Annotated in this window: 52 protein-coding genes and 2 pseudogenes (1 of these 54 running past the window's edge); 26 read left to right on the forward strand and 28 right to left on the reverse strand. The window is 70.9% G+C overall.

Going from position 1 to position 55,325, the window contains the following annotated elements:
• The 3 genes from SSP24_RS19095 to SSP24_RS19105 form a co-directional block, all read right to left on the reverse strand.
• Window positions 1-1,737, reverse strand: a 1,737-nt coding sequence (locus tag SSP24_RS19095; RefSeq protein WP_141310858.1) for an ABC transporter ATP-binding protein, incomplete at its 3' end; no start/stop codon positions are given.
• A complete protein-coding gene (locus tag SSP24_RS19100) occupies window positions 1,734-3,599 on the reverse strand; it encodes an ABC transporter ATP-binding protein (RefSeq protein ID WP_229865493.1) in 1,866 nt (621 codons plus the stop codon). The genes SSP24_RS19095 and SSP24_RS19100, both read right to left, overlap by 4 nt.
• 164 nt (window positions 3,600-3,763) lie before the next feature.
• Window positions 3,764-4,765 carry an Lrp/AsnC family transcriptional regulator gene (locus tag SSP24_RS19105; protein ID WP_141310860.1) on the reverse strand — a complete coding sequence of 334 codons (1,002 nt, stop codon included), beginning with the start codon at window positions 4,763-4,765 and terminating at the stop codon, window positions 3,764-3,766.
• A 95-nt stretch (window positions 4,766-4,860) separates the two neighbouring features.
• Between SSP24_RS19105 and SSP24_RS19110 the strand changes: the two genes are divergently transcribed.
• Window positions 4,861-6,351, forward strand: a complete 1,491-nt coding sequence (locus SSP24_RS19110) for an MFS transporter (protein ID WP_141310861.1) — start codon at window positions 4,861-4,863, stop codon at window positions 6,349-6,351.
• Here SSP24_RS19110 and SSP24_RS19115 read toward each other — a convergent pair.
• The 4 genes from SSP24_RS19115 to SSP24_RS19130 all read right to left on the reverse strand — a co-directional run bounded on the left by SSP24_RS19115 (window position 6,301) and on the right by SSP24_RS19130 (window position 9,592).
• A complete protein-coding gene (locus SSP24_RS19115) occupies window positions 6,301-7,134 on the reverse strand; it encodes a class I SAM-dependent methyltransferase (protein ID WP_141310862.1) in 834 nt (277 codons plus the stop codon). The two genes, SSP24_RS19110 and SSP24_RS19115, sit on opposite strands and share 51 nt — an antisense overlap.
• 72 nt (window positions 7,135-7,206) lie before the next feature.
• Entirely contained in the window at window positions 7,207-8,238 is a 1,032-nt protein-coding gene (locus SSP24_RS19120) for an ABC-2 membrane transporter-related protein (RefSeq protein ID WP_229865495.1), read from the reverse strand.
• A complete protein-coding gene (locus SSP24_RS19125; RefSeq protein ID WP_141310863.1) occupies window positions 8,235-9,146 on the reverse strand; it encodes an ABC transporter ATP-binding protein in 912 nt (303 codons plus the stop codon). Before SSP24_RS19125 ends, SSP24_RS19120 begins: the two co-directional genes overlap by 4 nt.
• Window positions 9,143-9,592 (reverse strand): GntR family transcriptional regulator, encoded by a 450-nt coding sequence (locus tag SSP24_RS19130; protein WP_141310864.1) that lies wholly within the window; start codon window positions 9,590-9,592, stop codon window positions 9,143-9,145. The genes SSP24_RS19125 and SSP24_RS19130 overlap by 4 nt, the downstream gene beginning before the upstream one ends.
• A 247-nt stretch (window positions 9,593-9,839) precedes the next feature.
• On the opposite strand from SSP24_RS19130, the gene SSP24_RS19135 reads away from it, so the two are divergent.
• Window positions 9,840-10,277 (forward strand): hypothetical protein, encoded by a 438-nt coding sequence (locus tag SSP24_RS19135; RefSeq protein WP_174864674.1) that lies wholly within the window; start codon window positions 9,840-9,842, stop codon window positions 10,275-10,277.
• Window positions 10,278-10,318: 41 nt separating this feature from the next.
• Here the strand turns inward: SSP24_RS19135 and SSP24_RS19140 are convergent, their stop codons facing one another.
• Window positions 10,319-11,074 carry a L,D-transpeptidase family protein gene (locus SSP24_RS19140; protein WP_141310865.1) on the reverse strand — a complete coding sequence of 252 codons (756 nt, stop codon included), beginning with the start codon at window positions 11,072-11,074 and terminating at the stop codon, window positions 10,319-10,321.
• Window positions 11,075-11,367: 293 nt separating this feature from the next.
• Here SSP24_RS19140 and SSP24_RS19145 point away from each other — a divergent pair, with 293 nt between their 5' ends.
• On the forward strand, window positions 11,368-12,555 hold the full coding sequence (locus tag SSP24_RS19145) for a beta-ketoacyl-[acyl-carrier-protein] synthase family protein (protein WP_141310866.1): 1,188 nt from the start codon (window positions 11,368-11,370) through the stop codon (window positions 12,553-12,555).
• Window positions 12,556-12,591: 36 nt separating this feature from the next.
• Here the strand turns inward: SSP24_RS19145 and SSP24_RS19150 are convergent, their stop codons facing one another.
• A complete protein-coding gene (locus tag SSP24_RS19150) occupies window positions 12,592-14,751 on the reverse strand; it encodes an ATP-binding SpoIIE family protein phosphatase (RefSeq protein WP_141310867.1) in 2,160 nt (719 codons plus the stop codon).
• 226 nt (window positions 14,752-14,977) lie between these two features.
• Between SSP24_RS19150 and SSP24_RS19155 the strand changes: the two genes are divergently transcribed.
• The 5 genes from SSP24_RS19155 (at window position 14,978) to SSP24_RS19175 (ending at window position 18,323) form a co-directional block, all read left to right on the forward strand.
• On the forward strand, window positions 14,978-15,316 hold the full coding sequence (locus tag SSP24_RS19155) for a helix-turn-helix domain-containing protein (RefSeq protein WP_141310868.1): 339 nt from the start codon (window positions 14,978-14,980) through the stop codon (window positions 15,314-15,316).
• Window positions 15,317-15,547: 231 nt separating this feature from the next.
• Window positions 15,548-15,751, forward strand: a complete 204-nt coding sequence (locus SSP24_RS19160; protein ID WP_007383480.1) for a cold-shock protein — start codon at window positions 15,548-15,550, stop codon at window positions 15,749-15,751.
• Between the two features lie 275 nt (window positions 15,752-16,026).
• The gene (locus tag SSP24_RS19165; RefSeq protein WP_141310869.1) at window positions 16,027-17,511 is read left to right on the forward strand and encodes a DEAD/DEAH box helicase; all 1,485 of its coding nucleotides are present in this window, start codon (window positions 16,027-16,029) and stop codon (window positions 17,509-17,511) included.
• 80 nt (window positions 17,512-17,591) lie between these two features.
• Window positions 17,592-17,879, forward strand: a complete 288-nt coding sequence (locus tag SSP24_RS19170; RefSeq protein ID WP_141310870.1) for an SCO5918 family protein — start codon at window positions 17,592-17,594, stop codon at window positions 17,877-17,879.
• A gap of 66 nt (window positions 17,880-17,945) precedes the next feature.
• Window positions 17,946-18,323, forward strand: a complete 378-nt coding sequence (locus SSP24_RS19175) for a GvpU-like protein (RefSeq protein ID WP_141310871.1) — start codon at window positions 17,946-17,948, stop codon at window positions 18,321-18,323.
• Window positions 18,324-18,333: 10 nt separating this feature from the next.
• On the opposite strand, the gene SSP24_RS19180 is transcribed toward SSP24_RS19175, so the two are convergent.
• The 3 genes and pseudogenes from SSP24_RS19180 to SSP24_RS19190 form a co-directional block, all read right to left on the reverse strand.
• Window positions 18,334-19,623: a peptidase gene (locus SSP24_RS19180; RefSeq protein WP_141310872.1), complete on the reverse strand. Its 1,290-nt coding sequence runs from the start codon at window positions 19,621-19,623 to the stop codon at window positions 18,334-18,336.
• Window positions 19,624-19,862: 239 nt separating this feature from the next.
• A complete protein-coding gene (locus SSP24_RS19185; protein ID WP_141310873.1) occupies window positions 19,863-20,441 on the reverse strand; it encodes a hypothetical protein in 579 nt (192 codons plus the stop codon).
• A pseudogene (locus SSP24_RS19190) lies at window positions 20,438-20,806 on the reverse strand (HAMP domain-containing protein); the annotation flags it as partial. The gene SSP24_RS19185 and the pseudogene SSP24_RS19190, both read right to left, overlap by 4 nt.
• On the opposite strand from SSP24_RS19190, the gene SSP24_RS19195 reads away from it, so the two are divergent.
• A complete protein-coding gene (locus tag SSP24_RS19195; protein ID WP_229865555.1) occupies window positions 20,769-21,872 on the forward strand; it encodes a L,D-transpeptidase in 1,104 nt (367 codons plus the stop codon). The pseudogene SSP24_RS19190 and the gene SSP24_RS19195 sit on opposite strands and share 38 nt — an antisense overlap.
• Window positions 21,873-22,051: 179 nt before the next feature.
• Entirely contained in the window at window positions 22,052-23,368 is a 1,317-nt protein-coding gene (locus SSP24_RS19200) for a COG1361 family protein (protein WP_141310875.1), read from the forward strand.
• A gap of 80 nt (window positions 23,369-23,448) precedes the next feature.
• On the opposite strand, the gene SSP24_RS19205 is transcribed toward SSP24_RS19200, so the two are convergent.
• The 5 genes from SSP24_RS19205 to SSP24_RS19225 are packed head-to-tail and all read right to left on the reverse strand — an operon-like array spanning window position 23,449 to window position 27,599.
• A complete protein-coding gene (locus SSP24_RS19205; RefSeq protein ID WP_141310876.1) occupies window positions 23,449-24,024 on the reverse strand; it encodes a hypothetical protein in 576 nt (191 codons plus the stop codon).
• Window positions 24,021-25,400 (reverse strand): hypothetical protein, encoded by a 1,380-nt coding sequence (locus SSP24_RS19210; protein WP_141310877.1) that lies wholly within the window; start codon window positions 25,398-25,400, stop codon window positions 24,021-24,023. The genes SSP24_RS19205 and SSP24_RS19210 overlap by 4 nt, the downstream gene beginning before the upstream one ends.
• Window positions 25,397-26,203, reverse strand: a complete 807-nt coding sequence (locus SSP24_RS19215; protein WP_174864675.1) for an ABC transporter ATP-binding protein — start codon at window positions 26,201-26,203, stop codon at window positions 25,397-25,399. Before SSP24_RS19215 ends, SSP24_RS19210 begins: the two co-directional genes overlap by 4 nt.
• A gap of 20 nt (window positions 26,204-26,223) precedes the next feature.
• Window positions 26,224-27,042 carry a zf-HC2 domain-containing protein gene (locus tag SSP24_RS19220; protein ID WP_141310879.1) on the reverse strand — a complete coding sequence of 273 codons (819 nt, stop codon included), beginning with the start codon at window positions 27,040-27,042 and terminating at the stop codon, window positions 26,224-26,226.
• Window positions 27,039-27,599 (reverse strand): RNA polymerase sigma factor, encoded by a 561-nt coding sequence (locus tag SSP24_RS19225; protein WP_141310880.1) that lies wholly within the window; start codon window positions 27,597-27,599, stop codon window positions 27,039-27,041. The genes SSP24_RS19220 and SSP24_RS19225 overlap by 4 nt, the downstream gene beginning before the upstream one ends.
• Before the next feature lie 149 nt (window positions 27,600-27,748).
• Here SSP24_RS19225 and SSP24_RS19230 point away from each other — a divergent pair, with 149 nt between their 5' ends.
• Window positions 27,749-28,438: a response regulator transcription factor gene (locus SSP24_RS19230; protein WP_229865498.1), complete on the forward strand. Its 690-nt coding sequence runs from the start codon at window positions 27,749-27,751 to the stop codon at window positions 28,436-28,438.
• Window positions 28,435-30,252, forward strand: coding sequence for a sensor histidine kinase (locus SSP24_RS19235; protein WP_141310881.1), 1,818 nt, complete (start codon window positions 28,435-28,437; stop codon window positions 30,250-30,252). Before SSP24_RS19230 ends, SSP24_RS19235 begins: the two co-directional genes overlap by 4 nt.
• A gap of 20 nt (window positions 30,253-30,272) precedes the next feature.
• Here the strand turns inward: SSP24_RS19235 and SSP24_RS19240 are convergent, their stop codons facing one another.
• Window positions 30,273-31,004, reverse strand: a complete 732-nt coding sequence (locus SSP24_RS19240; protein ID WP_141310882.1) for a GbsR/MarR family transcriptional regulator — start codon at window positions 31,002-31,004, stop codon at window positions 30,273-30,275.
• Between the two features lie 224 nt (window positions 31,005-31,228).
• Here SSP24_RS19240 and SSP24_RS19245 point away from each other — a divergent pair, with 224 nt between their 5' ends.
• From SSP24_RS19245 to SSP24_RS19260, 4 genes are all read left to right on the forward strand, one after another.
• Complete coding sequence (locus SSP24_RS19245) at window positions 31,229-31,900, forward strand: DUF4097 family beta strand repeat-containing protein (RefSeq protein ID WP_141310883.1); 672 nt, start codon at window positions 31,229-31,231, stop codon at window positions 31,898-31,900.
• Between the two features lie 29 nt (window positions 31,901-31,929).
• Window positions 31,930-32,916, forward strand: a complete 987-nt coding sequence (locus SSP24_RS19250) for an ATP-binding cassette domain-containing protein (protein WP_141310884.1) — start codon at window positions 31,930-31,932, stop codon at window positions 32,914-32,916.
• On the forward strand, window positions 32,913-33,731 hold the full coding sequence (locus SSP24_RS19255) for an ABC transporter permease (RefSeq protein WP_141310885.1): 819 nt from the start codon (window positions 32,913-32,915) through the stop codon (window positions 33,729-33,731). The genes SSP24_RS19250 and SSP24_RS19255 overlap by 4 nt, the downstream gene beginning before the upstream one ends.
• Window positions 33,732-33,908: 177 nt before the next feature.
• On the forward strand, window positions 33,909-34,181 hold the full coding sequence (locus SSP24_RS19260) for a hypothetical protein (protein ID WP_308439641.1): 273 nt from the start codon (window positions 33,909-33,911) through the stop codon (window positions 34,179-34,181).
• On the opposite strand, the gene SSP24_RS19265 is transcribed toward SSP24_RS19260, so the two are convergent.
• From SSP24_RS19265 to SSP24_RS19275, 3 genes are all read right to left on the reverse strand, one after another.
• On the reverse strand, window positions 34,172-35,071 hold the full coding sequence (locus tag SSP24_RS19265; RefSeq protein WP_141310887.1) for an SDR family oxidoreductase: 900 nt from the start codon (window positions 35,069-35,071) through the stop codon (window positions 34,172-34,174). The two genes, SSP24_RS19260 and SSP24_RS19265, sit on opposite strands and share 10 nt — an antisense overlap.
• Before the next feature lie 29 nt (window positions 35,072-35,100).
• On the reverse strand, window positions 35,101-35,838 hold the full coding sequence (locus SSP24_RS19270; protein ID WP_141310888.1) for an SDR family oxidoreductase: 738 nt from the start codon (window positions 35,836-35,838) through the stop codon (window positions 35,101-35,103).
• Window positions 35,839-35,944: 106 nt separating this feature from the next.
• Window positions 35,945-36,913: an alpha/beta hydrolase gene (locus tag SSP24_RS19275; RefSeq protein ID WP_141310889.1), complete on the reverse strand. Its 969-nt coding sequence runs from the start codon at window positions 36,911-36,913 to the stop codon at window positions 35,945-35,947.
• Window positions 36,914-37,139: 226 nt separating this feature from the next.
• Here SSP24_RS19275 and SSP24_RS19280 point away from each other — a divergent pair, with 226 nt between their 5' ends.
• A complete protein-coding gene (locus SSP24_RS19280) occupies window positions 37,140-37,799 on the forward strand; it encodes a response regulator transcription factor (RefSeq protein WP_141310890.1) in 660 nt (219 codons plus the stop codon).
• Here the strand turns inward: SSP24_RS19280 and SSP24_RS19285 are convergent.
• Together SSP24_RS19285 and SSP24_RS19290 are read right to left on the reverse strand one after the other, a co-directional pair.
• Window positions 37,789-38,151, reverse strand: a complete 363-nt coding sequence (locus SSP24_RS19285) for a response regulator (protein ID WP_141310891.1) — start codon at window positions 38,149-38,151, stop codon at window positions 37,789-37,791. The two genes, SSP24_RS19280 and SSP24_RS19285, sit on opposite strands and share 11 nt — an antisense overlap.
• A 70-nt stretch (window positions 38,152-38,221) precedes the next feature.
• Complete coding sequence (locus tag SSP24_RS19290) at window positions 38,222-39,619, reverse strand: CHASE3 domain-containing protein (protein ID WP_141310892.1); 1,398 nt, start codon at window positions 39,617-39,619, stop codon at window positions 38,222-38,224.
• A 161-nt stretch (window positions 39,620-39,780) separates the two neighbouring features.
• Between SSP24_RS19290 and SSP24_RS19295 the strand changes: the two genes are divergently transcribed.
• Window positions 39,781-40,683, forward strand: coding sequence for a LysR family transcriptional regulator (locus SSP24_RS19295; RefSeq protein ID WP_229865501.1), 903 nt, complete (start codon window positions 39,781-39,783; stop codon window positions 40,681-40,683).
• A 123-nt stretch (window positions 40,684-40,806) separates the two neighbouring features.
• Here SSP24_RS19295 and SSP24_RS19300 read toward each other — a convergent pair whose 3' ends face one another.
• A complete protein-coding gene (locus SSP24_RS19300) occupies window positions 40,807-41,841 on the reverse strand; it encodes a DUF4331 family protein (protein WP_141310893.1) in 1,035 nt (344 codons plus the stop codon).
• A 209-nt stretch (window positions 41,842-42,050) separates the two neighbouring features.
• Between SSP24_RS19300 and SSP24_RS19305 the strand changes: the two genes are divergently transcribed.
• The 4 genes from SSP24_RS19305 to SSP24_RS19320 all read left to right on the forward strand — a co-directional run bounded on the left by SSP24_RS19305 (window position 42,051) and on the right by SSP24_RS19320 (window position 46,082).
• A complete protein-coding gene (locus SSP24_RS19305; protein WP_141310894.1) occupies window positions 42,051-43,055 on the forward strand; it encodes a FecCD family ABC transporter permease in 1,005 nt (334 codons plus the stop codon).
• Window positions 43,052-44,113, forward strand: coding sequence for a FecCD family ABC transporter permease (locus SSP24_RS19310; protein ID WP_141310895.1), 1,062 nt, complete (start codon window positions 43,052-43,054; stop codon window positions 44,111-44,113). Before SSP24_RS19305 ends, SSP24_RS19310 begins: the two co-directional genes overlap by 4 nt.
• A complete protein-coding gene (locus SSP24_RS19315; RefSeq protein ID WP_141310896.1) occupies window positions 44,110-44,940 on the forward strand; it encodes an ABC transporter ATP-binding protein in 831 nt (276 codons plus the stop codon). Before SSP24_RS19310 ends, SSP24_RS19315 begins: the two co-directional genes overlap by 4 nt.
• A 92-nt stretch (window positions 44,941-45,032) precedes the next feature.
• Complete coding sequence (locus tag SSP24_RS19320) at window positions 45,033-46,082, forward strand: ABC transporter substrate-binding protein (protein WP_141310897.1); 1,050 nt, start codon at window positions 45,033-45,035, stop codon at window positions 46,080-46,082.
• A gap of 12 nt (window positions 46,083-46,094) precedes the next feature.
• On the opposite strand, the pseudogene SSP24_RS19325 reads toward SSP24_RS19320, so the two are convergent.
• From SSP24_RS19325 to SSP24_RS19340, 4 genes and pseudogenes are all read right to left on the reverse strand, one after another.
• A pseudogene (locus SSP24_RS19325) lies at window positions 46,095-46,739 on the reverse strand (alcohol dehydrogenase catalytic domain-containing protein).
• Window positions 46,655-47,662 (reverse strand): ABC-2 membrane transporter-related protein, encoded by a 1,008-nt coding sequence (locus tag SSP24_RS19330; RefSeq protein WP_141310898.1) that lies wholly within the window; start codon window positions 47,660-47,662, stop codon window positions 46,655-46,657. The pseudogene SSP24_RS19325 and the gene SSP24_RS19330 overlap by 85 nt, the downstream one beginning before the upstream one ends.
• A complete protein-coding gene (locus SSP24_RS19335) occupies window positions 47,659-48,612 on the reverse strand; it encodes an ABC transporter ATP-binding protein (RefSeq protein ID WP_141310899.1) in 954 nt (317 codons plus the stop codon). Before SSP24_RS19335 ends, SSP24_RS19330 begins: the two co-directional genes overlap by 4 nt.
• A gap of 145 nt (window positions 48,613-48,757) precedes the next feature.
• A complete protein-coding gene (locus SSP24_RS19340; protein ID WP_141310900.1) occupies window positions 48,758-51,025 on the reverse strand; it encodes a heterodisulfide reductase-related iron-sulfur binding cluster in 2,268 nt (755 codons plus the stop codon).
• Window positions 51,026-51,241: 216 nt separating this feature from the next.
• On the opposite strand from SSP24_RS19340, the gene SSP24_RS19345 reads away from it, so the two are divergent.
• The 4 genes from SSP24_RS19345 to dnaJ form a co-directional block, all read left to right on the forward strand.
• Window positions 51,242-52,270: an MraY family glycosyltransferase gene (locus SSP24_RS19345; RefSeq protein ID WP_141310901.1), complete on the forward strand. Its 1,029-nt coding sequence runs from the start codon at window positions 51,242-51,244 to the stop codon at window positions 52,268-52,270.
• Between the two features lie 94 nt (window positions 52,271-52,364).
• Window positions 52,365-54,203, forward strand: a complete 1,839-nt coding sequence (dnaK, locus tag SSP24_RS19350; RefSeq protein ID WP_141310902.1) for a molecular chaperone DnaK — start codon at window positions 52,365-52,367, stop codon at window positions 54,201-54,203.
• Window positions 54,200-54,850: a nucleotide exchange factor GrpE gene (gene grpE / locus SSP24_RS19355; protein WP_141310903.1), complete on the forward strand. Its 651-nt coding sequence runs from the start codon at window positions 54,200-54,202 to the stop codon at window positions 54,848-54,850. The genes dnaK and grpE overlap by 4 nt, the downstream gene beginning before the upstream one ends.
• Before the next feature lie 33 nt (window positions 54,851-54,883).
• Window positions 54,884-55,325: the 5' end (the start) of a molecular chaperone DnaJ gene (gene dnaJ, locus SSP24_RS19360; protein WP_141310904.1), read on the forward strand. It continues 737 nt past the right edge of the window; 442 of the gene's 1,179 nt are visible here — the first part of the coding sequence; the start codon lies at window positions 54,884-54,886; its stop codon lies off the right edge, out of view.

Below are 55,325 nucleotides of genomic sequence, written 5' to 3' on the forward strand. Positions count from 1 at the left end.
GGGGACCCGCCAGTGGCGGGCGCGGGTCTGGGCCGACCACATGGCCGCGTACCTGCCGTCCGCCTCCAACAAGGCCGTGTGCGTGCCGTGTTCGGTGATCCGGCCGTCCTCCAGGACGAGGATCTGGTCCGCCCCGGCCACGGTGGACAGCCGGTGCGCGATGACGAGCACGGTCTTGTCGGCCACCAGCGCGTCGACGGCCTGCTGCACCGCCACCTCGCTCTCGGTGTCCAGCGCTGCGGTGGGCTCGTCCAGCAGCACGATCGGCGCGTCCTTGAGGATGGCCCGGGCGATGGAGATGCGCTGGCGTTCCCCGCCGGAGAGCCGGGCGCCGATCTCGCCCACGCGGGTGTCGTAGCCGTGGGGCAGCCGGGAGACGAAGGTGTGGACGTTCGCCGCGCGTGCCGCCGACTCGATCTCCTCGCCGGTCGCGTCCGGGCGGGCCATGGCGATGTTGGCCCGGATGGTGTCGTCGAAGAGGTAGACGTCCTGGAAGACGACGGACACATGGCGGTAGATCTCCGCCGGGTCGAGGTCCCGCAGGTCCTTCCCGCCGATCCGGACGGTGCCGTGGGCCGGGTCGGCGTAGCGGGTCAGCAGTCGGGTGACGGTCGTCTTGCCGGAGCCGGATGGGCCGACCAGAGCCGTGAGGCTGCGCTGCGGCGCGGTGAAGGTGAGTCCGGCGAGGACGGGCGGGCCGTCGTCGCCGTATCGGAAGGTGACGTCCTCGAAGGCGAGGTCGAAACGCTCGATGCGCGCGTCCGGGTCTCCGGCCGGCAGCGGGCGGGAGTCGAGGACCTCGCCCACACGCTCCATGGCCGCGTCGGTGAGTTCGAACAGGGAGGTCATCGAGGCGGCGGTGGCCAGCGGTTCGGCGAAGCGCACGGCACCGGCGGTCACCGCGAACAGCAGCGGCGCGGACATCCGCAGGTCGAGGACGAGGGCCGCGCCGACGGCGGCCATCGCGACCAGGCAGATCTGCACCGTTCCGGCGGCCAGCGCCCCCGGCCGGGTGAGCCCCTGCTGGATCTTGGTCATCACCCGGCCCTGGTCCTCCAGCGCCTCGGTCAGCCGCTGGGAGGCGTGCCCCACCTGGCCGGTCGCCTTGAGTACGGGCAGGCCCTGCACGTACTCCACGATCCGGTCGGCGGCCCGCGCGTCCGCCGCGTCCACCCGCCGGAACCCGGAGCCGGACAGCCGCTGCATCCGCCGTACGAAGAACACCGCGAACGGCGTCGAGACGGCGAGGACCAGGCCGAGCCGCCAGTCGAGCGCGAGGATCACCACGCCGAGCACCGCAGGCACGGTGACCAGCTGCAGGAACAGCAGGCCGATGGTGGAGATGCCCATGGTGGCGTTGGCGGCGTTGCCGCCGACCACGGTCGTCAGGTCTCCCGTGGCCCGGCGCTCCAGCTCCTGCTGGGGCATGGTGCGCAGCCGTTCACCCAGCCGCAGCCGTACGTCGGCCAGGACGTCCGCCCAGTGCCCGTACTGGAACCGCAGTTCGTACAGGCGCAGCGCGGTCTCGATCGCCCAGCAGGCGGTGAAGACGGCGACCCAGCCCCAGGCGGCGGCCTCGTCGACCTCGGGGCGGGACAGCTCGTAGAGGAGGGGGACGAGCGTGGTGTAGGCGGCCGCCTGGGCGAGGGAGGCGAACAGGGAGGACAGCAGGCAGCGCGCGTACTGCCGTCGGTAGCTTCCCGCCGAGAGCATCATCAGACGCAGGATGCGCTTCATGACCGTACCGCCGTTTCCTCGTCCGTCTTCGTGCCGTGCGTGGTCGTGCCGTGCGTGGTCCTGCCGTGCGTGTCCAGGCCCCAGGAGCGGGCGCGCTGGTGGTGGTCCCACAGGCGGGCGTAGCGGCCGCGCAGGTCCAGCAGTTGCCGGTGGGTGCCGCGTTCGGTGATCCGGCCCTCGTCGAGTACGACGATCTGGTCGGCGTCGACCACGGTGGACAGCCGGTGGGCGATCACCACGACCGTGCGGTCGCGGGTCAGTTCGGCGATGGCGTCCTGGATGGCCGCCTCGTTCTCCGGGTCGGCGAACGCCGTCGCCTCGTCGAGGACGACGACGGGGGCGTCGGCCAGGACGGCGCGGGCGATGGTGACGCGCTGCCGCTGCCCGCCCGACAGGTGCGCGCCGCGCTCGCCGACCGGGGTGTCGTAGCCCTGGGGCAGCGCGCGGATGAAGTCGTGCGCCTGGGCGGCGCGTGCCGCGGCCCGTACCTGCTCGTCGGTGGCGTCGGGGCGGGCGAGCCGGATGTTCTCGGCGATCGTGCCCTGGAGCAGGAACGGGTCCTGGAAGACCAGGGAGACGTGGCGCAGCAGGGACTGCGCCGGTATCCGGCGTACGTCCACGCCGCCCACGCTCACCTCGCCCTCGGTGACGTCCCAGAAGCGGGGGATCAGCCGGGCGATGGTCGACTTGCCCGACCCGGACGGACCGACCAGGGCGCACACGGTGCCGGCCGGGATGTCGAGGTCGATGCCCTCCAGGGCCGGGCGGCTCTCGCCGCCGTAGGTGAAGGTGACGCCGGTGAAGCGGATCGAGCCGTCGGCCGGATCGCGCGGCTGGTCCGGCTCGGGCAGGGGCGGTGTGTCCAGCACGTCGGCGATCCGGGCGGCGGCGGCCGTCGACTCGTTGATCTGGTGGGTCAGTTGCATCAGCGGCATGACCGACTCGACGGGCAGGGTGCCCACGACCAGCGCCCCGATCAGGGCCGCCGGGGACATCGAGCCGTCCGCCGTCAGCCAGGTGCCGACGGCGAGCACGAGCACCAGCGTGGGCAGCGGAGCGATGGCCACCCGGGAGAGGATCATGGCGGGCTTGCTGGTGTTCTGCCAGGCGGTGGTGGCGGCGGTGAAGTCGTGGACGCGCTCGGCGAACCGGCGGAAGGAGCCCGTGCCGTCGTCGAACGTGCGGACCACCGGCATGCCCTGCACGAACTCGACCACGGCGGCGTTGATCGCCTCGTTGGCCTCGTCGTAGCGGCGCCGGTTGTCGCCGTAGTCGCGGGTGGCGAGGCGCATGCCGACGATCACGATCGGCACGATCGCCAGCGCCGCGAGCAGCAGCCGCCAGTCCAGCACGCCGAGCGCGACCAGGGCGGCCACGGGCTGGGCGATGCCGAAGCCCAGCATGGGGGTGGAGTCGGCCACGGCGGCGTGCAGGGCTCGTACGTCGTCCTGCGCCACCTTCTTCACGGCGCCGGCGCCGAGCCGCTGCACCTCGCCCAGCGGCAGCCGTCCGAGGTGCTCGGCCAGCCGGGTGCGCAGGTGGACTTCGAGGTCGTACGACGCGATGTGCGAGATGTGGAACGACCAGGCCCGCAGCCCGAACCGGGCGAGCAGGCCGGCGAGCGCACCGGCCAGGAGCAGCGCCACCGTCCAGCCGTCCGGGTCGGCGGCGAGCAGTTCGCGCAGGGCCAGGGCGACCAGGGTGAAGCCCGCCACGCCGAGCACGGCGGCCAGGGCGGCGAGAACGATCGCGGTGACGAGGCGGGGGCGCACCGGCTCCAGGACACGGATCAGGGCCTGGCCGGGGGTCGGCTCGGCGACGGGCTCCGGCGGCCGGTCGGTGGTTCGCGTGGTGGTCGTCACCGGGGGCTCCTTGGTTGTTGGGTCGCTGTGTACGGCGTACGCGTGGGTGCGGGCTGGATTGATGGCACTTTTGAGCGGGTTGACGCCAACGTGCGTGAACATCTACTAGTTAGGTTCACCTAAGAAAGTGCGTACATAGTAAACACGAGGCGTCGAGATGTCTCTCACACGTTGCGACGGCGGATTGCGCCGGTTCGAGCCGCGGACGGGAGCGGGCCCGCTGCCTTGATCGTGCGCAGGATGGGGGCCGTTTCCAGGCTGCGGATCGCTTCCAGGGACCCCACCTTTTCGATGAGGTAGCGATGCAGGGCTGCCGGGTCGGGGCACAGGGCCTCGGCCACCAGGTTGCTGGGGCCGGTGACGGCGGCCACGTAGGCGAGTTCGGGGTGCCCGGCCAGTGTGCGGGCGACGTGGTCGAGGTGGGCGGGGCCGACGGCCATCCACAGCATTGCCTGTGTGGTGACGCCCAGCAGGGCGGCGTCGAGATCGACGTCGAAGAAGAGTGCGCCGCCGGCCCGCAGGTCGGCCAGCCGGCGGGCAACGGAGGCGGGCGACCAGCCGGTGGCCGCGGCGAGGTCGGTGAGGGGGGCCCGGCCGTCGCGCCGGAGGGCGGCGAGCAGGTCGCCGTCGGCGGGGGTGAGGGCCTGCTGCGCGGGTCGGGCGGGCGCGGGGGCGGGCTGGAGGCGGCGGCGCTGCGCGGCGTCGAGAGTCTGCTCGCGGCCGTACCACGCCGTGGGTCCGCCGAGGTAGGTGTGCAGCACGCAGTGCGCGGAGACGGCGGTGATGCCGGCCGTGCGCGGGATGTCGTGCAGCAGCAGCGCATGTCCGGCCGGGCCGTCGGCGGTGGACGTGTGCACGACCGCGACGATCTCGGTGCCGCCCGAGGCCAGCATGACCCAGGAGGTGTCGGCGCGGCGGGCGAGCGCTGCCGCGAGGTCCTGCGCGGAGTGCGGGCCGGCGGTGAGCCTCAGCAGCCACTGCGTGCGCCCGGCCCGCTGGGGGTCGGCCAGACCCACCACCCGCAGCGACGCCTCGGCGCACAGCCGCCGGTAGCGGCGGGAGACGGTCTGCGTCGAGACGCCGAGAACCTCGGCGATCGTGCTGAACGGCGCCCGTCCGTCGATGTGCAGGGCGTGGATGAGACCGCGATCGATGTCGTCCAGCATGTGAGAATCATGCATTCAAGGCGGCATGGTGGAAAATTCGTTCACTCTGCTGGCGAAAGTGGAAGCGTCGTCGCGGCTTCGCGCACGGTCGCTCCATGCCGTACGAACCCACAACCACCACCCCCCACCCGCACCGGTGGGCCGCGCTGGCGGTGCTCCTGCTCGCCGAGGCGATGAACCTGCTCGACGCCACCGTCATGACCGTCGCCGCGCCGGTGATCCGTGCCGACCTCGGCGGCTCCGACGCCGCCATCCAGTGGTTCAGCGCCGCCTACACGCTGCCCTTTGCCGTCTTCCTGATCACGGGCGGGCGTCTGGGCGACATCGCCGGCCGCCGGCGGGTCTTCCGTGCCGGAATGGCCGCCTTCACCCTCGCCTCGCCGGCGTGCGCGCTGGCCCCGTCCACCGGGGCATTGATCGCCGTACGGGCCGTGCAGGGAGCCGCCGCGGCGCTCATCATCCCGCAGACCATCGGCATGATCCGTGCGCTGTTCGACGGCCGCGAGCTGGCTCGGGCCATGGGCTCGGTCGGCCCTGTCATGGGTCTGGCCGCCGTCACCGGTCCCGCGCTCGGCGGCGTGCTGACCCACGCCGATCTCTTCGGCTCCACGTGGCGCGCGGTGTTTCTCGTCAACGTCCCCCTCGGCGCCGCGGTCCTGCTGGCCAGTCCGTTGCTGCGCGAGGACCGTGCCGCCCGGCGGCCGCGCCTCGACCTCACCGGTACGGTGCTGGCGGTGCTGGGCACCGGTCTGGTCGTCCATCCCCTGATTCAGGGCGGCGCGTTGGGGTGGCCGGGCTGGTGCCGGGCACTGCCGGTCGTGGGCTGCGCACTGCTGGCCTGCTTCGCTCTCCATCAGCGGTGGCGCGGGCGGCGGGGTCGCAGCCCGCTGGTCGAGCCGAGCCTGTTCCGCGGGATCGGCTTCCCCGCCGCCCTGATGGCGTCCGTGCTCTTCTTCGCCGCGGTCAACGGTCTGATGCTGGTGATCGCGGTAGAGCTGCAAGTGGGGCTGCACAGCGACGTGCTGACGGCGGGCTTCACCCTGCTGCCGTGGTCGGTCGCGATGGCCCTGTCGTCCTGGGCCGCCGGCGCCTGGCTCGTACCGCGCTACGGTGCCCGCGTCATGTCCGTCGGCCTGCTGGCCCTGCTCGCCGGCACCGTGGCCGCGGCGGTGGTGTACGGCACCGGCCGGCCCGGCTCCTACCCGTGGCCGCTGCTCCCGGCGCTCGCGGTGGCCGGTCTCGGCCAGGGCCTGTACGCCGTGCCGTTCTTCACCACCGCCCTGCACCACGTCCGCCCGCACGAGACCGGCTCGGCGGCCGGCCTGCTCAACGCCGTCCAGCAACTCGGCGGCACCCTCGGCGTCGCCCTGCTCGGCAGCGTCTTCTTCCACACCGCCGCGTCCGGCGCGCACGGGAGCGCCGCGCTGACAGGTGCCCGGAACGCCTTCTGCGTAGCGGCCGTGCTGGTCCTCGCCACGGCTGCCGCCACCGCCTTCATCGGCCCGCGACAGCAGCGGAGTTCCACACCCGCCGGTCTACGGCCTGGCGTCGCGGGCAGGACGGACCGACTCGACGGCCAGGGGTGAGCGGCTGACGCGTATCTTCGACTGGCCGTGCGGGCGCTCCTCCCAGTCCTCCATGAAGCGCGCGTGCAGACCGTGCTTGCGCGCCAGGGCCAGCAGGGTCTCGGTGCGGTAGTAGAAGTCCTCGCGCAGCACCTGGTGTTCGGTGCCCTCGGTGCGGTCGAAGGTGAAGTCGAAGAAGCCGGTCGGCGTCAGCACGCGGCCGACGTGGGCCAGGCATTCCTCGATGACGTCCAGCGGCGAGTGGGAGAAGACGCTGTGCGCGTGGATGACGTCGAAATGGTCGCTGGGCAGGAAGTCCAGGGTGAGGTCGCCGGTGATGGTCAGGTGCGGCAGTTTGGCCTGGAGTTCGCGCTCGGTGAGGGTCTTCTTGGCGGCCATCAGGATGTCGGGCGAGATGTCGATGCCGTAGTAGTTGCCGGTGTCGAGGTGGTTGATGAAGCGCCAGCCGCCGCGCAGGTTGCCGCAGCCGATGTCGAGCATGCGGTGTTCGGGGCGCAGCCCGTGCTCGATGAGGTAGTCGAACTGCATCTGCCCGAGCGCCAGCCAGCGGTCGTGGCTCCGACTGCCGACCGCGACCTCCGGGTTGCGGCGGGTGTCCGAGGCCATGACGGCCCGGTAGTAGCCGACGTGGTCGCGGTGCTTCAGGCTCAGCCAGGCGTCTCGGCCGGCCCGGCTGAGGTACGGGACGACGCGGCCGGGGTGGCGCACGGCGTAACCGATCTTGTGAGTGAGGGCGGCGCGGTTGTTGCGCAGCTTCTTCGGTGACGTGGCGTCGGCGGGCATGGCGAAGCGACCTCCGTACAAAGGGGGACCCCGGGTGAGGGGATGAAGGGCGGATGCGGTGGTTCGGCGCGGTCAGATCCGGCGGCGCAGGAGCAGCACGGTGACGGCCGTGAGCAGGAGGGCGAGGCCACCGAGGACGGCGGTGTCGATCCACTGGAAGGTCCAGTAGTCGCCTGCGGGGTTGGCCTCGTAGAAGCGGGCGACGTACCCGTGCTGGGTCATGCACTCCTTGAGCTGAGCACCTGACGGGAAGGGGCAGTTCATCACGTCGTCGCGGCGGCCGGAGGCGGTGATCAGGCCGTAGTCACCGGTGGACCACTTCTCGCCCATGGGGGGCTTGGGGATGCTGCCGGCGCTGGTGTAGGTGTGCGGTGGTACCAGCAGGCGCGTCTTGTGCGTCCACTCCAGCAGAAGGGTCGTCGCCGCGGTCACCAGGACGGTCAGGCCCATCGCTTCCAGGACCCGGCGGGTCAGCAGCCCCAGCAGCGTGCCCGCCGCCAGGCCGAACAGGGCAGCTGCGACGACCCGCGGGCCCGAGCCGCTCAGGGCCGTGGTCTCGTACCAGAACAGGCCGAAGCTCCGGTCGGCGGCCGGTCGCCACCACCACGCGAACACTCCCGCGAGCAGCCCGGAGAGGACCACCGTGGTCACCGCGGCGAGAGCGAACCGGGAGGCGAACCACTGGCCTCGGCTCACGCCCTGGGCGAGGACCATGCGGTGCGTGCCCAGTTCGCGGTCGCGGCCCAGCAGGGGGGCGCCCCAGAAGACGCCGATGATGACGGGCAGGGCGATGTTCAGCGTGCCGAGGTACGTCAGCGGCTCGATGTCCAGCAGGAGGGGCAGGCCGGTGTCGGACTGCGTGCAGGACAGCGGCCCGGGATCGCAGTGGTCGAACAGCCCGCTGCGCAGGGCGTCCAGCATGCCCGAGCGGGAGTACGCGGCGATCGCCGCGGCGGTGGCCAGTACGGCCGCGCCGATGCCGACCAGTACCCGCTGCTGACGCCAGGCGAGCCAGAGGGAGCCGTTCCAGAGGGTGCCGTATCGGGGAGAGCCGTACCGGGGCGAGCCGGGCCTGGGGGAGCCGGGCCTGGGGGAGCCGTTCACGCCGCCGCCTCCGTCCGCTTCGCGTCGGCCGGGCGCACCGTGTCGCCGGCCGCGAGGTAGCCGCTCAGGATGTCCTCCAGCCTGGGCCGCTCGACGTGCCAGTCGCCGCGCAGCGGTCCACGCTGCCGTATCAGGGTGGTCATCTGTCTGCCACTGGCACGGCGGCGTACGACGGTGTGCGGTGCGGTCAGGGTGTCGTCCTGGTCGGCGCGTCCGGTCAGTACGGCGTGGCTCTCGCGCAGCGCCTCGACGTCCTCGCTCAGCTCGACGCGGCCGTCCCGCAGCAGCAGCACCCAGTCGCAGGTCTGCTCCAGTTCGGGCAGGACGTGCGAGGACAGCACGATGCTCGTGCCGTGCTCGGCGGCCTCGGTCATCAGCGTCGCCATGATCTCGCCTCGTGCCACGGGGTCGAGGTCGGCCATCGGCTCGTCGAGCAGCAGCAGTTCGGGCCGCTTGCCGAGCGCCAGGGCGAGCGCGACGCGGGTGCTGTGTCCGGGGGACAGCTCGCCGACGCGGGCGGCGAGCGGGATGCCGCCCTCGCGGACGATCTGCTCGGCGGCCGCCCGGTCCCACGTGGAGTTCAGCTTCTCGCCCATGCGCAGGGTGTCCGCCACGGTGAAGCGGGGGTAGAGCGGCTTGTCCTGGGTGAGCAGGGAGACCCTGGTGCGCGCGTCGGGTGTCCCCGGTACGGCGTCCAGTACGCGCAGCTCCCCGGTGCCGGGGCGCAGGTGGCCGCCGGCCAGGTGCAGCAGGGTGCTCTTGCCGGCGCCGTTGCGTCCGACGAGGGCGGTGATACGGCCGCTGGGCACGGTGAACTCGCAGTCCCGCAGGGCCCAGCCGCCCCGCGCCCGGTACCGGAATCCGAGTCCCGTGGCGCGCAGCGCGGCCGGCGCGTCAGGCCCGGTCATGCGTCCTCCTCTTTCCGCTCCCGGTCGCCCGGGGTGTGGCTGTTCTGCTCGTTGCTGTTGTCGTGGGCGTCCAGGGCGGCTGTGACCAGGGCCAGGATGTCGGCCCGTTCCAATCCCGCCGCCCGTGCGCGTGCCGTCCATTCGGTGAGCTCCGCGCGCAGGGGCGAGGCGTCCTCCGCGCCGGGCCGCGCGAGCGACCGCGTCACGAAGGTCCCCAGTCCGCGGCGCAGTTCGACCAGGCCGGCCTGCTCCATGTCGCGGTAGGCCCGCAGCACGGTGTTGGGGTTGATGGCGGTGGCCGCCACCACCTCCTTGGCCGTGGGCAACTTGTCCCCGACCTTCAACGTGCCCATCCGAAGCGCTCGTTCGGTCTGCTCGACGATCTGCACATAGGCCGGTACGCCGCTGCCACGGTCGATCCGGTACTCGACCACGTCACCTTCCACCGTTTTCAGTGAGCTTCGTTTTCAGTGTGCTTCCATTAATGAATTAGCACAAGCATGGTGGAGGCGTCGCGGGAATGTCAATCAGGAGCAGAACCCGAGCGGCGCTCGTCGTCGCCGTCGCCCTGACCCTCGCCGCGGTGGGCCAGCAGCTCCTGCTGATCGTCGGCCTGGGCGCCCTGCTGCCCGGCCTGCAGTCCTGGCCCTGGCGGCCGGAATCTGGGCCGGGCTCCAGGACCACGAGCCGTACATGGCCCACGAGGAGGCCGTGTACGCCAACAAGGCCCGCTCCTGGGCCGACGGCACCCCCGACGCGGGCTGGGGCCCCGACCGCCTCAGCCGCTCCACCGTCCCGGTCGCCGAGCGGCTCGCGGCGGACGGCCCCTGCCTCCTGGTCACCGGCTACGAACCGGAGATGGGCTGGTACTCGGGCTGCGACGCGGTCACCTACGCCCAGTACCGCCGCCTGACCCCGCCCCCGGGAACCCGCGTAACCCTGGTCCTCTTCGAACACGGCCGCCTGCAACCGCACGCCGCCGCCCTGGCCCGCCTCATCGGCAACCGTGACACCACGGTCCGCCCGATCCCGACGGAGGGCACGCTGGGCACGGCGGCAGCGATCACGCTGGGCCAGGACGGACGCGATCACCGACGCCCTGGCCCAGGCGTGGACACGGACAGGCCCTAGTTGTAACTCGACGCAGCCACTTTGTACTTGGTTCGCTCGCGTCAGCGTTGGAGAGACGCGGCGTCCCCCATGACGACCACCGGGTGCTGGGCGGGATCGAGGGTCCGCAGCAGCTCCCGCATGTGTTGCTGCGCCACGCTCACGCAGCCCTGTGTGGGCCCGCCGTGGTCGACGTGCAGCCAGATGCCGCCGCCCTTGTCCGCGCCGAGTGGGCGGGTCCAGTCGAGGGGTGAGGTGCCGGGTTGGCGGTTGTAGTTGATGGCCACGACGTAGTCGAAGGAGCCCGCGAGTGGCTCGCCTTCGAAGCCGGTGCCGTTGATGGTGAATCCGCGCCCTTGGTGGTACGGCAGTTTGGTGCCGGGGTCGGTGAGCAGCCCGCCGGCGTCGGTGAGGGTGAACACGCCGATGGGTGAGCGGAGATCGCCGACGCGGTGGTCGTCCGTCCAGCCTTTGAGGGCGTTGTGGGCCGGCCAGGTTGGTCCCGGTTCCCAGCCCGTGCCGGTGCGTCGGTAGAGCACCACCTGTGACGTGGGGGAGTTCTTGTCCTGGCCGGTGACCAGGACGACCTGGCGTGTGTTGTCGGGGACTTCGGCCATGGTCCGGGGTCCCAGGCCGGGCAGCCGTGCCGGGCTGGTGCTGCTCGGGGAGGCCTGCTCGGGACTGGCGGGGGTCGTGCCGGGGGCGGTGGTCGCGGAGGCCGTCCCGGCGGTCATCCCCGTTCCGCCGCACCCGGTGAGCGCGAGGAGCAGGGCCAGGCCTGCGGCCGGTATCCCGAGACGACGCGTTGATGAAGCCATGATCGTCAGGCTGACGGAGATGTGTGAGGAACTCGTCAGCGCCGGACTCCGGACCCGGACCTTCCGCAGTGTGCGCCGTGTCACACACATTGCAAACTGCCCAAGTTGCTCAGATCACAGCGTAAATGTCCATTTGGCCCTCATGCTCGAAACGGATGCCGACGCCCTAAGTGGGGCGTATCGGTATCGACTTGGACGCGAAGTGCTGAAGTGATGCATGGCACATGGCACATGACGCATGACACAGCATTCGTGACGTTCTCCCCCCTTTTCCCTGTAGAAAGGTGCCAATTGTGGCCGCTTACCTGTGCCCTCCTGCCGTGATACATGGCAAGCACACCGTGGAGACCAGCCAGATCGTGGCGGAAGTGCGCGGCCGGCACCCGCACGCGGCGTGGGCGCCGCGGATCGACGGCATCGCGGCCAGTACGGGCATCGAAACCCGCGGGTGGATGCTGCCACTGGAGACCGCCGTCGCGCCCGGCAACGGGAGCGGCCTGCCGGCCGCCAGCATCGGGCCGGCCCGAGAGGCGCTGGCCCGCGACGGGTTCACCGAGCAGGACGTGGACCGCGTGATCGCCGCCCTTGAGGCGATACCCGCGCCGCAGACCGTCCAGGAGCGCACCGCGCCGGCCTGGGCGGCCGTGCAGTCCTACGGCGAGCATGCGGCGCGCGGGGCCCTGCAGATCGCCGGGCTGGACGCCGCGGACGTGGACTGCCTGATCACCAGTCACTCCACCACCCCGGCGCTGCCGGGGCTGGACGTCACCCTGGCCAACAAGCTCCCGCTCCGAGGTGACGTGATGCTGCTGCCGGCCACGCAGTGGGCCTGCATCGCCGGGACCCGCTCCCTGGCGCTGGCGGCGGATCTCGTGGCCGCGGACCCCGACCGGGTGGTCCTGGTCGTGATCGCGGAGGCGCTGAGCACGACCTACCAGCCCGCGGACGACACTCTGGAGTCCTTGATCGTCCGGTTGCTGTTCGCGGACACCGCGGTCGCCGCGGTGGTCACGGGCCGCCCGAGGCCCGAGTCGATACTGCGGCTGGACGCCGCCTGGCACCACACTCTGCCCGGCACCCAGGACCTGCACCGCCTGGAGACACGGGCGGACGGCACCCACTTCGTGATGGACCGGCGCGGGCCGCGCGCCGTACAGGAGACGGTCACCGCGATGTGGGAGTGGTTGCGCGTCCGCTACCAGGACGACCCCGACTCCTGGCACCCCGACGTTCTGCTCGCGCACCCCGGCGGGACCCGGGTGCTGGAGTACATGGAGCAGACGATGCCCGACGGGTGGCCGTCGGGGCTGCTGGACCACAGCCGGGACAGCTACACCAGCGGCAACCGCGGAGGCGCCGCCGTGTTCGACATCCTGCGCAGGGCGCACGACGCCGGGCGGCAGAAACCGGGCGATCGTGCCGTCCTGTACGCGGCGGCCCCCGGCCTCACGGCCACCGCCCTGGCAGGGGAGTGGCTGTAGCGCGAGCGGACCCCACCCGCCCCACCCGCGCCCGCGTCACCTCGCGACCGCCGCCCAGACCACTTTGCCGGTGTCCGTCCACCGCACCCCCCACCGGGTGGTCAGGCTGTGTACGACGTGCAGGCCACGACCACCGTCGTCGAGGAGCCCGGTGCGGCCCAGCCGCGGCCTGCCGTTGCCGGTGTCGCCCACCTCGCACAGCAGCCCGTGGCCGGCCCTGATCAGCCGTACCGTGATGGGTCCGCGGGCGAAGCGGACCGCGTTGGCGACCAGCTCGCTGACCACCAGCAGCACGTTGTCCCGGGTGTCGTCCCTGGTGCGCCACTGCCCCAGCAGCGCGGCGACCAGCGTGCGGGCCCGGGCGGCCGCGTCGTCGCGGGCGGGCAGACGCCAGGTCGCGGTGTCCCCCTTGCGGTAGCCGATCATGCGCGCGAGCAGCAGGGTCACGTCGTCGCGCCGGCGCACAGGCGCCACCGCGGCGACCACGCGCCGCGCGGCCTGCTGCAGCGAATCCCAGGGGTGCACCGTGGACACGGCGTCCGCCAGCCTGCCGATGCCCTCGTCGATCGATACGGCGGGATCCTCCACCAGGCCGTCGGTGTAGAGGGCGAGCAGCGAGCCCGGGGGTGCGGCGAACGCGTGCACGTCGAACGGTTCCCGCAGCGCGAACTCGGCGCCCAGGCCGGGGTGGGTGCGGACCGCGAGCGGGGCGGCCGTCCCGTCGGGAGGCACCAGGACCGGGGGCAGATGGCCGGCGCTGGACAGTGCCACGTGGTGGCCGACGGGGTCGTACACGGCGATGCAGCAGGTCGACCCGAGGGCGCTGTAGCCGGCCGCCAGCCCGGACTCCGCGTCGTCCAGCAGGCTCACGGTCTCGTCCAGGTGCTCCAGCACCTCGTCGGGCGCCAGCCCCGCGGACAGCAGCGCGCGGGCCTCCATGCTCAGCTGCCCCATGGTGGCCGCGGCTCCCAGGCCGTGCCCGACGACGTCACCGACCACCAGGGCGGTACGGCCGTCCGGTAGCGGAAAGCTGTTCACCCAGTCACCGCCGACGCCCGCGCTGTCGGGGGTGGTGGGCTGGTAGACGCTGGCCGTCTCGATGGTGTCGCCGCCGGCCCGTGGCAGCAGCCGGCGCTGCAACGCCAGCACCTGCGTGTGCTCGCGCTGGTGCTGACGGGCCAGGTCGACGTGGTGAGAGGTCCTGGCCACCAGTTCCTGCAGGTCCAGCAACTCGTTGTTGGCGAAGGGCCGGTCCGCCCGCCGCCAGACCTCCGCCACACCCAGAACGACGGGCGGCGCGCCGTCGAGGACCAGCGGTATGCACGCCACACCCGCCGCCCGGTCACCGGGCACCAGGGCACGCACCAGCCGCTGGGTGCCGAGTACCCGCTCGATCGTCTCCCGGTCGGGTATGACGATGGCCTGCGCGGCGTCGTCACGCCGTATTGCTTGCGACAGAAGGCGACTCGCATCGCCGGGAAGATCGTCGCCAGGAGTCACATAGCCATCGGGCCAGGCCCGGTCCGGCACCAGGGCCGCGCGCCGCAGCCGGATACGCCCCTGCGGCTGCCCGGTGACCCCCTCGCCCGTCCACACGGCGAAGTCGAGGTCGATGGCGGCCACGTCTCCCCAGGCCAGCAGAGACTCCGCCAGCGACTGCGCGGTCTCGCCGATGTCCAGCGACGTGCCGATCGCGGTCTCGGCGGCGAACAGGTGCAGCCTCCTGGCCATGGCGATCAGGGAGACGGTCAGGCCCTCCTGAGGCGCCGCGGCGGCCAGGATGCTCATCGAGACGACCAGCTCCGACCCGTCGCCGCGCCGCAGGCGCTGGACCCGGGCGACGTGCGGCTCACCGGTCGCGAGGACCTGCCGCAACCGCCGGGTGACCGTCGGTACGTCCCCGGGAGGCAGAAGATCGAGGAAAGGGCTCCCGGTCACGGCATCCAGTCCCGCGAAAACGGGGGCGTCCAGATTGCAGCGGGTGATTCTCAGATCCCGGTCCAGGTTGACCGCGCCGAGGATCTGCTCCTGACGGCCGGGTGCCGGGTCGGCGGGTACGTATTGGCGGACAGCGCGCTCGCCCTGCTCGTCGGCACCACGGGCCGCCGCCGCTCCGCCGCGCGGGATGTACTGCCCCAAGGCGCTGCTGACCATGTCGAACGGCGACGAAGACGAGGGGGAGGGTGTGGCGTCCATGCGGAGCTCTCTCAGCTCGCTTTCCTGACCGCACGCTCATTCAATAACACCCTGGGCCGCTTCGCCCACACCAGCTCATAGCGCAGTGAACCGGACAGTGATGGAGCCTGGCCGGTGCGGCAGAGAAAGTCTGTCCCGGCGAGGTCACATGTGCGTGCCTGCCGGAGTTAGGGTCGGAGCACGGGTGCACGCCCGGGTCCCTCGCCGCATCCGAAACGAAGGTGCTATGCCCGCTGAGAACGCCCCCGTCGCCGGGAACCTCGACGACGACGACTACCCCGCCTACACCATGGGGCGGGCCGCCGACGTTCTCGGCACCACCCCCGCCTTCCTCCGGGCCATCGGCGAAGCCGAACTGATCACTCCCCTGCGTTCGGAAGGCGGCCACCGCCGGTACTCCCGCCGCCAGTTGCGCATGGCCGCCCGGGCCCGCGAACTCGTCGACCAGGGCACTCCCATCGAGGCCGCGTGCCGCATCATCTCTCTGGAGGACCAGCTGGACGACGCCCTCCGCCTGAACCGGGAAATGCGCCGGAAGCTGGACGAACACGACGCGGATACCTAGTCCCGCGGGTACAGAAATACTGGGTGCGGGAGGATGAGAATTTTTGGTCGGTCCGAAAAACGCGTGGGGGTTTGCACCCGACCTGTGTTAACGTGATAGCAGTTGCAGTTTTGGTTGCCAGAGACTTGTTTCTTTGCAGAGCTTTCCGGATCTTTCCGGAGGGGTGATCATCGCGGCGACTCGGATCCGTAAAGTGCGGATTCCGGCACTGCCCCCCAAGGGAGATTCAATATGGCATCTGGCACCGTGAAGTGGTTCAACGCGGAAAAGGGCTTCGGCTTCATCGAGCAGGACGGCGGCGGCGCTGACGTGTTCGCCCACTACTCGAACATCGCCACCTCCGGCTTCCGCGAGCTTCAGGAAGGCCAGAAGGTTACCTTCGACGTCACGCAGGGCCAGAAGGGCCCGCAGGCGGAGAACATCGTTCCCGCCTGACGCTGACGCGAACCATGTAGCTGGGGCCCGCGCTCTTGGGGTGCGGGCCCCAGCTCATTGCTTTCCCGGATTCCCCGGATTTTCCGAATGCCTCGGATTCTCCGGACTCCCCGGATTCCCCGGACTCTCTGTATATCCCGGATTTTTGACAGCCCCGGCTTCAGCGCAGAGAGGCCCGGCTTTTCGCATGCCCTTCGGCTCATCCTTGTGAATCCGCGTGCAGCCCTGCACCGCAGCGGAGTTCCTCGATGCGCCGCATCGAGGAAGGTTCCTCCATGAACCGCACCCGTCGTACCGGCGGCCGTTCCGGTCGCTTCCGCACGGACAGAAGCGCCACGCGCTCGGCAGGCTCCGCTCGCGGCAACCGTTCCCGCCGGCAGGAGACAGGCGCCACCGCACGCCCACAGGAGTTCGCCCTGCCGGTCACCCTCACCGAGCCGCTGCCGGCGGTCGCGACGTTCGCCGAACTGGACATGCCCGCACGTCTGCTGACCACGCTCGGCGCCGAGGGCGTGACCGTGCCCTTCCCGATCCAGGCGGCCACGCTGCCGAACGCGCTGGCCGGACGGGACGTGCTGGGCCGCGGGCGCACGGGCTCGGGCAAGACACTCGCCTTCGGCCTGGCCGTGCTGGCCCGGCTGGACGGGCAGCGGGCCCAGCCCCGACAGCCCCTCGCCCTCGTCCTCGTACCCACCCGGGAACTGGCCCAGCAGGTCACCGACGCACTCGCCCCCTACGCCCGCGCCCTGTCGCTGCGGCTCGCCACCGTGGTGGGCGGCATGGCGATCGGCCGCCAGGCGAGTGCGCTGCGCGGCGGCGCCGAGGTCGTCGTAGCGACACCCGGCCGCCTCAAGGACCTCATCGACCGGGGCGACTGCCGGCTGGACCAGGTCGCCGTCACCGTTCTGGACGAAGCCGACCAGATGGCCGACATGGGCTTCATGCCGCAGGTGACCGCACTGCTCGACCAAGTGGGTTCCGGCGGCCAGCGGTTGCTGTTCTCGGCCACCCTGGACCGCAACATCGACCTGCTGGTACGCCGCTACCTCCACGACCCCGTGGTCCACTCGGTCGACCCGTCCGCGGGCGCCGTCAGCACGATGGAGCACCATCTGCTGCACGTGCACGACGCCGACAAGCACGCCACCGCGACCGAGATCGCGGCCCGCGACGGGCGAGTGATCATGTTCCTGGACACCAAGCACGCGGTCGACCGGCTGGCCAAGCACCTGCTGTCCGTCGGTGTGCGCGCCTCGGCCCTGCACGGCGGCAAGTCCCAGCCGCAGCGCAACCGGACGCTCGCGCATTTCAAGGACGGCCACGTCACGGTCCTGGTGGCCACCAACGTCGCCGCCCGCGGGATCCATGTCGACGACCTCGACCTCGTCGTCAACGTCGACCCACCCGGCGATCACAAGGACTACCTGCACCGCGGCGGCCGTACCGCCCGCGCCGGCGAGTCCGGCACCGTCGTCACCCTGGTCCTGCCGCACCAGCGTCGCGCGGTGGACCGTTTGGTGGCCGACGCCGGCATCACCGCGCGTGCCGTCCGGGTCCGCCCGGGCGAGGCCGAACTGCATCGCATCACCGGCGCCCGGACCCCCTCGGGCGTGCCCGTCACCGTCACCGCACCGGCCGCCGAGCAGAGCGAACGCACGGGATCCACCGGCCGTGGCCGGAGGAGACGGGGCACGGGCGGCGGCGGAAGCGGACGTACCACCGCCCGCACCCGTCGCTCCACCCCGAGGAACAACCCGTAGCCGGGCAGCGGGACTCGCTCCAGCGGTCAGTGCTACAGGTCCCCTGAAGGCGTTTCTCCCCCAACCCCGTGGAGGCATCCATGCGCTGTGTCATCGCCCGTTTCCCCTTCGACCTGACGAAGAGTGAGGTCGAGCAGTCGATGAGCGGCATCACGCCCGAGCCGGTCACCGGCGTGTCCGTGACCATCGGCCACCACGTCTACCCCGTGATGCAGGTCGGGGAAGTGATCACCAGGCAGAACCGCCGCGACTTCACCACCGGGGAGATGCGCCGGGCACTGACCCGCCTCGGCTTCAGCTGCCACGAGGCGCCCCCCGTCGCGCCGACCGAAGACAGGCGAGCCGACGAGGGCCTGCTCGGCTGGTGACGCCCCGATACCTGCCACGCCCCGACAGCCTTCGCCGGACCAGGCTGTCGGACTAGGCTCCTGAACATGAAGCATCCTGACGACCTGCTCGTCGCGATCGCCGCGATGGTGGAGTCGCAGCACAGCAGCCGGATGTCCCTGACCGTGGTGATCCCGGGAGCCGTCATCACGGGACGGCTGGCCCCGGAAGCCCTGTGGAAGGAGCGGGTGGCCGAAGTCCTGCGGGACTCCGAGCACCTGGGGCGGTTCGCCACCGCGTTCACCCCGCCCCAGGGCGACGACCACCGGCCAGAGCACGGCGACGGGCCCACCCACCTCCACTTCCACGTCGCCCGGATCCTCCAGGGCAGCTTCGGCATCCCCGAAACGGGAGGCATGTACCGCGTCGCGCTGAAGGACGTCAGCGCCTGGACGATCGGGGACATCGGCTACTCGGACCAGTGAGGGCCCCCGGTCAGGCGTTGGTGCCCGCCTTGCGGCGGCGGGCGATGACCACTGCGCCGGCGCCGAGCACGAGTGCCGCGCCGCTCGCCAGGGCGGCCTTCGGCAGAACGTCGCTCGAACCGGTCTCGGCGAGCGAGCCGTTGCCGGTGCTGTTGCCGCCGGATCCGTTGACCGGAGTGGTGGATACGCCGCCCTGCTCGGTGGTGTTGTCGGTCTTGCCCTCGGCGCCCTCGGCCTTGCCCGGGTCGCTGTCGCTGCCCTTGGCCAGGATCTGGAACTTGGAGTCGTCGAGGCCCGGGTAACCGCCGCACGACTCGTCCTCGTTGGCGTAGTCGGCCGAAACGTAGGCGGCGCCCTGCCCGGCCGGGATGTCCGCGTCGATCTTCAGCCGCAGCTTGACGTCGACCGAGGACTTCGGCTTGAGGGAGCCGACGGACCATTCGTCCAGCAGGTCGACGTCGCGCCAGTTCGGGCTCGCCGCCGTGGACCATTCCAGGTCGAGGTAGGAGTCGAGCTCCTTGAGGCCCTTGTCGTCGAAGGCGTGGACGGCTGCGTACGGGTACACCTCGTCCATCGTCTTGTCGGTGCCGTTGGTGAGGCGCAGCGTGAAGTTCTCCGTGGTTCCGCCGACGACCTTGTCCGGCAGCCCGGTGACGACCGCGGTGAGCTTGGGCTCGGGAACGCACTCGCCGCCCGGCTCCTGCCCCTGCTCGGCCTCGGCATCCGCCAGCGCCTTCTTCGCGTCGTCCAGCTTCTCCTTGGCCTCGTCCCTCGCCTGCTGGAGAAGGTGGATCTTCCGGGCCTGGGCGACGCGGGCATCGCTGTGGGTGGTCATCGCCTCGGCGGCCTTGGTGTCGGCGGCCGTCTTGGCCTCGGCGGCCACCTCGGCGGCCTTCTTGGCCTCGTCCAGTGCCGTCTGCGCGGTGGCCTTCTCCTCGTCGGTGGTGGCGGCGTCCAGCCTGGCCTGGGCGTCCACGACGGCCTGGTCGGCCTCGGTCTTGGCCTTGGCGGCGGCTTCGGCGGCCTTCTCGGCCTCGATGGCCGCGGCCTTGGTCGGGTAGGTGTCCGCCGACATGTCCTCCTTGAGGAACTTGACGGCGTCGTTCACCGCGATGACGGCGGCGTCGTACTCCTTCTGCGCGACGTCGACGGCCTGCTGGAGCTCTTCGATCGTCGGCTTCGCCTGCTGTGTCTGCGCGGCCGGCTTCTCGTCGGCGAAGGCGGGCGCGGCCGAGAGGAGGACGACCGGGGCGGTCACGGCGGCGGCGACGGCGGTTGCGAGAACACAGCGAATTTTCACAAAGGACCCCTGGTCGGGTGGCGGAAAGGATGCGAGGGGCATCGCGCCTGCGGAGTGCTCACGCGGTGCGACGCCCCGGCGATCGTATGACCTGCATGATCAAGGCCACAGGTGGTTTCTGGAACCCCTGCCGGAAAGGCCTCCACGGCGTACGAACAAATGGCATGCACGGGGACAGTTGCCCGTGTAGGTCGCACTTTTTCTGTGAGCCATCTCATCGACGGGGGCTGCGGGGCTGCTCAGCCGCAAGTGCCGGACCTCGATGCCCCGTCCTGTCCCGTCAGCTCCACGACGACCCGGCCGTCGGCGTCCTGGCTGTAGGCGATTGTGCAGGTCAGCTGGCGTAGAGCGGTGCTGTCCAGTCCCCGCAGGGCAAGGGGCAGGCGGGTCGTGACCTTGCCGCCCGAGGAGGGCTCGACCTCGACGGTCCCGCCGGGGCGGGCGGCGGGGAGGGAGGTGCTCAGGCCGGCGGCCCGGTCTTCCTTACGCGGACCGTTGAGCAACGCCATGACGACCTGCTCCGTCGGCACCGGTCCAGCCGTGTCGTCGAGGCTCTGGTCTGCGGAGCCCGACTCGGCGTATCCGTCACCGAACTCGACCGAGGGCCCGGTCGGCCGGATCACGGGGCTCAGCCCTCCGTCGGGGGAACGGAAGAAGAGCAGCATGTCGTAGTCGCGGTTGAGGAAGGCCTGGACGGTGGCGGGACCGCCCGCCTCGATGACGTCGGTCTCTTGGATACCGCAGCCGGCGAGCAGCAGCACCGCAGCCATGGCGGTGGCGGCCGCCGCGCGACGACAGCGCGTCCGCGCACGTCTCATCCGCCGGCCTCCTCCGCGCGGAGCGGTATCTCGACGGTGAAGACGGCACCGCCCCCGGGCAGGTTCCCCGCGCGGATGGTTCCGTCGTGGAGCCGTACGTTCTCCAGGGTGATCGCCAGGCCCAGGCCGCTGCCCGCCGAGCGGGTGCGGGCCGCGTCGGCCTTGTAGGTGACGGCGAGCATTCCGGCGAGGGGGGTGCGCAGTTCGTGCGAGACGTCGGAGGCGAAACGGCGGGCGCGGGCCTCGGCCTCGCGCAGTTCCCGCACGGTGCGTTCGAGTTCGCCCGCCGACTCGTTGAAGGTGCGTGCCAGGTCGGCCAGTTCGTCGCTGCCCCGGACCGGGATCCGGGTGTCGAGCGCCGACGACCGCCCTGTCACGGTCACCGTCACGCCCACGGGAGAACGGGCCCCGGCGGGTGAGCCCGTGACGGTCACGGCCTCTGGCGGCACCCTCACCTCGGTGACCGTCACCGACGCCGAGGGCCACCGGCTCGCCGGCAAGGTCGCCGCCGACGGCCGGTCGTGGGTCTCCGACCGCAAGGCCGTACCCGGCGCGTCGTACACGGTGACGGCGGCGACCCGGACCGAGGGCGGAACCGCCAAGACCAGCAAGGCGGCCTTCACCACGGCCCCGGCGGACAAGGTCAACAAGGTCGACTGGCGGCCGGGCACCGGCGCCACCGTCGGCATCGCCCAGCCGATCTCCCTGGTCTTCGACCATCCGGTCAAGAACCGGGCCGAGGTCGAGAAGCAGCTCAGGATCACCACCTCGAACGGCACCGAGGGTTCCTGGGGCTGGATACGCGACTGGTCGGGCAGGGACCGGGTGGACTGGCGGCCCAGGACGTACTGGAAGCCCGGCACCAAGGTCACGCTGAACGCCGAGTTGAACGGCACCGACTCGGGCGCGGACGGCGGCTGGTTCGTACGCGACTACACGACGACCTTCACCGTCGGCGCCCGGCAGATCGTCGAGGTCGACCTCGACAGCCACCAACTCACCCTCGTACGCGTCGGCAAGACGGTCCGGCGCATCCCGGTCTCCGGCGGCACGCCCGGCGGTGACAAGCGCTCCTGGCGCGGAACCGCCGTGCTCATGGCCAAGGAGGGCACGATCAACATGAACTCCGAGACGGTGGGCCTGGGCGACGCCTACGACAAGATGGTCGACCACTCGATGCGGCTGACCTGGTCGGGGATGTACGCGCACGCCGCCCCGTGGAACGCCCGCTACTTCGGCAACGCCAACCGGAGTTCGGGATGCATAGGGATGAGCGACGCGGACGCGGCCTGGTTCTACGGGCAGGTACGGCCGGGCGACCCGTTCGAGATCAGCGGCAAGGACACCAAGGGCGTGGTCGCGCCCGGGAACGGCTTCGGCGCGTGGAACCTCTCCTGGACCGAGTGGCAGCAGAAGAGCGCGCTGCGCTGAGAAGTCCCGGTCTCGGTGACCGTGCTGCATCGGAGCCGGCGCCGCAGCTCATGTCAACGCCCATGCGTGGCACAACCTTTGGCAGACCCCGGCCGTCCAACAGCGGAAACGACCACCCCGTGCGGACGTCCCCAGGGTCGTCGCCGCGGGGTGGGTCTCCGTACAAACTGGGAGTTGCCATGAGAACCGTCACCGGTCGCAGGAGACGGCTCGGCGCATACGCGCTCGTCGCGGCGGCGGCGCTGAGCGCCACCGTGGTCGGCACCGCGCCGGCCTCGGCCGCGAGCGACGCGCTGTGGGTCCAGTCCCCGGAGGGGGCGACGCTGTCCGTCACTCCGGGCTCGTACCAAGAGTTCTCGTTCGGCCTGTACCACGACAACGGCGACTACCACGTCGTCAACGGCGTGCTCACCCTCGACCTGTCGGAGCTGGCGGGCGTGGCCGAGGTCTCGGTGCCGGACAACTGCTTCCTGTCCGAGTCCGGCACCAGCGCCGTGTGCGACATCTGGGAGGTCGGCGACATCGGCGGCAGCTACGACGGGCCCCAGGTCACCCTCGGGCTGCGGACCATGGAGGGCGCCCCGGCCGGTGCGGAGCTGAACATCGGCCACCATGCGCAGGCGGAGACCGACGGCCCGGACGGTGTGCTGTACTCCCCCTGGGGCAGCACACCGGTCAAGGTCGAGTCCGTACCGTCGCCGGACCTGAGCCTGACGGAGCCGGCGCCGGTGGGCCCGGTGGCCCCCGGGACCTCGCTGACCGTACCGGTCACGGTCACCAACAACGGCGACGCGGCCGCGGACGGCTTCCGTCTCCGGGTGTGGAACACCTACGGCCTGGAGTTCGCCACCACCTACCCGGGCTGCGCCTTGACCCCGCCCGTCCTGGACACCGAGGCCATGCCCGGCGGCCTGCTGGACTGCACGTTCGACACCGTCGTGGAGCCCGGCGCGACCGTCACCCTGCCCCAGCCGCTGCGGCTCACCGTGGCGTCCCACGCCCTGATCGAGCGACTCGACATCGACGTCCAGCCGCTGGAGGGCACGCAGGACCAGAACCCCGAGGACAACACCACCAGCATGCCGGTCACCGCGGAGAACACGGCCGACTTCGCCGTCCGGGGTGACGAGGTCACCGGTGCGGCCGGGGAGACGGTCACGGCCACGATCCGGTTCCGCAACCGAGGTCCCGCCTGGTTCGCCAACGTCGGCAGCGGTGACCCGGTCGGCACGGTCACCCTGGCGGTGCCCGAGGGCACCACGGTCGTCTCGGCGCCGGAGAACTGCTGGGCGGACGGATCCGCCACGTACCGGTGCGAACTCCGGCACTGGGTGGCCCCCAAGGACCGGTTCCGGTTCCCCTTCGAACTGCGCGTCGACCGGGTGGTCCCGAACGCCACCGGCGCCGTCACACTCCACCCCTCCGCAGGGCAGGCCCCCTACGACCCGAAGCCGCGCAACGGCCATGCCGAGCTGGTGGTCAACGCCTCCGAGTGACCCTTCCCGAGGCCGCCGGTCACCGGAACTCGCGGTCAGCACCCTTAGTCCGGGACCGGCGGCTCCCACCCGTCAACCCGCTACCGTCTCGGCCCCGCGACGGCGTAGGCCGCGGTGCCGGTGACCGCGAGGACGAGGGCCGTCCAGGTGCCCGCCGTCGTGCCGGGCGGCAGCAGCATCCAGGTCGCCACCTCCATCGGCGTACTCGTCGGGGACGGGGCGAAGAGCGAGAACGCCAGCCAGGACATCGGCAGCGTCCACGCGTACTGCGCCCCGAACACCGTCGCCCCGCCGGCGACCAGCCCCATCAGCCCGGCGCTGTCGCGGACGACGAACGCGGTGGTGGCCAGGTCCTCGCCCATCGTCTGCACCGCCAGGAGCGCCGCGCCGACGACCGTGCCGATGAGCAGCACATGCGCCGCCCTGCGCGGCACCCAGCGGATCGCGGCCGTCCGGTCCAGCGCGAGGTCCTGCCCGCCGAGGCCGATCGAGGCCGCCGTCGCCCCCGCGGCGAGGACGAGCGCGGACAGCCGCGGGGCACCGGGACCGTCGCTGCCGTCCCTGGCGAGTGCCCACACCGCCAACGCGCTGACGGCCACCGCGGCGAACGACGCGGGCACCTGCCGCGAGCGCGAGTACAGCGTCAGCCACCTCACTGGGGCTCACCACCTGCCAGTACGTGAAGCGGGTCGCCGTTGCAGGAGACCGCGGCGGCGTGCATCGCGCTGATCCGCGCGAACTGTTCGGTCCGCGGCAGTGCCTTGAGGTCCTGCCACACCGGGCGGGCCAGGTCGAGCTGGTCGCGGACGGAGTGCACGGTGCCGCCGAGCGGTCTGAGGTCCCCGAGGACCCAGCCCGCCGCGACGCTCTGCGCGGCGATCTCCCCGGTCGTGCCGCTCTCGCTTGCGCTGCGGGCGAAGCACGTCGGCGCCATGCCCTGGGCGACCAGGGCCCGGGTCAGCTCCTCGCCCTTCGCGGTGTCGAACACCCCGTCGTCGAAGTCGACGAGCACGGCGTCGCGGGGCCGTTCCGGCGTGGCCATCTGCGCCCGTAGGGCGGTGCTCTCATGGATCGAGACGGGCGCCTGGCTGCCCAGGGCGTCGTGCAGCAGACGCAGCGCCTTCCGGCCCGGAGCCGCGAGGTCGTCGAGCCGTGCCTGGTGCGCCTTGGTCACGCACACCGGGCCGTCGCACACCAGCGCGGCGGCGGCCTCGTCGACGACGTACGTCCGGCGTGGGTCGGAGGGGAGGACGAGCAGGGCGATCGCCGCGCCCGCCAGGACGGGCGTCAGGGCGAGCAGCCGGGTGCGCGGGGTCGCGGCGGCCAGCAGGGCGAAGCCCGTCGCGGCCATGCCGAGCAGCCAGATCGTCTGCCCGAGATGCACGGCGGGCGAGAGCGTGAGGAGCACCTCGCTCACCTGTGCCACCGCCGGTGACAGCGGCGCGATGCGGCTCGGCACCGTGGCCGTCGGCACCGCCAACTCCGTCGCCTGCTGCAGGAGAGTGGTGAACAGGAAGGCGGCCACGGCCAGCGCCGGCGGGATGAGCGGGGACGGCAGCGCCCGCGCGACCCCCATGCCCAGCACCGCCCCCGCGACGAGCGAGAGTGCCCCCACCAGCGAGATCGGCAGCCATCCGAGGTGTGTGTACTCGGCGCCGGCCAGTACTTGGACCGCGCCCTGGAGGACAAAGAGGGCGAAGGCGGAGGCCAGCGTGATCGCCGTCGTACCCGCCAGTGCGGCCGCGCGGTGCCAGGCGGGCCGCGGTGTGCTCGTCAGCAGCTCGGACATCTTCGAGCGGTGGTCGCGCAGGCCCTGGAGCGCCCCGAGCCCTACGGCGAGCGGCCACAGGAAGACCAGCAGGGTGCGGGTCCACAGGGCCATGGACGTCCACTGGGCCGTCCACAGCGCGGTGCCCTTCCACCAGGGACCGCTCAGCAGGTACAGGAACGCCAGCGCGGTCACCAGGACCACGGCACCGGCCCACGGGGCGACGGAGCGCCTCAGTTCGATGCGCAGGACGCGGATGTTCACCAAGTGCCCCTTTCCTGCGCGGGGTTGAGCAGCATCGCCGAATAGCCGCGCTCCAGCGGGCTGTCACCCTCGTGCTCCGGGCCGCCCACCGAGGCCAGTTCGTCCGGCGGGCCCTGGAAGACCAGCCGGCCCTCGGCGAAGAGCACCACGTCGGTGCAGGCGGCGGCGACGTCCTCGACCAGGTGGGTGGAGACGACCACACAGGTGTCCGTGCCCAACTCCTGCAACAGCTCGCGGAAGCGCAGCCGCTGCGCCGGGTCCAGGCCGACCGTCGGCTCGTCCAGCAGCAGGATCGACGGGTCGTTGACGATGGCCTGGGCGATGCCGACCCGCCGCACCATGCCGCCCGACAGGGCCTTCATCTTCTCGTCGGCGCGGTCCGCCAGGCCCACCCGCTCCACGGCGCGTTGCACCGCCGCCGGGATGTCCGCCTTGGGGACCTCCTTCAGCCAGGCCATGTACTCGACGAACTCGCGTACCGTGAAGCGCTTGTAGTAGCCGAACTCCTGCGGCAGGTAGCCGATCCGGCGGCGCAGCGCACGGTACTCGCCCAGGCCGCCCGTGGATTCGCCGAGCAGCTCCAGGGTGCCCTCGGTGGGGCGCAGTACGGTGGCCAGCGTCCGGATGAGGGTGGTCTTGCCCGCCCCGTTGGGGCCGAGGAGGCCGTGGATGCCGGTGCCCAGCGACAGGTCGAGCCCGTCGACGGCCATCCGGTTCCTGCCGACCCTGACCTTCAACCCTGCGGCCCGGATCTCCCAGGCGTAGGACGTCGGTGCGATGTCGGCCGCGTTCACCGCGGGCATCAATTCTTCCTTTCCCATGGTCACTTGTGCGCTCCCAGCACGGAGTACGCGCCCCTGCGGGCGAGCACGACACCGATGCCGAGCGCGAGGATCAGCCCCCACACGGGCAGGCCGCCCGTCTGCAGGGCGAAGGTCGTACGGCTCGTGGCGAGCGTCGGCGCCACGATGACGGCGGCCCATACGGCGGTCAGCGCGACGGCGGCACGGGTCACCCCGACGACGCCGCCGAGCGCCAGGGTCGTCGAGGTGAAGGCCAGGCAGGGCAGCAGCCACTGGGCCACCATCACGCCCGTCAGCCATCCGCCCACCAGCAGCGCGGGGACGGTCACGACGAGCACGGACGCGGTGCGCCGCAGCACCAGATAGAGCCCGGCCCTGGGCACCGAGGCCGTCAGCTCGTACGCCGGGTCCAGGCCGCGCGACCAGGACGCCGCGACGCCGAGCACGGGCAGGACCGGGGCGAGCAGCAGCACCGGGGAGACCTCGCCGTAGCCGACGTCGGCCAGGTCGAGCAGCAGCGCGAGCAGGGTCACGCTCGTGACCATGGCCAGCCACGGCACCATCGTGGGCGTCATCCACCTCGACAGCCGTGCCGACCAGCGCCGGTGACGCGGCAGCGGGGCGGTGGCCGCCAGGTGGGGTTCGAGGCCGGACCACACGGTGTCGACCAGCGCCGCCACGGCGGGTGCCTCGGCCGTGACGGCGGCCGACAGCCGCTCCCGGCACACCCCGCACGCCTCCAGATGGGCCTCCAGGGCCCACAACTCGTCGGCGGCGAGGTCCGTGCCGCCGCGGGCGTAACCGTCGATGATCCGCATCGACGCGTGCTCCACGCTCATGCCAGCGCCTTTCGCATCGCGATCCGGGCCCGGCGGGCACGGGTCTTGACCGTGCCCTCGGGGAGTCCGAGCAGTGCGGCGGTCTCCCGGACGGACAGCCCGTCGAGCACCATGGCCTGCAGTACCTGCCTCAGTTCGGGCGCGAGGCGCCGCAGCGCGTCGCCGACGTCACCGCAGACGGTCGCCGCGAGCGCCTCCTCCTCGGCGGCGGGGGCCGCGTCGGGCAGAGCGGCGGCCGTAGGCGGTTCGGCGTGGTGGGCCCTGCGCCGGAAGGCGTCGACGAGGCGGCGCGCCGCGATCGTCCACAACCAGCCGACGGCCGTCCCTCCGACGGCGGTCCCGGCGAACGCGCCCGCCGCGCGCCACACCGCCAGATACGTCTCCTGCATGACCTCGGCGACGATCTGCTCGTCCGCGCAGCGCCGGCGCAGCCGCACCGCCAGCCACGGCGACGTACGCCGGTACAGCTCCTCGAACGAGGCACGGTCGCCCTTGGCCACCAGCCGGACGAGACGCTCCTCGTCCAGCTCGCCCGGTGCCTTCCTGACTGATCTCACACCCTCTAGACGGCCGTCCTGGACAACGGGTTTTCGCTCCGGCGTGATCCCCGTCACATGGAGACATGCGGATATCAGGAAGTTGTGAGGGTGTGGGAAGCCCCGCAACCAGCCCTGGACACCGACCAGCCGCGCTTAGAGTCGGCCACGTGTGCGCACATATTCTGGTCGCGGAAGACGACGCCATGCAGGCCGAGCTCATACGACGGCTGCTGCTCCGGGAGGGTCACACCTGCGTCGTGGTCTCCGACGGGCGGGCCGCGATCGACGAGGCCGCGCGACGCAGGCCCGACCTGGTCGTCCTGGACCTGATGCTGCCCAAGGTCGACGGTCTCGGCGTATGCCGTGTGCTGCGGCAGAACGGGGACGTACCCGTTCTCATGCTCACCGCCCGCTCCACCGAGGACGACGTACTGCTCGGCCTCGAGATCGGCGCGGACGACTACATGACCAAGCCCTACAGCCCACGCGAACTGATGGCCCGCATACGCACCGTGCTGCGCCGCACCCTCCGCCCCACCGAGAACTCCCCCCTGCTGCGCGCGGGCGGCATCACCGTCGATCCCGCACGGCACGAGGTCACCTGCGACGGCGTCCCCGTCCTGTGCACACCGGGCGAGTTCGCCATCCTCCAGGCCATGGCCGAGGCACCCGACCGTGTCTTCTCGCGTCGTCAACTGCTGCAGCACACCCGGGGCCACGACCGCGCCTCCACCGAGCGCGCCATCGACGTACACATCATGAACCTGCGCAAGAAGATCGAGGCCGACCCGCGCAGACCGGTCCGGCTGCTGACCGTCTTCGGCGTCGGCTACAAGCTCACCGGGCAGCCGTCATGACGCCTGGTCCCCGCATCCCCTGGCACAAGAGCCTGCTGGTGCGGCTGCTCCTCACGTCCATCGCCATCGCCGTGGTCTCCGTGGGCGCCACCGCCTGGCTGGCCGTGCAGACCACCACGCGGGCCATCCAGGAAGAGCGCGGGCAGGTGCTCTCCGACGACACCGACATCCTGCGCCGGCTCAGTGGCTTCGCCGCGACCCACGCCGACTGGGACGGCGTGCAGTCGCAGGTGCGCGACCTCTCCCGCACCATGGGGCGGCGCATCGCCCTGACGACAGAGGCAGGACACACCATCGCCGACTCCGCCGCCCCCGGCACCGCCCTGCCCGCCCGCGCCTCGGCCACCGTCGACCCGCTGAACACCGACACCTACACCGAACCGGGCGCCCAGCTCGCCGGGATCGACCCGCGGGCGGTGGGGCCGTATCTGCTCCCCGCGGCAGAACGGGTACGGGTGAAGGCGCTCGCCGAGAAGCGCCTGGCATGCGTGCGCAGGTATGGGGGCGACGGCAGCATCCGGCAGCTGCCCAGTGGCCGCACCGTGCTCATCGCCGACGGCGGAGAGGCGTCCGTGCCCCTGCAGTGCGCGGACGGAGCGCTCAACACCCCCACCCGCACCGAGCAGAAGGCACTGGACGAACTCAACTCTCTGACCGCCCCCTGCCTCGGCCGGGACGGCGAGATGAAGCGGGCAGTCATCCCGCCGGTCGGAATCGGAGTCGATTTCCTGCCCGGCCCCACCGCTGCGGCCGACGATTCCGGCCGCCGCCAGACGCAGGAGTGTGTCGACGACGCGCGCCGCACCCAACTCGACCCGTACGTCGCCCCCAGAGCGAGGCTCTATCTGGGCGCCCTCGGCCAACAGCCCCCGGGCTTCGACCTCTCCACCGCCAACAAGGCCAAGATCGTCGGCGTCGCAGGGCTGGTCCTCGTCGTGACGGTCGCCACGACCACAGTGGTCGCGATCCGCCTCGTCCGTCCCCTGCGAGCCCTGACGGCCGCGGCCCGGCAGCCGCCGCAGCGGCACACCCGCGTCGCGGTCACCACCAAGGACGAGACCGGCTACCTGGCGGCCGCCTTCAACGACCTCACCACCCGCCGCGAACAGTTGGAAGCCCAGCGCAAGGCCATGGTCAGCGACATCGCCCACGAGCTGCGGACCCCGCTGACCAATATCCGCGGCTGGCTGGAGGTCACCCGCGACGGGCTGCTCGAACCGGACCCGGAGCTCATCGCCTCCCTGCACGACGAGGCACTGCTCCTGCAGCACATCATCGACGATCTGCAGGACCTCGCCGCCGCCGACGCCGGCACCCTGGCACTGCACCGCGAACCCGTACGCGCGGACGACCTCGTCGCCCAGACGGTGTCGGCCCACCGCGCCCGGGCCGAGTCCTCGGGCATCCGCCTGTGCACCCACACCGATCCCGACCTCGGCCTGGACGCCGACCCGGTGAGGATGCGGCAGGTCCTGGGCAACCTGACCGCCAACGCGCTACGGCATACCCCGGCGGGCGGCACGGTCACCCTCACCGCCCGACAAGCCGGCGACATGGCCGTCCTCACCGTCCAGGACACGGGCAGCGGCATCGCCGCCGACGACCTTCCCCACGTCTTCGAGCGCTTCTGGCGGGCCGAGAAGTCCCGCAGCCGACGCACCGGCGGCAGCGGCCTGGGCCTGTCCATCGTCCGCCAGTTCGTCGAGGCACACGAGGGGACCGTCACCGTGGACAGTGAGCCCGGGAAGGGGTGCCTGTTCACCATCCGCCTCCCGCAGGCCCGGGACGCAGACCGTAACGAGTGTGACGGCTGACCTGCCCCACGCAATGCCGATCACCCACCGCCTGAGGCCGCCTCGGGTTTCGTGTGGAGGATCTCGCGTGCCTGCTCCGCCGCGCGGATGGTGCTCTCGCTGACGAAGTCGAGGAAGCGGGCGATGTTCTCGAAGCGGGCGCCGGCGGGGGTGTGAGGGCCGAGGACACCGACGCCCTGCCGGGCGGTCTCGACGATCTGGTTGATGGCACGGGCGCTGGCCATCATCGACTCGTACCAGACGTCGTCGTCGACCACGTAGCGCTCGCGGCGGCCTTCGTCGCGCTCCCGACGGACCATGCCCTGGCTTTCGAGGAACGCGATCGCCTTGGAGACGGACGCCGGGCTGACATCGAGGCGTTGGACGAGTTCGGACGCGGTGAGGCTGCCGGAGTCGGTGAGGCTGAGGGCGGCCTGGATCCGGGCCATCATCTTGGGCATGCCCGACTGCATCATGACGGTGATGAACGTGTCCTCGTACGCGCGGACCGCCTCGGCGTCGCGCCCGTAGGCCTGCGCGGGCGCCTCCGGCCCCCGGGGCGCGGCCTGCCTGCGCCGGTGGGCGCGGCGTTCGGTGGCGCGGTGGGCGAGGTCGGCGCGGTAGGCGGTGGGGCCGCCGTTGCGCATCACCTCACGCGTGATCGTCGAGGTCGGACGGTCGAGACGTCTGGCGATCTCCGCGTAGGCGAGGCCGTCGGCCAGCCCCAGCGCGATCTGCTGACGTTCCTGCTGGGTGAGCCTGCCTCCCGGCATCGCGATCTCCTTCGTACTCCTTGAAGACCTCCAGTGTAGCGTTCTCCGCTCAATCATTGCAACGGGCAGTCGAGCTGATGTTGCGTTAAGTTCAGAACCGTTGCAACGATTCTCTGGCTCTGACCTGCGCACATGCTGATCGCGTGCAACAAATGCGTTGCCAAATCTATGAACGCAACGTAGCTTTTCCTGTGTCGGAAACAAGGACCCCGAAGGAGAGCACGATGCAGCAGTTCCACACCACCGCCCCGATCTCCGTCGACCTCGACATCCCCGCGGGACGCATCCGGTTCATCGCCGCCGACCGGGCCGACACCACGGTCGAGATCCTGCCCGCGGACGCCTCCAAGAGCCGCGACGTGAAGGCGGCGGAGCAGATCACGGTCGCGTACGGCGACGGCGTCCTGCGGATCGCGGCCCCGGAGGCCAAGAACCGGATCCTCGGACACACCGGGTCCGTCGAGGTCACCGTCCAGCTGCCCGCCGGCTCCCGCGTCGAGGCGAAGTCGGCCGGCGCCGAGTTCCGCGGCGTCGGACGACTCGGCGACGTCACCCTCGACGGTGGCTACCGCACGGTCAAGCTCGACGAGGCCGCGAGCGCCCGCCTCACCGCCCTCGACAGTGACGTCTCGGTCGGCCGCCTGGGCGGCCCCGCGGAGATCAGCACCCAGAGGGGCGACATCCAGGTCGCCGAAGCCGTGCGCGGCACGGTGACGCTGCGCACCGAGAAGGGTGACATCTCGGTCGGCGCCGCCCGCGGAGTCTCCGCCTCCCTGGACGCCGGCACCAGTTACGGCCGGATCAACAACTCGCTCAAGAACGACGACGGCGCCGACGCCGCCCTGACCATCCACGCGACCACGTCCTACGGCGACATCACCGCCCGCAGCCTGTAGTCGCCCGCAGCTTCCGAAGGAGCACCCTCATGACCAACTTGGCCATCGCGGCGAACGGGCTGCACAAGTCCTACGGCGACAAGGTCGTGCTGAACGGCGTCGACCTGGCCGTCCCGGAGGGAACGATCTTCTCTCTGCTCGGCCCGAACGGCGCCGGCAAGACCACCGCCGTCAAGATCCTCTCCACCCTCGTCTCCGCCGACCCGGCCTCCGGTGAGATCCGGGTCGGCGGCCACGACCTCGCATCCGACCCGCAGGCCGTGCGTGCCGCGATCGGGGTCACCGGACAGTTCTCCGCCGTCGACGGGCTGATCACCGGCGAGGAGAACATGCTCCTGATGGCGGACCTGCACCACCTGTCCAAGCGCGAAGGGTGGCGGGTTGCCGCCGAGTTGTTGGAGCGGTTCGACCTCACCGAGGCCGCGAAGAAGCCCGCCTCCACCTACTCCGGTGGCATGAAGCGCCGCCTCGACATCGCCATGACCCTGGTCGGCAACCCGCGGATCATCTTCCTCGACGAGCCGACCACCGGCCTCGACCCGCGCAGCCGCCACAACATGTGGCAGATCATCCGTGAGCTGGTCTCCGACGGCGTCACCGTCTTCCTCACCACGCAGTACCTGGAGGAGGCCGACGAACTCGCCGACCGGATCGCGGTGCTCAACGACGGCAAGATCGCCGCAGAGGGCACCGCCGAGGAACTCAAGCGACTGATCCCCGGCGGACACGTCCGGCTCCGCTTCACCGACCCGGCCGCGTACCAGTCCGCCGCCTCCGAGCTGCGCGAGGCGGCCCGGGACGACGAATCCCTCGCCCTGCACATCCCCAGCGACGGCAGCCAGCGCGAGCTGCGCTCCCTCCTCGACTGGCTGGAGGCGGCCGGTGTCGAGGCGGACGAGCTGACCGTGCACACCCCCGACCTCGACGACGTGTTCTTCACCCTTACCGGCTCCACCGTGCCCGCGCAGCGAAACCAGCCGACCCAGCCCAACCAGCCCAAGGAGGACGTCCGATGAGCACCCCTCTGGCTCCCACCCGCCCGTCCCGGATCTCCCTCGCCCTGCGTGACTCGTCCACGATGCTGCGCCGCAACCTGCTGCACGCCCGGCGCTACCCGTCCATGACGCTGAATCTGCTGCTCACGCCGGTCATGCTGCTGCTGCTCTTCGTCTACATCTTCGGCGACGTGATGAGCGCGGGCATCGGTGGCGGCGGCGCCGACCGCTCCGAGTACATCGCCTATATCGTCCCGGGCCTGCTGCTGATGACCATCGGCAGCACCACGATCGGGACCGCGGTGTCCGTCTCCAACGACATGACCGAGGGCATCATCGCCCGCTTCCGCACGATGGCGATCCACCGTGGGTCGGTGCTCGTCGGGCATGTCGTCGGCAGCGTGCTGCAGTGCGTGATGAGCGTGGTCCTCGTCGGCGCCGTCGGCGTGGCCATCGGCTTCCGCTCCACGGATGCCACGGTCCTGGAGTGGCTGGCGGCGTTCGGGCTGCTCGTGATCTTCGCCATGGCGCTCACCTGGGTCGCGGTCGGCATGGGCCTGGTCAGCCCGAACGCCGAGGCCGCCAGCAACAACGCGATGCCGATGATCCTGCTGCCGCTCCTGTCCAGCGCCTTCATCCCGGTCGACACGATGCCGGGGTGGTTCCAGCCGATCGCCGAGTACCAGCCGTTCACGCCGGCCATCGAGACCCTGCGCGGGCTGCTGCTCGGCACCGAGATCGGCCACAACGGATGGCTCGCGGTCGTCTGGTGCCTGGGCCTCGCGGTGCTCGGCTACTTCTGGTCGACCTCGAAGTTCAACAACGACCCGAAGTAACCGCCGTGCAAGCGCGGGCCACCCCGCAAACTCGTCCCACCCCAGGGCGGCGTACACCGACACCTCGTCGGAGTACGCCGCCCCGTTCGTGTGTCCAACCCCTGGCGATAGCCTGCGGGCCGACCCAGTGAGGGGGACAGGGCAAAGATGATCAGACGGTGGCCGGCGGCCTTGGGTGTGAACCTGCTGCTCGGAATGCCGGCGGTGGTGCCGATCTGGCTGCTGTGGTTCCTGGCAGCGAGTTGGCACAACCCGGAACCGACGGAGAACGACGGTATGGCCCTCTGGCTGGTGATCATCGTGCCCGTCGTCGGTCTCTACACGCTGCTGTGGTGCACCGCCAACAGAGCCCTTGCCCGCCGGACTTCACTCGCCGCTCAGAACTATTGGCTGCTCAGCGTGACAGGCACGTTCTTGCCCACCCTCACACTCATCGTGCTCTACCCCTGACGTGAGCCCGCGGTGAGCAGATCGGACAGGCCCACCCGCGTCAGGAACTCGCGGCGGATGCGGTCGGCGACCTCTGACACGGCCTCCGAACCGTCGTCGGCCGGGTCGATGTGCACCCGGTACGGGCGCTGTCCGGCCGGAAGCGCGACGATGCGGGTGATCTCGTCGGAGACCAGGGAGGCATCCGCGTCCTGGGGTGCCAGCGCGGCCAGCTTTTCGGCGACCTGCTCCATCAGGCCGGGGTACTTCGTCTCGTACGCCGCCTCCACGGCACCGTCGGCCGGGTGGCCGGAGTGGGCGAAGTGGTTGGTCCCGCTGGTGAACGAGCCCGGCACCACGATCGACGTCTCCACACCCCAGCGGGCCAGCTCGGCGGCGTAGCTCACGGCGAGGGCGTCCATGGCGGCCTTGGCGGCGAAGTAGGGGCCCAGATAGGGCGGGGTGCCACCCTTGACGCTGGAGCTGGACACCCAGATCACCAGGCCCTTGCCGGCCGCGCGCAGGTGGGGGAGCGCGGCGCGGTTGACACGCTGGGTGGACAGCACGTTCACGTCGTACAGCTCGGCGAGTTGGTCGGGCGTGAACGCCTCGGCGGGGCCGGTGACCATGTGGCCCGCGTTGTGGATCAGGACGTCGATACGGCCGTGCTCGGCGATGACCCATTCGATCGCGGTGTCGACGGACGCCTGGGAGGTGACGTCGAGTTCGATGGCGCGCAGGTCCACGCCGTGACCCTTGGCGTAGTCGGCGGCTGCCTCGGCCTGGGGAGCGTTGCGGGTGGCCGTCTGGCGCATCCCGGCGTAGACGGTGTGGCCGGCGTCCGCGAGGGCGCGGGCGGTCAGGGCGCCGAAGCCGCTGGAGGCGCCGGTGATGACGACGATGTCGCTCATTTCTTGCTCTCCTTCGGGAAGTCGGGGTGTCAGGCCACGCCGCCGTTGGCGAACAGGACCTGGCCGTTGATCCAGCGGGCCGGGCCGGCGAGGAAGGCGACCGCCTCGGCGATGTCGTCGGGCGTGCCGAGGCGCTCCAGCGGGGCGACCTTGGCGAGCTGGTCGACGGCGGCCTCGTCCTTGCCCTCCAGGAACAGGGGAGTTGCGGTGGGGCCGGGGGCCACCGCGTTGACGGTGATGTCCTTGCCGCGCAGCTCACGGGCCAGGATCAGGGTCATGCCCTCGACGGCGGCCTTGCTCGCCGTGTAGGCGCCGTAGGTGGGGAACCGAAGGCGCGTGACCGAGGTGGAGAAGTTGACGATGGCGCCGCCCGGCCGCAGCCGCTGGGCCGCCTGTTGGCAGACCACGAAGGTGCCGCGGATGTTGGTGCGGTGCATCCGGTCCAGGTCGTCCAGGTCCAGCGTGGCGATCGGGGACAGCAGCATGATGCCCGCCGTGTTGACGACGACGTCGATGCCGCCGAACTCCCGCTCCACGGCGTCGAACGCCTCCGCCATGGCGTGCTCGTCGGCGACGTCGCCGCCGACCGTGATCGCCCGGCCGCCGGACGCGGTGACCGCGGCGACCGTCTCGTCGGCGCGGGCCTTGTTGCCGGCGTAGTGGACGCCGACGGCGATGCCGTCCCCGGCGAGGCGCTCGACGACCGCGCGACCGATGCCGCCGGAGCCCCCGGTGACCAGGGCGACGCGGGTGGTGGTGTCCGTCATGAGATCCGTCCTTCCGTGCTGCGGTGAGATGCCTCGCGGTCGATCGCCGCCGAGGACGGGCCAGGAGCGTCCCGGCCGCGCCCCCTCGGCGGCACTGGCGTTCCGGTCAGAAGGCGAGTGCCGTACGCAGCGCGGCGACGGCCTGGTTGATGGCGGCCTCAGCGGCGTGGGTCTCGCGCAGGGCGTTGAGCATCACGAAGTCGTGGATGATGGCCTGGTAGCGCACCGCGGTCACGGGGACACCGGCCTGGCGCAGCTTGTTCGCGTACGCCTCGCCCTCGTCGCGCAGGACGTCGGCCTCACCGTTGATGACCAGCGCCGGCGGCAGTCCGGAGAGCTGCTCGATGGTGGCCCGCAGCGGCGAGGCGGTGATCTGCGCCCGCTCCTGCTCGTCCGTCGTGTACTGGTCCCAGAACCACTTCATGCCCTCGCGGGTCAGAAAGTAGCCCTCCGCGAACTGGCGGTAGGAGCCGGTGTCGAAGTTCGCGTCGGTGACCGGGTAGAACAGCAGCTGGAACTTCAGCGGTACGTCGCCGCGTTCCTTGGCCATCAGGGTCAGAGCGGCGGCCATGTTGCCGCCGACGGAGTCACCGGCGACGGCCAGCCGGGAGGCGTCCAGGCCCTTCCCGGCGCCGTCGGTGACGATCCACCGAGCCACCGCGTAGTTCTGCTCGATGGCGACCGGGTAGCGCGCTTCCGGCGACAGGTCGTACTCGGGGAAGACCACGGCGGCGCCGCTGCCCACGGCGAGTTCGCGGACCAGGCGGTCGTGGGTGTGGGCGTTGCCGAACACCCAGCCCGCCCCGTGGATGTAGAGCACGACCGGGAGGACACCCTCGGCACCGGCGGGCCTGACGACGCGGGCCCGAACGCTGCCCGTCGGACCGCCCTGGACGGTGATCCATTCCTCGTCGACGGCCGGCTTGGCGATCTCCCCGGACTGCACCTCGTCGACGGTCTTGCGGCCCTCGGCCGGGGTCATCTGGTACAGGAACGGCGGCTGCGAGGTGGCCTCCGCGAACGCGGCCGCCGGCGCTTCCAGAACGGGGGTGACCGGCGTGAACGTCTCGGACATGATGCTCCTCCACTGAGGGACGGGGCGGAACCGGCGACTCGGCGGGGAGCCGCCTTGGATGTCCTCAAGTCTGGTCACCGGCCGCCCGTTTCGGCTGTCGAGCCGACTTCAAAGCCCTTGCCGGTCGGCCCGAGGCCGCACGTGGGGAAAACCCCACGGTCGCCCCCGGGAAGCCGCCGCCCCGCAGGGCCCCGGCAGGCTCGGCGCCGCCGACTAGGATGCGTTCATGGGTGAGCGTCTGCGTGCGGTGCTCGGAGAAGACCAGCCGATCGTCCGTGAGGGCATCACGGCGATGCTGGAGCGGTCCGGCATCGAGGTCGTCGCGGCGGTTTCCGATGCTCCGGTCCTGGTCAGGGCGGCCGCGGAGCACAAGCCAGACGTAGTGATCACCGACATCCAGATGCCACCGAACCTCGCCGACGACGGCCTTCAGGCGGCGCGGCGGATCCGCGCGGAGCAGCCGGGTACGCCCGTGATCGTGCTGTCCCAGTTCCTGGACGCCTCGTTCGCGCTCGACCTCGTCGGGGACGATCCGAGCGGGGTCGGTTATCTGCTGAAGGAGAAGGTCGCCAGCCCGCAGATCCTCACGGACGCGGTACGACGGGTCGTCGCCGGCGGTTCGGCACTCGACCCGGACGTCATCTCCGCGCTCGTCGGCCGCAAGCGCAGTGCCGATCCGCTGGACGGACTGACGCCCCGGGAGAGGGAGGTGCTGGCGCTGATGGCCGAGGGACACTCCAACTCGGGCATCGCGGAAAAGCTCGTCGTGACGGTGCCCGCGGTGGAGCGGCACGTCACCGGGATCTTCCTCAAACTGGGCCTGCAGCAGACCGAGTCCTCACAGCACCGCCGCGTGCTCGCCGTACTCCACTACCTCAAGCGGTAGGCGAGAAAAGGGCCTTGAGGTCGGTGTCGAACAGCCGGTCCTTGGCCACGAAGCTCAGGATCCCGGCACCGGCCAGCTCCTCGGCCGACCACGCCGAGGGATCGGTGGAGGTCAGCACGATCCTCAGCGGTTGCCCCTCCCGCGTGAGCGCTCGGGCGACGGAGAGACCGTCCTCGTCCGGAAGGTGAAGATCGAGCAGCACACCGTCGGGGCGGTGCTCCCGGACCGCCGCGACCGCCGATGCGCCGTCCGGCGACTCGGCCACGACCCGCAGCCCGCGCGCCGCCAGCAGTGCCCTGGCGATACGACGGAATCCGGGGTCGTCGTCGACGACCACCACGTTGACTGACATGGCACCAGCATCTCCGACGGGACAACGCGCGGGCCATGGGGCCAACCCCACGTCGACCCGCGGACGGGCCTCAGGCCGGTATCGGTATCCGCGCCAGGATGGTGGTGCCGCCGCCCGGGGGCGAGTCGATGGTCAAGGTGCCGTCGAAGGCGGCCACGCGGTCGGCCAGGCCGGTCAGACCACTGCCGGCCGTGCCGGCGCCGACGCCGCCGACACCGTCGTCGACGACTTGGATCCGCAGGATCTCCCCGAGGTCGAGGCAGATGTCGATCCGGGACGCCTGTGCGTGCTTGACCGCATTCGTCACGGCCTCGGCCACGACGAAATACGCGTTCGACTGGACGGCCGTGGGAATCGTCCGGTCGACGTTGCTCTCGACCACGGCGGGAACCGGACAGCGGGACGCCAGGTCCCGCACCGCCGCCTCCAGCCCCTTCACCGTCAGCACGAGCGGGTAGATCCCCGAGGCGAGTTCCCTCAGCTCGTCGATCGCCGTCTGCGCGTTGGCGATCGACTGGTCCATCAGCTCGGTGGCGGTCGACTCCGAGTCGGGGACCAGCTCCCGTGCCAGTCGGAGCCCGATCATCAGGCTGACGAGTCGCTGCTGCGCCCCGTCGTGCAGATCCCGGGCCGTGCGCCGGTGTACCGCCTCGACGCTCTCCATGATGCGTCGGCGGCTGTCCTGCAACGAGGCCGCCATGGTGTTGAAGGACGTGCCCAGCGCACCGATCTCCGCCACCTTGCTGGGGGCGATCCGCACTCCGAGGTCACCTCCTGCGAACCGCTCCGCCGCGGCAGCCGCCCCACGGACGGGCCGTACGACGGCGCGGTGCTGGAACACCGTGAATGCGGCCACGAGCGCGGTCGACGCCGCCAGACCCACACCTGCCGCGATCACCGCCCGCCGCGCGTTGGCCCCCGCGGTGTCCTCGCGCGCCGCGAGCTGGGCGCGTTCGTTCGCCGTGTACTGGTCGAACTGGGCCCGCAAGGCGTCGACGCGTCGCTTTCCGTCGGCCGTCGCCGACAGACCGGATGCGGCGGGATCACCCCGCCGGACCGCCTCCACCAGCGGAACCGAGTAGTCGTTCAGCAAGGAGTCGACGCCCTGCGTGATCTGTTCGGCAATGCGCGTCTGTTCGGGAGAGGTGGCGGTCTCGGTGAATCTCCGTATCTGCGCGGGAAGCTCCGTCCGCGCCGCCTGCCAGGGTTCGAGGAACTCCTCACGCCGGGTGATCACGAAGCCGCGCTGCCCGGTCTCCAGGTCGAGGACCAGTTGTTCCAGGTTGCCGGCTTCGACGAGGGCCGTCCGGGAAGCGCGTCGCGCCGATGTGGAGCTGTTGGCGTCGGCGATCGCCCACAGCAGGACGGCGAAGGCGACACCTATCAACAAGGCGAGCAGGCCGCCCGCCGCGATCGTGAGGCTGGTCAGCCCCAGTCGCCGACTGCCGTGCCCTCGTCCTGTCCGCATGCTCCGCCCAGCGATGGAAGGGAATTCGGCGCTCCCGACGAGCAAGGTATCCGCGCAGGTGCTCAATGGAAGTATTCAGCCGCGGGTGTGCGGAGGTCCAATGCCTCTTGTGGTGTGCTCGATAACCGCAGGGCATCGGTGCAGGAAGGGTCGGGAGTGAGATGGCTGATGACCCGATGGATCTCGATCTGCGCAAGCTGCGGTACTTCGTGGCCGTGGCCGAGCGGCTGCACTTCGGCCGGGCGGCGCTCGCCCTGCACGTCACCCAGCCCGCACTGTCCCGCCAGATACGGCAACTGGAGCGTGACCTCGGGGTCGTGCTCCTCAGCCGCACCAGCCGGGACGTGACCCTCACCGCCGCAGGTGAGCAGTTCCTGCACGACGCCCGGGCTCTGCTGGCCGCCGGGCAGGCCGCCCAGGACCGGGTTCGCCGCATCGATGCCGGTGAGCACGCGCTGACCGTCGGCTTCATGCTCGGCGCGGACGTCACCCCCGTGCTGAACGCGTTCTCCGCCGGCCACCCCGACGTGCCGATCGAACTCGTCCGCCTGCGCTGGTGGAACCAGGCCCAGCCGCTCCTGGACGGCACCGTCGACATCGGCTTCGTACGGCTGCCCGTCGACTCCGACGACCGACTGGACGTCCTGCCGCTGTCCCCGGAGCGGCTCTGCGTCGTCCTGCCCGCCCGTCACCCCCTGGCCGGCGAGCCCGGGATCAGCGTCACCGCCCTCGCCGACGAACCGGTCCTGCAATACGCCGACGCCACGCCCGCCTGGGCGGCCGTCTGGAACGCGGTGCCACCACGCCCCGACGGCACCCGACCGCCACACGGACCCGCCTTCCACGACATGGAGGAACTCCTCGGCTACGTCAGAGCGGGCCGCGGCGTCGTCCTCGTAGCGGAGCCGGTCGCCACCGTCTTCCCGCGCCCCGACATCACCTACGTCCCGGTGACCGACGCACCGCCGGGCCGGGTGGCCCTCGCCTGGGACGGCGCACGACGGTCCACGCTGGTCACCGAGTTCGTCGAGGCGGCGCGGAGCGTGTTGCGGCTGGGGGAGTAGGCCCGGGGTCCGCAACCGGCCACCGCTCCTCGATCCGGCCGATCCGCCATACGTTGATCCGGCCGATCCGCCATACGGCGACGGCGCCCCGTCACAGGGTGCCCCCCGGCGGCCGGGCGCCGGTCAGGACGCGGCGGGCACGTAAGGGAAGCCCGAGGGCGGCCTGGCCGTGACCGACTCCTTGCCGATGCCGAGGGTGACGGGCGTGTTGGCGGCGAAGGAGAACATGACGTCCGGGGCGTTGTCGGTCAGCGAACGGCCGTTCCAGCCCGCGAAGCCGTAAGCGGCCGGGGTGCCGACGGTGTACGGCAGGACGTTGGGCAGAATCCGCTCGACGACGGTCCGGGCGTACGCCTCCGGGTCCTCGGCGGTGCCGTAGGCGCGCACCACGCCCGCCACCTTCTCGGTGAGCAGCTTGCCGTGCAGTTGGACGTCGTCGGACGGGACGTTCTCGTTGAGCCGGTCGCCGAGGTCCTCGTCGAACTGCGTGAACAGCGGGTGGATCATCGGCAGTCCGGCCCGGTTGACCGGACGCCACCCGCCGGCGTCCGTGGCCAGCGAGGCCAGGCCCCACACGCCGATGCGCTGGTCGTCGCCCGCGACGGGCAGCAGTTCCTCGTCGGCGATCTCCAGCACGATCGAGTACACGGTGTGCCCGGCGAACAGGTTCTTCGCCTCGGCCGGGTTCCAGGACGACAGGTCCACGGTGGTGCCGTCCTGGAAGGCGTGACCCACGGCGTGCAGGACGTCCGGCTCGATCCAGAAGGGGTCGCCCGCCCTGCCGACCCAGACCCTGCCACCGGCGTCGAGGTCGACGGCCGTGCCGGTACGCCCCCGGGCGATCACCGTGCCCTCCGCGAACGCGTCACCGGCCTCGGGCCCGGCCAGGCGGCGCAGCTCGTAGCCCTGCGTTCCGTCGGCGTCGGCGTCCGAGAAGCTGAAGCGGTAGGTGAGGTCCTCGACGGCGTCACCAATGCCGTCGATCTTGAACTCGTACCTGCCCTCCGGGTGCAGACCGCGGGGGATGTCCTCGCCCGCGAGCGAATGGCTGTGGTTCGTCACGAAGACCGTGCCCCGCTCACCGCGGAAGACGTACAGGTCGGTGATGTCCAGACGCGGGTCCTGGCGGGCGACGGGGGAATCGAGGTGGTGGGACATCGCGCTCTCGCCTTTCTTTCGACGGTGGCTTCAGTCTGGTGAGAGCGCGTCGACGAAGGCTGTCGAGACGCCTCCACAATCACCGGCCGCATGCCCCACGCCGCACCGTGGGGTTAACCCGACGCCCATGCCCCCCATGCCGTACGAGAGCGCTGACCCCCACCACGTACGCTTAGGCAATCCTTAGCTAAGAGGTACGGGAAGGGCGCATGTCAGGAGTCGCGAGCCGACGCGTCGGCTGGATGGCCGTCGCCCTTCTCCTCCTCCTACTGGCCGTGCTGCTGAGCCTCGCCGTCGGCAGCCGCGCGATCGCCCCCGCGGCGGTCTGGGACGCGCTGCTGCACGGCGGCACGAGCGACGACGCCCAGGTCGTACGGGCGCTGCGGGTGCCGCGGACGGTCGTCGGTGTGCTGGTCGGGATCGCCCTCGGCGTTGCCGGAACGGTTCTGCAGGGCATCACCCGCAACCCCATCGCCGAGCCCGGCATCCTCGGCATCAGCCAGGGCGCCTCGCTCGGCGTCGTCTGCGCCATCACCTTCTTCGGGGTGCACACCCTGAACGGCTACGTCTGGTACGCCTTCGCGGGCGCGGCCGTCGCCGCGGTGTGCATCTACGTCGTCGCCAGCAGCGGACGCGGCGGCGCCTCGCCGGTCAAGCTGGCGCTCGCGGGCGCGGCGATGAACGCCTTCCTCGCCTCCGTCGTCACCGGCATCCTCACCACCGACGCCCGTGCCCTGGACGAGTTCCGGTTCTGGGACGTCGGCTCGATCGCCGGCCGGGACGCCTCGATCGTCGGGCAGACCTGGCCGTTCCTGGTCGCGGGGCTGTTGCTGGTGCTGGCCATGGCCCGTGGGCTGGACGCGCTCGCGCTCGGCGAGGACATCGCGCGCGGGCTGGGCCGCAATGTGGCGCTGCTGCGCGCGACCGGGGCCGTGGGCGCGACCGTGCTCACCGGCGTCGCGGTGGCCGCCGCGGGCCCGATCGCCTTCACCGGCCTCGCCGTCCCGCACATCGCCCGGGCGCTCGTCGGCCCCGGGCACCGCTGGCTGCTGCCCATGGCCGCCGTGCTGGGGCCGGTGATGCTGCTCCTCGCGGACGTCCTCGGGCGGATCGTCGTACGGCCCTCGGAGGTGCCGGTGGCTGTGATGACCGCGCTCGCCGGAGTGCCGTTCCTGGTGGTGCTGGTACGGCGCAGGAAGGTGGTTGCGGCATGACCCAGGCCACCTTCCGTCCCCCGGGGCACGCCGTCCTGCGCACCGGGAAGAGCAGCCTGCTGCTGCACCGCAGGAGCCTCCTCGTCGCCCTCGTCCTCACCGCGCTGCTCGCGGCCACCGTCGTCGCGTCCCTGTGTTTCGGCGAGTCGTTCGTCGCGCCGGGCGAGGTGGTCCGTGTGCTGCTGGGACTGCCCAGCCCGGACGAACTGGTCGTCGGCACGCTGAGGTTGCCGCGGCTGGTGACCGGGCTGCTGGTGGGCGCCGCGTTCGGGGTCTCCGGCGCGCTGATCCAGACCGTCGCCCGCAATCCGCTGGCCAGCCCCGACGTCATCGGCGTGACGCACGGGGCGGGCGCGGCGACGGTCGCGGCGATGACGTTCGGTGTCACCTCGTACGCCGTACTCCCCTACGTCTCCGTCGTCGGCGGACTCGCGGCGGCGCTGCTCGTCTATCTGCTGGCCTGGCGGCGCGGACTGCACGCCGCCCGGTTCGTGCTCATCGGCATCGGGATCTCGGTGGCCCTCGGCTCCCTGACCCGGCTGTTCGTGACCAAGGGCGACTACCTGGTCGCCCAGCAGGCCAAGGTCTGGCTCACCGGCTCCCTCAACGGCCGGGGCTACGACCAGGCCGCGCCGCTCGCGACCGTACTGCTGCTGCTCGTACCGTTCCTGCTGTGGGCGGGCCGCGCCCAGCGCGGCGCGGCGTTCGACGACGACACCGCCACCGCCCTCGGCACCCGGCTCGACCGGGACCGTCTTGGGCTGGGCGCGCTCGGTGTGGTGCTGGCGTCCGTGGCGACCGCAGCCGCCGGACCGGTGGACTTCGTGGCGCTGCTCGCCCCGCAGATCGCCCGCCGCCTCACCCGCACCCCGCACATCCCGCTGCTGTGCTCGGCGCTGATGGGCGCGCTGATCGTGACCGTCGCCGACCTGCTGGCCCGCCGGCTCTTCTCGCCGACCGAGCTGCCGGTCGGCGTGTTCACCGCCCTGGTCGGGGCCCCGTATCTGATGTGGCTGATCGTCAGCTCCCGTAGCGGCCGTTCCGGAGGAACCGCGTGACCGGCAATCGCCTCACCGCCCAAGGGCTCACCCTCGCCTACGAGGACCGCACGGTCGTCGACGGCCTGGACCTTCAGGTCCCGGACGGGCAGGTCACCGTCATCGTCGGGCCCAACGCCTGCGGTAAGTCGACCCTGTTGCGCGCCCTGGGACGGCTGCTGAGGCCGAAGCGCGGCGCGGTGCTGCTCGACGGTACCGAGCTGTCCCGCATCCCGACCCGGCGGATCGCCCAGGCCGTCGGCCTGCTGCCGCAGACGCCGGTGCCGCCGGAGGGCATCACGGTCGCCGACCTGGTCTCGCGCGGTCGGCAGCCGCACCAGAAGTGGTGGCAGCAGTGGTCGGAGGCGGACGAGACGGCCGTCGCCCGGGCGCTGGAGCGCACCGGGACCGCCGAGCTCGCCGAGCGGCCGGTCGACGAGCTGTCGGGCGGTCAGCGCCAGCGCGTGTGGATCGCGATGGCCCTCGCCCAGGACACCGACGTCCTGCTGCTCGACGAGCCGACGACCTACCTCGACATCGCCCACCAGGTGGAAGTCCTGGACCTCGTACGGCAGTTGAACCGGGAGCGGGGCCGGACCGTGGTCGCCGTGCTGCACGATCTGAACCAGGCGGCCCGGTACGCCGACCACATCGTCGCCATGAAGGCGGGCCGGATCGTGGCGCAGGGCGCACCGGCCGACGTCGTCAACGCCGAGCTGGTCGATGAGGTCTTCGGGCTGGCGTCGGTCGTCGTACCGGATCCGGTGACGGGCGGTCCGCTGGTGGTGCCGGGGCCGCCGCGTTCGACACATACGGCCGTGCCCGAACAGGCCGTACCGGGAACGTGATCGGAGCCACAGGCTCCGGATGCTCCGAATCCACAGGCTTCTCATAAAGTAAGGCTCGCCTAAGTTCTACTTTGTACGACGGGAGCCTCCCCATGTCTGCCAGCCGCCGCGGCACCGCCGCAGCAGCCCTCGCCCTAGCCGCCGCGCTCTCGCTGACGGCATGCGGCGGTTCCTCCTCGAGCGGGGAGGAGACGTCCGCGGGTGCTTCCGCCGGAGCCGGTGACAAGAAGGCGGTCGCCCAGGGCGGCGAGGACTTCTCCAAGGCGGCGGAGCAGACCGCGGCGATGGGCACCGACGCCAAGCCGGGCGAGTGGCCGCGGACCGTCGAGCACGCCATGGGCGAGACCGAGATCAAGGCCCAGCCCAGGCGTGTCGTGGTCCTCGACGTCGGCGAGCTCGACAACGTGGTGTCGCTCGGCATCAAGCCGGTCGGCCTCGCCCCCACCGAGGGCTCCCCCGAACTTCCCTCCTACCTGAAGAAGGACGCGGGCAGCCCGGCGAACGTCGGCACCATCAACAACCTCAACCTCGAAGCCATCGCCGCGCTCAAGCCCGACCTGATCCTCGGCAGCCAGCTGCGCGCCGCCGACAAGTACGACGAGCTGTCGCAGATCGCGCCGACCGTCTTCTCCCTGCGCCCCGGCTTCACGTGGAAGGAGAACTACCTCCTCAACGCGGCCGCCCTGGACAAGACGGCGGAGGCGAAGGCGCAGCTGGCCGAGTACGACGAGAAGGTGGCGGCGCTGAAGGCGAAGCTCGGCGCGGACAAGCCGACCGTCTCGATGGTCCGCTACCTGCCCGACGGCGTCATCCGCCTCTACGCGAAGGCCTCGTTCATCGGCACGATCCTGAAGGACCTGGAAATCCCACGCCCGAAGAACCAGGACATCGAGGACCTCGCCACCGAGATCAGCGCCGAGAACATCGACCAGGCCGACGCCGACTACATCTTCACCGGCGTCTACGGCGACCCGAAGGCCACGGACAAGTCCACGGCCCAGGGCAACCCACTGTGGAAGAACCTCAACGCCGTCAAGACCGGCCACGCCTACGACGTCCCGGACGAGACCTGGTACCTCGGCCTCGGCGTAACGGCCGCCGACGAGGTCCTCACCGACCTGGAGAACCACCTCACCGAGTAGCCGCGTTACCGGTCAGGGGGTCAGGAGGCTCTTGATGGCGCGGCGTTCGTCCATTGCCTTGTAGCCCTCGGCGACCTGGTCCAGAGGTAGGCGCGTACGGGGGCGGGGCCGCCGCGCAGGCCGACGTGGGAGTAGAACAGCTCCTGGCCGTCGAAACCGACGTTGCCGCCGGGGCGGGTGGAGTACAGGGCCTGCCGCATGGCCTCGCGGGTGCCGACGCACTCCAGGACCGAGTCGGCGCCGATGTATCGCGATGATCCGCTCGGCGCCCAGTTCCTTCCGGCGATGACGCCGCACAGCCCGACCGCGCCGTCTCCGACCACGACAGCCGTGCAGCCAGCCCGGCCTGACCTCGGCGGTGGCGACGAGCGTGCCGTGGGCGTTGGGGATACGGACGTACTCCGCCTGGCAGGTGCTCATGAACTCCCGGTTCAGGCAGTTGGACTGGTAGCCGTTGGCGCAGTTCGGGCAGGTGTTGTCCGAGGTCGCGAAGGAGCCGACCACGAACTGGCCCGGCCGGACCGAGCTGACCTCGCTGCCGACCTCCTCGACGGGGGAGCGGTCCATCCTGATCAGACCAGGCGTTTGCGGCCCCACAGGAAGAGGAACGCCGTGACCGCGGCCGTCAGGGCCAGGAGGATTGCCGCGCCGAGCCACTGCATGCCGGTCATCTGGGAGAGGGGCAGGTAGTCCACCGACCAGCCGACCACATCGGCCTGCTTCAGACACAGCTCGCGCGCCTGCTCCGTCGACTCGTGGACGCAAGTGCTCCAGCCGATCAGCTCGCCGCTGCCGGTGAGGTACGACTGGTCGATCTGGTACGCGGCGTCGGGCAGCCTGGGGAACGTGTCCTCCCCCAGGACACCCTTGTGCGTGGTGACCGTGACCACGTCGCCGAGCGCCAGCCGCAGCTCACCCCAGACGAACTGGACGAGGACCGCGAACCCGAAGGTGACCACCATCGCCGCCAGCGTGCGCCGGAGAACCAGGCCGATCGCCACACCGCCGATGACCGTGAAGAGGGTCAGCGCGACGGGAACGGGCCCCGTGGTGTCGAACGACGGGCCGGAGGTCCAGTCCATGACGTTGATCTGGTCCTTGACCGGGCCCCACCACGACCCGAACGCGACGGACAGGGTCACCGTGCTCGCCACGACGACCAGTGCGGTCACACCGAGCTTGGTGGCCAGCCAGCGGACCTGGCTGCGGGACTGGGTCGCGACGAGCCTTGCCGTCCCGTGCTCCAGATCGCCCGCGAGCAGCGGGGCGCCGACGAAGACGCCGAGCAGGACGGGGATCATGCCCAGGGCCGTGGTGACGGGGCCGAAGGCGGCGGCGTACGGCTCGAACTTCTCGTCGAATTCCGCGATGTCCTTGCCGGGCCAGCCCTGATCGCCGAGGAAGTCCAGCATCTGACCGCGCCGGTAGAGGATCCACGTCGCCAGGAGTGCGGTGGCGCCCAGGACGGTCCAGAAGGCGGCCCGGTGCTGGCGCCACACGAGCCAGGTCATGCCGCGGAGCCGGGGGCGCCGCCCGGATGCAGTCGTGGCCGTGGCCGGGGTGCCGGTGAGGGTGCTCATGCCGCCACCGCCTGCGTGCCGGTCCGGACCTCGGCCGTGGGGGTGATCAGAGGTGGCGCTCCGGTCGAGCGCAGGTAGGCGAGCAGGAGTTCCTCCATGGTCGGGCTGTCGGTGTCCCAAGGGCCGGCGAGCGGTCCTTCCGCTCGTATCAGCGCGCTGAACTGCCGTCCGCCGGTGCGCGATTCGACGACGGTGTGATGCGCGAGGTCCGCGGGCACGCCCTCTCCGTTGCGGGCACCGGAGACCCGGGTGTGGGCGTACAGCAGCTCGTCCACGTCACCGGCGAGGCGCACACCGCCCTGCGCGACGACGACGAGGTAGTCGCAGACGCTCTCCAGCTCGGCGAGGACATGGGTGGACATCAGCACCGTGGAGCCGCGCTCGGCGGCCTCGGCCATGAGGGTGCCCATGAGCTCATGCCGTACGACCGGATCGAGGTCGGACATCGGCTCGTCCAGCAGCAGCAGATCCGGCCGCTTGCCGAAAGCGAGCGCGAAGGCCACGCGGGTGCGCTGCCCGCCGGAGAGGGTGGCGATCCTGGCGTCCAGCGGGACGTTGCCGGCCCGCACGATGCCCTCGGCGGCCCGCTGATCCCAGCCGGGGTTCAGCTCCCGCCCAAGCCGCAGCGTCTCGGCGACCGTGAAGGTCCGGTACAGCGGCTTGTCCTGGGCCAGGAACGCCGTACGACGACCGGCCTCCGCCGAGCCCGGGGCCGCGCCGAACACGCTCAGCGTGCCCTCCGTCGGCTCCAGCACATGGGCCGCGATCCCCAACAGCGTGGTCTTCCCGGCCCCGTTGGGCCCGACCAGCCCGCAGATCCGCCCGGCCGGCAGCCGGAACGAGCAGTCCCGCAACGCCCAACCCCGCCGGTACCGCTTGCCGAGCCCGACCGCTTCCAACGCCGGCCCGCCGGCGTACGTACCGTCACTCACCTGTTCTCCATCCACCATTCCACTAATCAAGTAGTGAAATGATGATGGGGGCCCGCAAGGGATCTTGTCAACGCCCTGAAGACTCCTGGGATGGTCGCCGACAAACACCGACGCCCCCCGTCCACCAAGGACAGGGGGCGTCACAAACCGCGGCAGGGACCGGTTACTTCACCGGCTCCGGCTCGACCTCGCTCTCCGCGTCCGCCGAACCCTCCGGCGTCACCGGCGTCTTGACGGATTCGAGCAGCAACTGGGCCACGTCGACGACCTGGATGGACTCCTTCGCCGTGCCCTCGTTCTTCCGCCCGTTGACCGAGTCGGTCAGCATGACGAGGCAGAACGGGCAGGCCGTCGAGACGATGTCGGGGTTCAGCGAAAGCGCCTCGTCCACGCGCTCGTTGTTGATGCGCTTGCCGATCCGCTCCTCCATCCACATCCGCGCACCACCGGCGCCGCAGCAGAAGCCGCGCTCCTTGTGGCGGTGCATCTCCTCGTTGCGGATGCCCGGGACGCTGGCGATGATCTCGCGCGGCGGCGTGTAGATCTTGTTGTGGCGGCCCAGGTAGCAGGGGTCGTGGTACGTGATGATGCCCTCGACCGGCGTCACCGGGACCAGCTTGCCCTCGTCGACCAGGTGCTGGAGCAGCTGGGTGTGGTGGATGACCTCGTAGTCGCCGCCGAGCTGCGGGTACTCGTTGCCGAGGGTGTTCAGGCAGTGCGGGCAGGTGGCGACGATCTTCTTCGCCGACTTGGGCTTCTTCGTCGCCGGGTCCTCGTCGTCCTCGCCGAACGCCATGTTCAGCGCCGCGACGTTTTCCATGCCGAGTTCCTGGAACAGCGGCTCGTTGCCGAGGCGGCGGGCGGAGTCACCGGTGCACTTCTCGTCGCCGCCCATGATCGCGAACTTGACGCCCGCCATGTGCAGCAGCTCCGCGAAGGCCTTCGTGGTCTTCTTGGCGCGATCCTCCAGGGCGCCCGCGCAGCCGACCCAGTACAGGTACTCGACCTCGGACAGGTCCTCGATGTCCTTGCCGACGACCGGGACCTCGAAGTCGACCTCCTTGAGCCACTCCAGGCGCTGCTTCTTGGCCAGGCCCCAGGGGTTGCCCTTCTTCTCCAGGTTCTTGAGCATCGTGCCCGCCTCGGACGGGAACGCGGACTCGATCATCACCTGGTAGCGGCGCATGTCGACGATGTGGTCCACATGCTCGATGTCCACCGGGCACTGCTCGACACAGGCACCGCACGTGGTGCAGGACCACAACACGTCCGGGTCGATGACGCCGTTCTCCTCGACGGTGCCGATCAGCGGACGCTCGGCCTCGGCCAGCGCGGACGCCGGAACGTCCTTCAGGGCCTCCTCCGAAGCCTTCTCCTCGCCCTCCACCGTCTTGCCCCCGCCCGCCAGCAGATACGGCGCCTTGGCGTGCGCGTGGTCGCGCAGGGACATGATCAGCAGCTTGGGGGAGAGCGGCTTGCCGGTGTTCCAGGCGGGGCACTGCGACTGGCAGCGGCCGCACTCGGTGCAGGTGGAGAAGTCGAGCAGGCCCTTCCAGGAGAACTGCTCGACCTGCGAGACACCGAAGACGTCGTCCTCGCCGGGGTCGGTGAAGTCGATCGCCTTGCCGCCGGACGTCATGGGCTGCAGTGCGCCCAGCGCGGTCTCACCCGTCGCGTTGCGCTTGAACCAGATGTTGGGGAAGGCCAGGAAGCGGTGCCAGGCCACACCCATGTTGGTGTTGAGGGAGACGACGATCATCCAGACGAACGAGGTCCCGATCTTGATCATCGCCGTGAAGTAGACGAGGTTCTGCAGGGTCGTCGTGTCCAGGTTCTCGAAGGCGAGGACCAGCGGGTACGAGGCGAAGTACGCGGCCTCGTAGTGCTCCACGTGGTGGATCGCGCCCTCCAGGCCGCGCAGCACGTAGATCGCGAGGCCGATGGTGAGGATGACGTACTCGACGAAGTACGCCTGGCCGGCCTTGGAGCCCGCGAAACGGGACTTGCGGCCCGCCCGCGACGGCAGGCTCAGCAGCCGGATCACGATGAGCACCGCGATGCCCAGGATCGTCATCGCGCCGATGAACTCGATGTACATCTCGAACGGCAGGAACCCGCCGATGACCGGCAGCGTCCAGTCGGCCTGGAAGAGCTGGCCGAACGCCTGGGCGAGCGTCGGCGGCAGCGTCAGGAAGCCGACCGCCACGAACCAGTGGGCGATGCCGACGATGCCCCACCGGTTCATCCGGGTATGGCCGAGGAACTCCCGCACCAGCGTCACGCTGCGCGCGTAGGGGTTGTCGGTCCGGCTGCCGGCGGGCACCGGCTGGCCGAGCTTGAAGTACCGGACGAACTGACCGACTGCGCGTGCGAGCAGCGCAACGCCGACCACGGTCAGGACCAGCGACACGATGATCGCGGCGAGTTGCATTTGGGGGCTCCTCGGGCCTGCGAGGGAGATTACTAAGCGGTAACTTACCCAGTCCGTCTGAGACTACCCGCATCCCTCGTCGCACTGTAGCCAGGCATGAGGTGATCTGGGTCGCTGAGGGTTGCCTCAGGGGCTGGACGCGCTACCTCGCGCAACCTCACGAAGCTGAACGTGTTATTCGTACCAAATTGATAGATTCGCACCTAATTTAAGAGCGTGCTCTACGGCATCGGCGCCGCCGTCGCGGCCCTCTTCCTCGCCTCGCTGCTCACGGCCCTGCTCCGCGGCCTGGGCCTGCGCCTCGGCCTGCTCGACCGGCGCCGCCGCAACCGTCCCGTCCCGCTGCTCGGCGGGGTGGCCGTGGTGCTCACCACCCTCGCCGTCGCGGGCACCGGCGAGTGGACCGGCGTCGCCCCGCTCGGCTCCGGCGTCGGCAGGGTCCTGGCCGCCGCTGCCGCCGTCGCCGTACTGGGGCTGGTGGCGGATGTGTGGCGGCTGCGGGACCGGCTGCTGTTCTGCGGTACGGCGGTGGCGGCGGCCTGCGTCGTGCCGTACGAGGACGTCGGTGTGGCCGGCGGGGTGGTGGCCGTCGGGTGGATCGCCGCCGTCGCCGTGGCCTTCCGGGCGCTCGATCACGCGGACGCGCTGGTGGGGACGGTGGGGGTGGTGACCGCCTTCGGGGTGGGGGTGTGCGCCGCGGTCGAGGTGATGGACGGGCTCGCGGTGCTGCTGAGCGTGCTGGCGGCCGCGCTGACCGGGTTCCTGATGCACAACTGGCACCCGGCGCGGATCGGGCTCGGCGCGTGCGGGGCGCTGTTCACCGGGTTCCTGCTCGCCACCGCGCTTGTGCTGACCCGTGCGGGGTACGCGCCCGGGAGTTCCGTGGGCGTGCTGTTCTCGTTCACCGCCGTGGTGAGCGCCGACGTCCTGATCGTGGCGCTGGCCCGGCGGTTCACCGGGCGGCCCGGGCCGGACCATCTCGCGCACCGGCTGCGGCGGCTGGGGCTCACTCCACAGGGCGTGACCGTCGTCCTGGGCGCCCTCGCCTTCGGTGGCGCGCTCGTCGGTGTCCTCGTGCACGCCGGATGGGCCGGCGTGGGTGCCGTGCTCGGTGTGGCGGGCGCCGCGCTGATCCTCGTACTCGGACTGCTGCGGGTGAAAACGGGTGGTCGGTTGACGGCAACCTCCATGCGTGCTCCGGCGTCTTTGCAGGTCACAGGGCAGTTGCGTGTAAGGAACGGATAAGAGTTGAGTCAGCTCGACTCAGGTCTGTTGACCCCGCCCCGGTCGTCATGCACACTTGAGCCTGTTCCACTCAAGTCAGCTGGAGGAATCAACCATGGCACGTGCGGTCGGCATCGACCTGGGCACGACTAACTCCGTCGTCAGCGTTCTGGAGGGCGGCGAGCCCACCGTCATCACCAACGCCGAGGGCGCCAGGACCACGCCGTCCGTCGTCGCCTTCGCCAAGAACGGCGAGGTGCTGGTCGGTGAGGTGGCCAAGCGTCAGGCTGTGACCAACGTCGACAGGACCATCCGGTCGGTCAAGCGCCACATGGGCACCGACTGGAAGATCGAGCTCGACGGGAAGCCCTTCAACCCGCAGCAGATCAGCGCCTTCGTGCTGCAGAAGCTGAAGCGGGACGCCGAGGCCTACCTGGGCGAGAAGGTCACCGACGCGGTCATCACCGTCCCGGCGTACTTCAACGACGCCGAGCGCCAGGCCACCAAGGAGGCCGGCGAGATCGCCGGTCTGAACGTGCTCCGGATCGTCAACGAGCCGACCGCCGCCGCCCTGGCGTACGGCCTCGACAAGGACGACCAGACCATCCTCGTCTTCGACCTCGGTGGCGGTACGTTCGACGTCTCGCTGCTGGAGATCGGCGACGGCGTGGTCGAGGTGAAGGCCACCAACGGCGACAACCACCTCGGTGGCGACGACTGGGACCAGCGCATCGTCGACTACCTGGTCAAGCAGTTCGCCTCCGGTCACGGCGTGGACCTGGGCAAGGACAAGATGGCCCTGCAGCGCCTCCGCGAGGCCGCCGAGAAGGCCAAGATCGAGCTGTCCTCCTCCACCGAGACCTCGATCAACCTGCCGTACATCACCGCCTCCGCCGAGGGCCCGCTGCACCTGGACGAGAAGCTCACCCGGGCTCAGTTCCAGCAGCTGACGGCCGACCTGCTGGAGCGCTGCAAGACCCCGTTCTTCAACGTCATGAAGGACGCCGGCGTCTCCATCAACGAGATCGACCACGTCGTCCTCGTCGGTGGCTCCACCCGTATGCCCGCCGTCGCCGAGCTCGTCAAGGAGCTGACCGGCGGCAAGGAGGCCAACAAGGGTGTGAACCCGGACGAGGTCGTCGCCATCGGCGCCTCGCTCCAGGCCGGTGTCCTCAAGGGTGAGGTCAAGGACGTCCTGCTGCTCGACGTCACCCCGCTGTCCCTCGGTATCGAGACCAAGGGCGGCATCATGACCAAGCTGATCGAGCGCAACACGACCATCCCGACGAAGCGCTCGGAGATCTTCACCACGGCCGAGGACAACCAGCCGTCGGTGCAGATCCAGGTCTACCAGGGCGAGCGCGAGATCGCGGCCTACAACAAGAAGCTCGGCATGTTCGAGCTGACCGGTCTGCCCCCGGCGCCGCGCGGCGTCCCGCAGATCGAGGTCTCCTTCGACATCGACGCCAACGGCATCATGCACGTCACGGCGAAGGACCTCGGCACCGGCAAGGAGCAGAAGATGACCGTCACCGGCGGCTCCTCGCTTCCGAAGGACGAGGTCGACCGGATGCGCCAGGAGGCCGAGCAGTACGCGGAGGAGGACCACCGCCGCCGCGAGGCCGCCGAGACCCGCAACCAGGGCGAGCAGCTGGTCTACCAGACGGAGAAGTTCCTCAAGGACAACGAGGACAAGGTCCCCGGCGAGATCAAGACCGAGGTCGAGGAAGCCGTCGCCGAGCTGAAGGAGAAGCTCAAGGGCGAGGACACCGCCGAGATCCGCACGGCCACCGAGAAGGTCGCGGCCGTGTCCCAGAAGCTGGGCCAGGCCATGTACGCCGACGCCCAGGCGTCCCAGGCGGCCCCGGGCGGCGCCTCCGAGCAGCCCAAGGCCGACGACGACGTCGTGGACGCCGAGATCGTGGACGACGAGCGCAAGGACGGTGCCGCGTGACGGAGGAGACCCCGGGCTTCGAGGAGAAGCCCGACGTCCCCTCGGGCGCCACTCCTGACGACGCCGAGCCGCAGGCCGCCCCGGAAGAGGGGGCGGCCCCGGCAGGGGACGTGAATCAGAACACCGCCCTGGTGGCACAGCTGGACCAGGTGCGTACGGCGCTCGGTGAGCGCACGGCGGACCTCCAGCGGCTCCAGGCCGAGTACCAGAACTACCGCCGCCGCGTGGAGCGGGACCGGATCACGGTCAAGGAGATCGCCATCGCGAACCTCCTGACCGAGCTGCTGCCGGTGCTCGACGACATCGGGCGGGCCCGGGAGCACGGCGAGCTGGTCGGCGGCTTCAAGTCCGTCGGCGAGTCGCTGGAGACCGTGGCGGCCAAGCTGGGCCTGCAGCAGTTCGGCAAGGAGGGCGAGCCCTTCGACCCGACGATCCACGAGGCCCTGATGCACTCCTACGCGCCGGACGTCACGGAGACGACCTGCGTCGCGATCCTCCAGCCGGGGTATCGCATCGGCGAGCGCACCATCCGCCCCGCGCGGGTGGCCGTCGCCGAGCCCCAGCCGGGCGCGCAGACCGTGAAGCCCGCCGAGGAGAGCGACACGCAGGCCGACGAAAAGGAGAGCGGTGGCCCGGACGAGGGCTGACGTTGAACGGATGAGGAAGGAGGGACGTCGAGGATGAGCACCAAGGACTTCATCGAGAAGGACTACTACAAGGTCCTCGGCGTCCCCAAGGACGCCACCGAGGCCGAGATCAAGAAGGCGTACCGCAAGCTCGCCCGCGAGTACCACCCGGACGCCAACAAGGGCAACGTCAAGGCCGAGGAACGCTTCAAGGAGATCTCCGAGGCGAACGACGTCCTCGGCGACCCCAAGAAGCGCAAGGAGTACGACGAGGCCCGCGCCTTGTTCGGCAACGGTGGCTTCCGGCCGGGCCCCGGCGCCGGCGGCGGCTCGTTCAACTTCGACCTGGGCGACCTCTTCGGAGGCGGCGCCCAGGGCGGGGGAGCGGGCGGCGGCTTCGGCGGCGGACTCGGTGACGTCTTCGGGGGCCTGTTCAACCGGGGCGGCGCGACCGGCACCCGGACCCAGCCGCGGCGCGGCCAGGACATCGAGTCCG

The organism is Streptomyces spinoverrucosus, assembly GCF_006539505.1.
Taxonomy (GTDB): Bacteria; Actinomycetota; Actinomycetes; order Streptomycetales; family Streptomycetaceae; genus Streptomyces; species Streptomyces spinoverrucosus.

Coding starts and splice junctions, on each gene's coding strand:
- SSP24_RS19140 (WP_141310865.1), bottom strand. CDS start 11,074: ATGGCTTCATCAACGCGTCGTCTCGGGATACCGGCCGCAGGCCTGGCC.
- SSP24_RS19110 (WP_141310861.1), top strand. CDS start 4,861: ATGCCGTACGAACCCACAACCACCACCCCCCACCCGCACCGGTGGGCC.
- SSP24_RS19200 (WP_141310875.1), top strand. CDS start 22,052: ATGAGAACCGTCACCGGTCGCAGGAGACGGCTCGGCGCATACGCGCTC.
- SSP24_RS19150 (WP_141310867.1), bottom strand. CDS start 14,751: ATGGACGCCACACCCTCCCCCTCGTCTTCGTCGCCGTTCGACATGGTC.
- SSP24_RS19160 (WP_007383480.1), top strand. CDS start 15,548: ATGGCATCTGGCACCGTGAAGTGGTTCAACGCGGAAAAGGGCTTCGGC.
- SSP24_RS19170 (WP_141310870.1), top strand. CDS start 17,592: ATGCGCTGTGTCATCGCCCGTTTCCCCTTCGACCTGACGAAGAGTGAG.
- SSP24_RS19300 (WP_141310893.1), bottom strand. CDS start 41,841: ATGTCCCACCACCTCGATTCCCCCGTCGCCCGCCAGGACCCGCGTCTG.
- SSP24_RS19155 (WP_141310868.1), top strand. CDS start 14,978: ATGCCCGCTGAGAACGCCCCCGTCGCCGGGAACCTCGACGACGACGAC.
- SSP24_RS19235 (WP_141310881.1), top strand. CDS start 28,435: ATGACGCCTGGTCCCCGCATCCCCTGGCACAAGAGCCTGCTGGTGCGG.
- SSP24_RS19135 (WP_174864674.1), top strand. CDS start 9,840: ATGGCCCACGAGGAGGCCGTGTACGCCAACAAGGCCCGCTCCTGGGCC.
- SSP24_RS19310 (WP_141310895.1), top strand. CDS start 43,052: ATGACCCAGGCCACCTTCCGTCCCCCGGGGCACGCCGTCCTGCGCACC.
- SSP24_RS19125 (WP_141310863.1), bottom strand. CDS start 9,146: ATGACCGGGCCTGACGCGCCGGCCGCGCTGCGCGCCACGGGACTCGGA.
- SSP24_RS19105 (WP_141310860.1), bottom strand. CDS start 4,765: ATGCTGGACGACATCGATCGCGGTCTCATCCACGCCCTGCACATCGAC.
- dnaK (WP_141310902.1), top strand. CDS start 52,365: ATGGCACGTGCGGTCGGCATCGACCTGGGCACGACTAACTCCGTCGTC.
- SSP24_RS19250 (WP_141310884.1), top strand. CDS start 31,930: ATGACCAACTTGGCCATCGCGGCGAACGGGCTGCACAAGTCCTACGGC.
- SSP24_RS19255 (WP_141310885.1), top strand. CDS start 32,913: ATGAGCACCCCTCTGGCTCCCACCCGCCCGTCCCGGATCTCCCTCGCC.
- SSP24_RS19335 (WP_141310899.1), bottom strand. CDS start 48,612: ATGGTGGATGGAGAACAGGTGAGTGACGGTACGTACGCCGGCGGGCCG.
- SSP24_RS19220 (WP_141310879.1), bottom strand. CDS start 27,042: ATGAGCGTGGAGCACGCGTCGATGCGGATCATCGACGGTTACGCCCGC.
- SSP24_RS19290 (WP_141310892.1), bottom strand. CDS start 39,619: ATGCGGACAGGACGAGGGCACGGCAGTCGGCGACTGGGGCTGACCAGC.
- SSP24_RS19285 (WP_141310891.1), bottom strand. CDS start 38,151: ATGTCAGTCAACGTGGTGGTCGTCGACGACGACCCCGGATTCCGTCGT.
- SSP24_RS19245 (WP_141310883.1), top strand. CDS start 31,229: ATGCAGCAGTTCCACACCACCGCCCCGATCTCCGTCGACCTCGACATC.
- SSP24_RS19165 (WP_141310869.1), top strand. CDS start 16,027: ATGAACCGCACCCGTCGTACCGGCGGCCGTTCCGGTCGCTTCCGCACG.
- SSP24_RS19320 (WP_141310897.1), top strand. CDS start 45,033: ATGTCTGCCAGCCGCCGCGGCACCGCCGCAGCAGCCCTCGCCCTAGCC.
- SSP24_RS19295 (WP_229865501.1), top strand. CDS start 39,781: ATGGCTGATGACCCGATGGATCTCGATCTGCGCAAGCTGCGGTACTTC.
- SSP24_RS19305 (WP_141310894.1), top strand. CDS start 42,051: ATGTCAGGAGTCGCGAGCCGACGCGTCGGCTGGATGGCCGTCGCCCTT.
- SSP24_RS19270 (WP_141310888.1), bottom strand. CDS start 35,838: ATGACGGACACCACCACCCGCGTCGCCCTGGTCACCGGGGGCTCCGGC.
- SSP24_RS19215 (WP_174864675.1), bottom strand. CDS start 26,203: ATGCCCGCGGTGAACGCGGCCGACATCGCACCGACGTCCTACGCCTGG.
- SSP24_RS19280 (WP_141310890.1), top strand. CDS start 37,140: ATGGGTGAGCGTCTGCGTGCGGTGCTCGGAGAAGACCAGCCGATCGTC.
- SSP24_RS19275 (WP_141310889.1), bottom strand. CDS start 36,913: ATGTCCGAGACGTTCACGCCGGTCACCCCCGTTCTGGAAGCGCCGGCG.
- SSP24_RS19265 (WP_141310887.1), bottom strand. CDS start 35,071: ATGAGCGACATCGTCGTCATCACCGGCGCCTCCAGCGGCTTCGGCGCC.
- SSP24_RS19330 (WP_141310898.1), bottom strand. CDS start 47,662: ATGAGCACCCTCACCGGCACCCCGGCCACGGCCACGACTGCATCCGGG.
- SSP24_RS19175 (WP_141310871.1), top strand. CDS start 17,946: ATGAAGCATCCTGACGACCTGCTCGTCGCGATCGCCGCGATGGTGGAG.
- SSP24_RS19340 (WP_141310900.1), bottom strand. CDS start 51,025: ATGCAACTCGCCGCGATCATCGTGTCGCTGGTCCTGACCGTGGTCGGC.
- SSP24_RS19240 (WP_141310882.1), bottom strand. CDS start 31,004: ATGCCGGGAGGCAGGCTCACCCAGCAGGAACGTCAGCAGATCGCGCTG.
- SSP24_RS19115 (WP_141310862.1), bottom strand. CDS start 7,134: ATGCCCGCCGACGCCACGTCACCGAAGAAGCTGCGCAACAACCGCGCC.
- SSP24_RS19185 (WP_141310873.1), bottom strand. CDS start 20,441: ATGAGACGTGCGCGGACGCGCTGTCGTCGCGCGGCGGCCGCCACCGCC.